The sequence below is a fragment of the Curtobacterium sp. 320 genome, assembly GCF_031455235.1.
GTDB lineage: Bacteria > Actinomycetota > Actinomycetes > Actinomycetales > Microbacteriaceae > Curtobacterium.
This window is the reverse complement of record NZ_JAVDSI010000005.1, coordinates 1-57274: the sequence shown is the minus strand read 5'-3', so window position 1 is coordinate 57274 and position 57274 is coordinate 1. Positions and strand designations below refer to the sequence as shown.

General features: G+C 71.2%; 52 protein-coding genes (1 of these 52 cut by a window edge). 18 read left to right on the top strand and 34 right to left on the bottom strand.

Translation table 11 applies throughout. The annotated features are described in order from the left end of the window. Positions 1–1128: the 5' portion of a septum formation family protein gene (locus J2X60_RS08355; protein WP_309887070.1), read on the bottom strand. Its footprint begins 1038 nt before the window's first position; the window shows 1128 of its 2166 coding nt (coding positions 1–1128); it begins with the start codon at positions 1126–1128; the stop codon falls past the left edge of the window. Continuing rightward, positions 1125–1676, bottom strand: a complete 552-nt coding sequence (gene pyrE / locus J2X60_RS08350) for an orotate phosphoribosyltransferase (protein ID WP_022905654.1) — start codon at positions 1674–1676, stop codon at positions 1125–1127. The genes J2X60_RS08355 and pyrE overlap by 4 nt, the downstream gene beginning before the upstream one ends. Before the next feature lie 87 nt (positions 1677–1763). Here pyrE and J2X60_RS08345 point away from each other — a divergent pair, with 87 nt between their 5' ends. Both J2X60_RS08345 and J2X60_RS08340 read left to right on the top strand, forming a co-directional pair. Beyond that, positions 1764–3431 (top strand): hypothetical protein, encoded by a 1668-nt coding sequence (locus tag J2X60_RS08345; RefSeq protein ID WP_309887069.1) that lies wholly within the window; start codon positions 1764–1766, stop codon positions 3429–3431. A 77-nt stretch (positions 3432–3508) separates the two neighbouring features. Next, positions 3509–4846 carry a peptidoglycan DD-metalloendopeptidase family protein gene (locus J2X60_RS08340; RefSeq protein WP_309778316.1) on the top strand — a complete coding sequence of 446 codons (1338 nt, stop codon included), beginning with the start codon at positions 3509–3511 and terminating at the stop codon, positions 4844–4846. On the opposite strand, the gene J2X60_RS08335 is transcribed toward J2X60_RS08340, so the two are convergent. From J2X60_RS08335 to J2X60_RS08310, 6 genes are read right to left on the bottom strand one after another with little or no spacing between them, the layout of a single operon-like run. Next, entirely contained in the window at positions 4843–5712 is an 870-nt protein-coding gene (locus J2X60_RS08335) for an aminoglycoside 3'-phosphotransferase (protein WP_309887068.1), read from the bottom strand. The two genes, J2X60_RS08340 and J2X60_RS08335, sit on opposite strands and share 4 nt — an antisense overlap. A gap of 7 nt (positions 5713–5719) precedes the next feature. Further along, positions 5720–6313: a hypothetical protein gene (locus J2X60_RS08330; RefSeq protein WP_309778312.1), complete on the bottom strand. Its 594-nt coding sequence runs from the start codon at positions 6311–6313 to the stop codon at positions 5720–5722. After that, positions 6310–6918 carry a hypothetical protein gene (locus tag J2X60_RS08325; protein ID WP_309778310.1) on the bottom strand — a complete coding sequence of 203 codons (609 nt, stop codon included), beginning with the start codon at positions 6916–6918 and terminating at the stop codon, positions 6310–6312. Before J2X60_RS08325 ends, J2X60_RS08330 begins: the two co-directional genes overlap by 4 nt. Beyond that, entirely contained in the window at positions 6915–7283 is a 369-nt protein-coding gene (locus tag J2X60_RS08320; RefSeq protein ID WP_071294428.1) for a hypothetical protein, read from the bottom strand. Before J2X60_RS08320 ends, J2X60_RS08325 begins: the two co-directional genes overlap by 4 nt. After that, positions 7280–7471, bottom strand: a complete 192-nt coding sequence (locus tag J2X60_RS08315; RefSeq protein WP_070417057.1) for a hypothetical protein — start codon at positions 7469–7471, stop codon at positions 7280–7282. Before J2X60_RS08315 ends, J2X60_RS08320 begins: the two co-directional genes overlap by 4 nt. Continuing rightward, complete coding sequence (locus J2X60_RS08310; protein WP_070419251.1) at positions 7468–7914, bottom strand: Asp23/Gls24 family envelope stress response protein; 447 nt, start codon at positions 7912–7914, stop codon at positions 7468–7470. Before J2X60_RS08310 ends, J2X60_RS08315 begins: the two co-directional genes overlap by 4 nt. Before the next feature lie 142 nt (positions 7915–8056). Between J2X60_RS08310 and J2X60_RS08305 the strand changes: the two genes are divergently transcribed. Further along, entirely contained in the window at positions 8057–8893 is an 837-nt protein-coding gene (locus tag J2X60_RS08305) for an exodeoxyribonuclease III (RefSeq protein ID WP_309778307.1), read from the top strand. Positions 8894–8989: 96 nt separating this feature from the next. Beyond that, the gene (locus J2X60_RS08300) at positions 8990–9247 is read left to right on the top strand and encodes a hypothetical protein (RefSeq protein WP_070417059.1); all 258 of its coding nucleotides are present in this window, start codon (positions 8990–8992) and stop codon (positions 9245–9247) included. Between the two features lie 4 nt (positions 9248–9251). On the opposite strand, the gene J2X60_RS08295 is transcribed toward J2X60_RS08300, so the two are convergent. After that, positions 9252–9659, bottom strand: coding sequence for an aldehyde dehydrogenase (locus J2X60_RS08295; protein WP_071294427.1), 408 nt, complete (start codon positions 9657–9659; stop codon positions 9252–9254). Positions 9660–9721: 62 nt separating this feature from the next. Further along, on the bottom strand, positions 9722–10645 hold the full coding sequence (locus J2X60_RS08290) for an AEC family transporter (RefSeq protein ID WP_071294426.1): 924 nt from the start codon (positions 10643–10645) through the stop codon (positions 9722–9724). A gap of 73 nt (positions 10646–10718) precedes the next feature. Between J2X60_RS08290 and J2X60_RS08285 the strand changes: the two genes are divergently transcribed. From J2X60_RS08285 to J2X60_RS08275, 3 genes are all read left to right on the top strand, one after another. Continuing rightward, complete coding sequence (locus tag J2X60_RS08285; RefSeq protein ID WP_070417061.1) at positions 10719–11315, top strand: nitroreductase family protein; 597 nt, start codon at positions 10719–10721, stop codon at positions 11313–11315. Between the two features lie 79 nt (positions 11316–11394). Beyond that, the gene (locus J2X60_RS08280) at positions 11395–11829 is read left to right on the top strand and encodes an acyl-CoA thioesterase (protein WP_083295084.1); all 435 of its coding nucleotides are present in this window, start codon (positions 11395–11397) and stop codon (positions 11827–11829) included. A gap of 80 nt (positions 11830–11909) precedes the next feature. Then, positions 11910–12668, top strand: a complete 759-nt coding sequence (locus J2X60_RS08275; protein ID WP_071294424.1) for an HAD-IIB family hydrolase — start codon at positions 11910–11912, stop codon at positions 12666–12668. Positions 12669–12700: 32 nt separating this feature from the next. On the opposite strand, the gene J2X60_RS08270 is transcribed toward J2X60_RS08275, so the two are convergent. Both J2X60_RS08270 and J2X60_RS08265 read right to left on the bottom strand, forming a co-directional pair. Continuing rightward, positions 12701–13324 carry a phosphoribosylanthranilate isomerase gene (locus J2X60_RS08270; protein WP_309887067.1) on the bottom strand — a complete coding sequence of 208 codons (624 nt, stop codon included), beginning with the start codon at positions 13322–13324 and terminating at the stop codon, positions 12701–12703. 76 nt (positions 13325–13400) lie between these two features. Next, positions 13401–14453 carry a serine/threonine-protein kinase gene (locus J2X60_RS08265; protein WP_309887066.1) on the bottom strand — a complete coding sequence of 351 codons (1053 nt, stop codon included), beginning with the start codon at positions 14451–14453 and terminating at the stop codon, positions 13401–13403. Positions 14454–14652: 199 nt separating this feature from the next. Between J2X60_RS08265 and J2X60_RS08260 the strand changes: the two genes are divergently transcribed. Beyond that, the gene (locus J2X60_RS08260) at positions 14653–14856 is read left to right on the top strand and encodes a DUF2945 domain-containing protein (RefSeq protein WP_070417065.1); all 204 of its coding nucleotides are present in this window, start codon (positions 14653–14655) and stop codon (positions 14854–14856) included. 4 nt (positions 14857–14860) lie between these two features. Here J2X60_RS08260 and J2X60_RS08255 read toward each other — a convergent pair whose 3' ends face one another. Next, positions 14861–15610: a DedA family protein gene (locus J2X60_RS08255; RefSeq protein ID WP_254791854.1), complete on the bottom strand. Its 750-nt coding sequence runs from the start codon at positions 15608–15610 to the stop codon at positions 14861–14863. Positions 15611–15661: 51 nt separating this feature from the next. Next, entirely contained in the window at positions 15662–16804 is a 1143-nt protein-coding gene (locus tag J2X60_RS08250) for an ROK family transcriptional regulator (RefSeq protein WP_229085366.1), read from the bottom strand. Positions 16805–16840: 36 nt separating this feature from the next. On the opposite strand from J2X60_RS08250, the gene J2X60_RS08245 reads away from it, so the two are divergent. After that, positions 16841–18553 carry a beta-N-acetylhexosaminidase gene (locus J2X60_RS08245; RefSeq protein ID WP_309887065.1) on the top strand — a complete coding sequence of 571 codons (1713 nt, stop codon included), beginning with the start codon at positions 16841–16843 and terminating at the stop codon, positions 18551–18553. Between the two features lie 46 nt (positions 18554–18599). Here the strand turns inward: J2X60_RS08245 and J2X60_RS08240 are convergent, their stop codons facing one another. The 13 genes from J2X60_RS08240 to J2X60_RS08180 all read right to left on the bottom strand — a co-directional run bounded on the left by J2X60_RS08240 (position 18600) and on the right by J2X60_RS08180 (position 37410). After that, on the bottom strand, positions 18600–20156 hold the full coding sequence (locus J2X60_RS08240) for a hypothetical protein (protein WP_309887064.1): 1557 nt from the start codon (positions 20154–20156) through the stop codon (positions 18600–18602). A 102-nt stretch (positions 20157–20258) separates the two neighbouring features. Beyond that, positions 20259–22406: a fructose-specific PTS transporter subunit EIIC gene (locus tag J2X60_RS08235; RefSeq protein WP_309887063.1), complete on the bottom strand. Its 2148-nt coding sequence runs from the start codon at positions 22404–22406 to the stop codon at positions 20259–20261. Positions 22407–22474: 68 nt separating this feature from the next. Then, positions 22475–23515, bottom strand: coding sequence for a hexose kinase (locus J2X60_RS08230; protein ID WP_309887062.1), 1041 nt, complete (start codon positions 23513–23515; stop codon positions 22475–22477). Beyond that, a complete protein-coding gene (locus J2X60_RS08225; protein ID WP_309887061.1) occupies positions 23512–24300 on the bottom strand; it encodes a DeoR/GlpR family DNA-binding transcription regulator in 789 nt (262 codons plus the stop codon). The genes J2X60_RS08230 and J2X60_RS08225 overlap by 4 nt, the downstream gene beginning before the upstream one ends. A gap of 366 nt (positions 24301–24666) precedes the next feature. Further along, entirely contained in the window at positions 24667–25470 is an 804-nt protein-coding gene (locus tag J2X60_RS08220; protein ID WP_254791852.1) for a carbohydrate ABC transporter permease, read from the bottom strand. 131 nt (positions 25471–25601) lie between these two features. Next, positions 25602–26612, bottom strand: coding sequence for a sugar ABC transporter permease (locus tag J2X60_RS08215; RefSeq protein ID WP_309887060.1), 1011 nt, complete (start codon positions 26610–26612; stop codon positions 25602–25604). 4 nt (positions 26613–26616) lie between these two features. Further along, positions 26617–27942 carry a sugar ABC transporter substrate-binding protein gene (locus J2X60_RS08210; RefSeq protein ID WP_309887059.1) on the bottom strand — a complete coding sequence of 442 codons (1326 nt, stop codon included), beginning with the start codon at positions 27940–27942 and terminating at the stop codon, positions 26617–26619. 199 nt (positions 27943–28141) lie between these two features. Further along, positions 28142–28696 (bottom strand): DUF2231 domain-containing protein, encoded by a 555-nt coding sequence (locus J2X60_RS08205; RefSeq protein ID WP_309778289.1) that lies wholly within the window; start codon positions 28694–28696, stop codon positions 28142–28144. An 83-nt stretch (positions 28697–28779) separates the two neighbouring features. Further along, positions 28780–30948: an ATP-dependent Clp protease ATP-binding subunit gene (locus J2X60_RS08200; protein ID WP_083403134.1), complete on the bottom strand. Its 2169-nt coding sequence runs from the start codon at positions 30946–30948 to the stop codon at positions 28780–28782. Between the two features lie 48 nt (positions 30949–30996). Then, a complete protein-coding gene (locus J2X60_RS08195; protein ID WP_309887058.1) occupies positions 30997–32415 on the bottom strand; it encodes an MFS transporter in 1419 nt (472 codons plus the stop codon). A gap of 130 nt (positions 32416–32545) precedes the next feature. Then, complete coding sequence (tatA, locus tag J2X60_RS08190) at positions 32546–32821, bottom strand: twin-arginine translocase TatA/TatE family subunit (RefSeq protein WP_309778284.1); 276 nt, start codon at positions 32819–32821, stop codon at positions 32546–32548. A gap of 207 nt (positions 32822–33028) precedes the next feature. After that, on the bottom strand, positions 33029–34516 hold the full coding sequence (locus J2X60_RS08185) for a sugar transferase (protein WP_309887057.1): 1488 nt from the start codon (positions 34514–34516) through the stop codon (positions 33029–33031). Positions 34517–34626: 110 nt separating this feature from the next. Further along, positions 34627–37410, bottom strand: a complete 2784-nt coding sequence (locus tag J2X60_RS08180; protein WP_309887056.1) for a glycosyl hydrolase 2 galactose-binding domain-containing protein — start codon at positions 37408–37410, stop codon at positions 34627–34629. Between the two features lie 218 nt (positions 37411–37628). Between J2X60_RS08180 and J2X60_RS08175 the strand changes: the two genes are divergently transcribed. Together J2X60_RS08175 and J2X60_RS08170 are read left to right on the top strand one after the other, a co-directional pair. Then, on the top strand, positions 37629–38027 hold the full coding sequence (locus tag J2X60_RS08175) for a pilus assembly protein CpaE (RefSeq protein WP_070417075.1): 399 nt from the start codon (positions 37629–37631) through the stop codon (positions 38025–38027). A gap of 82 nt (positions 38028–38109) precedes the next feature. Next, positions 38110–38940: an aldo/keto reductase gene (locus tag J2X60_RS08170; protein ID WP_309778277.1), complete on the top strand. Its 831-nt coding sequence runs from the start codon at positions 38110–38112 to the stop codon at positions 38938–38940. A 55-nt stretch (positions 38941–38995) separates the two neighbouring features. Here the strand turns inward: J2X60_RS08170 and J2X60_RS08165 are convergent, their stop codons facing one another. Together J2X60_RS08165 and J2X60_RS08160 are read right to left on the bottom strand one after the other, a co-directional pair. Further along, positions 38996–39466, bottom strand: coding sequence for a DUF3060 domain-containing protein (locus J2X60_RS08165; protein WP_309778275.1), 471 nt, complete (start codon positions 39464–39466; stop codon positions 38996–38998). A 106-nt stretch (positions 39467–39572) separates the two neighbouring features. Further along, positions 39573–42263: an Ig-like domain-containing protein gene (locus J2X60_RS08160; protein WP_309887055.1), complete on the bottom strand. Its 2691-nt coding sequence runs from the start codon at positions 42261–42263 to the stop codon at positions 39573–39575. A gap of 2 nt (positions 42264–42265) precedes the next feature. On the opposite strand from J2X60_RS08160, the gene dnaK reads away from it, so the two are divergent. From dnaK to J2X60_RS08135, 5 genes are all read left to right on the top strand, one after another. Beyond that, positions 42266–44128, top strand: a complete 1863-nt coding sequence (gene dnaK / locus J2X60_RS08155; protein ID WP_070417079.1) for a molecular chaperone DnaK — start codon at positions 42266–42268, stop codon at positions 44126–44128. 2 nt (positions 44129–44130) lie between these two features. Continuing rightward, positions 44131–44781: a nucleotide exchange factor GrpE gene (locus J2X60_RS08150; protein ID WP_309887054.1), complete on the top strand. Its 651-nt coding sequence runs from the start codon at positions 44131–44133 to the stop codon at positions 44779–44781. 23 nt (positions 44782–44804) lie between these two features. Next, positions 44805–45809, top strand: a complete 1005-nt coding sequence (locus tag J2X60_RS08145) for a DnaJ C-terminal domain-containing protein (protein WP_309887053.1) — start codon at positions 44805–44807, stop codon at positions 45807–45809. A 126-nt stretch (positions 45810–45935) separates the two neighbouring features. Beyond that, positions 45936–46346, top strand: a complete 411-nt coding sequence (locus J2X60_RS08140; protein WP_309887205.1) for a heat shock protein transcriptional repressor HspR — start codon at positions 45936–45938, stop codon at positions 46344–46346. Positions 46347–46381: 35 nt separating this feature from the next. Continuing rightward, a complete protein-coding gene (locus J2X60_RS08135; protein ID WP_309778270.1) occupies positions 46382–47524 on the top strand; it encodes a methyltransferase in 1143 nt (380 codons plus the stop codon). 6 nt (positions 47525–47530) lie between these two features. Here J2X60_RS08135 and J2X60_RS08130 read toward each other — a convergent pair whose 3' ends face one another. Further along, positions 47531–49534: an acyltransferase family protein gene (locus J2X60_RS08130; RefSeq protein ID WP_309887052.1), complete on the bottom strand. Its 2004-nt coding sequence runs from the start codon at positions 49532–49534 to the stop codon at positions 47531–47533. Positions 49535–49624: 90 nt separating this feature from the next. On the opposite strand from J2X60_RS08130, the gene J2X60_RS08125 reads away from it, so the two are divergent. Further along, positions 49625–51121 (top strand): polysaccharide biosynthesis tyrosine autokinase, encoded by a 1497-nt coding sequence (locus tag J2X60_RS08125; protein WP_309778267.1) that lies wholly within the window; start codon positions 49625–49627, stop codon positions 51119–51121. Positions 51122–51188: 67 nt separating this feature from the next. Here J2X60_RS08125 and J2X60_RS08120 read toward each other — a convergent pair whose 3' ends face one another. From J2X60_RS08120 to J2X60_RS08105, 4 genes are all read right to left on the bottom strand, one after another. Continuing rightward, positions 51189–52367 carry a right-handed parallel beta-helix repeat-containing protein gene (locus tag J2X60_RS08120; RefSeq protein ID WP_309887051.1) on the bottom strand — a complete coding sequence of 393 codons (1179 nt, stop codon included), beginning with the start codon at positions 52365–52367 and terminating at the stop codon, positions 51189–51191. 283 nt (positions 52368–52650) lie between these two features. Next, the gene (locus tag J2X60_RS08115; protein ID WP_309778264.1) at positions 52651–53961 is read right to left on the bottom strand and encodes an oligosaccharide flippase family protein; all 1311 of its coding nucleotides are present in this window, start codon (positions 53959–53961) and stop codon (positions 52651–52653) included. Continuing rightward, positions 53958–55241 carry a hypothetical protein gene (locus tag J2X60_RS08110; RefSeq protein ID WP_309778262.1) on the bottom strand — a complete coding sequence of 428 codons (1284 nt, stop codon included), beginning with the start codon at positions 55239–55241 and terminating at the stop codon, positions 53958–53960. The genes J2X60_RS08115 and J2X60_RS08110 overlap by 4 nt, the downstream gene beginning before the upstream one ends. 50 nt (positions 55242–55291) lie before the next feature. Further along, positions 55292–55873 (bottom strand): hypothetical protein, encoded by a 582-nt coding sequence (locus J2X60_RS08105; RefSeq protein WP_309887050.1) that lies wholly within the window; start codon positions 55871–55873, stop codon positions 55292–55294. A 376-nt stretch (positions 55874–56249) separates the two neighbouring features. Here J2X60_RS08105 and J2X60_RS08100 point away from each other — a divergent pair, with 376 nt between their 5' ends. Next, positions 56250–57146 (top strand): hypothetical protein, encoded by an 897-nt coding sequence (locus J2X60_RS08100; protein WP_309778259.1) that lies wholly within the window; start codon positions 56250–56252, stop codon positions 57144–57146. Positions 57147–57274 lie beyond the last annotated feature (128 nt).

The window sequence follows — 57274 nt, the reverse complement described above, 5'->3', positions numbered from 1 at the left end:
GGCCGGTTCGACCAGCGGCGGGGCAGCCGTGGGCGGCACGGTGCCGTCCGGCTCGGCCCACCACGGGCCGCCGGCGACGGGCAGCGCCGTGGTCGGTTCGTCGGCCTGGAGGCGCGGCTCGTCCTCCGGCGCCGCCGTCGCGTCGTCGGGGCGCCCGGGCTCCACCGCCGCGGTCGGCTCGACGACGGGCGTCCCGCCGACCGGGGTCGGCAGCGCACCCGCGACGACGTCGTCGTCCGGGTCGTCCGGGTCGTCCGAGTCGTCCGAGTCGTCCGCCAGGCTCCACGAGCCACCGGCCAGCGCCGTCGTGTCGAACGCGTTCGTGGTCAGGGTCGCCGGGACCTCGCCGGCCTCGTCGTCGCGGATCGCCCAGTCGAACGGGCGCTCCTGCCCGCCGGTGCCCTCGCCCTCGCCGTCGGCGATGCGGAGCAGCTCCGTGAAGCTCGGCGGTTCGTCGGTGGCCGGCAGGACGTTCTCCACACCGACCGGCTGCGGCACGACGGGGAACGCGGGCGCAGCGGGCGCGTCGGCCGGCTGCGAGCCCGTGGCCCGACCGAGCCAGTCGACGTCCTCGCGCCCGGCGCCGAACGGGTCGGTGCGGCGCCGCTCCTCGTCGATCGCGCGGTTCTCGGCCGCACGCTGGTCGCGGTGGGACTGGGCGGTCGGCAGGCTGATCGACGACGGGTGCGGTGCGGTCGACGACGGCGGGACCGGGGCCGCTGCGGGGATCCGGTCGGAGAGCGTGGCCCGCTCGGCCTCGGCGTCGGCCTGGGGGTTCTCGGACGGCGCCTCGAGCTGCTCGGGCATCGAGATGGCCTGCGTGGAGTCGTCCTCGGCGGGCGACGCGGACGACGCGGGGGTCACGGGCTCGTCGGACACCACCGGCTCGAACGGGTCCGGCAGGGGTGCGCCGGTCTCGCGCGCGGTCTTCTCCGCCTCGCGCCGCTCACGGCGCGAGGGCCAGTCGTCCGCGCCCCGCGGCGCACCGAAGATGTCCGCGGCACTGCGGAGACCGTGGAACGGAGCGTCCGGGGCGGAGTCGCGCCGTGCCTCCAGTCCGTCGTCCCCGTCTGCGGGACCGGCGGTCTGGTCGGGCTCGTGCGCGTCGTCCGGACGCTCCTCGGTCACGCGCTCAGCCCCAGATCAGCCAGCCCGATCGCCGCGAAGTACGGGTACCCGGCAGCCTCGATCTTCTCCTTCGCGCCGGTGTCGCGGTCGACGACGACGGCCACGGCGGCGATGATCGCGCCCTCGCGCTCCAGTGCCTCGGCGGCCTTGAGCGGCGAGCCGCCCGTCGTCGAGGTGTCCTCGAGCACGATCACGCGCTTGCCGGCGAGGTCCGGCCCCTCGACCTGCTTGCCGCGGCCGTGGTCCTTCGGCTCCTTGCGCACGACGAACGCGTCGTAGGCGAGTCCGCGGGCGGCGGCCTGGTGCAGCACGGCGCTCGCGATGGGGTCGGCGCCCATGGTCAGCCCGCCGACGGCGGCAACGTCCGGCACCTGGCCGATGAGGTCGGTCATCACCTGACCGATGAGGGGGGCGACACGGTGGTCCAGGCTCACCTTGCGGAGGTCGATGTAGTACGTCGCCTTCTTCCCGCTGGTGAGGGTGAAGTCTCCGTGGAACACCGCTTCGTCCGTGATGAACTGGATGAGCTGGTCGCGCGCGTCGGTCACAGCCCACAAGGGTAGCCGGTCGTCCCCGCAGCGCGCTGCCCCGTGTGGGTGGGGTGCGCTGCGAGCCACGCTCGGTACGCTCCGGTCATGTCCTCCGACGCGCGCCCGGTCAGCGAGGTCGTGCGTCCGACGGGCGGCTCGCGGTGGCGCGCGCGACGGCTCGCGGTCGGCCAGGAGGCCCTGGGCGCCCTGGTCGCGCTGGCCCTGGCCGTCATCGCCCTGCGCCACGTCGTCGCGACCTCCAGGGTCGCCCTGCTCTGGTACGACGGGGACTCGGTGCTGCTGCCGCTCGTCGAACGGTCGATGCAGCTCGGGCAGCCGTTCGAGTGGGCGATGTCCCCGGCGCTGTTCTTCTTCCCGGAGCTGCCGGTCTACCTCCTGTGCTCCCTCGTGACGGCCACGCCGCAGCAGGCGCTCGCGCTGAACGGCGTCCTCGTGCTGCTCGCCGTGTACGCGCTCGTCCGGGCCGCGGCGAACGAGCTCATGCCGGCGGCCCGGCGGTCGGCCCGGATCGCGGTGTCCGCGGTCGCCCTCGGGTTCGTGACGCTCCTGGTGCTCACCGAGTCGTCGGCCACCGCGACCTCGTTGGAGCTCGCCTCCCTGCTCCTCACGACGACGTACTACTACGGCGCGGTGCTGGCGATGCTCGGCACCGCGGTGCTCGTGCTCCGTGCGGTGCGGCTCGGGCGGGCGTCCGTCACGGTCCTCGTCGTGCTCGGCCTCGTCGCCGCGTGCACGACGGCGTCGAACCCGCTGTACGTCCCGTGGTCGGCCGCCCCGGTCGTCGTGACCCTCGTGCTCCTGGCACTCGCCCGCCGGCTCCCGTGGCGTCCGGTCGGGCTGCTCGCCGGGACGCTCACCCTCGGGTCCGTCGTCGGGTACCTGCTGCGGATCCCGCTGCGGCCGTTCGTGTCCCTCGACCCGTCGACCTACGTCCAGCCGTCGCGGGCCGGCGAGACGCTCGGGTTCTTCGCCGCGCTCACCGACGACCGCGCGGGGTCGGCGGCGGGCGACGCGGGGCTGCTCCTGCTGCTCGTGGGGGTGCTCCTGTCGGTCGGCGGGACCGTCTGGGCGTGGCGGGTCCGGACCTCGCGGACCGTCCTCGTCGCCGCAGCGCTCCCGCTCGTCACCGTCGTGGCGGTGTCGGTCGGGGTCGTCGTCGCGGGATCGGAGACCCCGCGGTACCTCGAGCCGATCGTCACGGCGCCGCTGCTCGCCCTGGTCGCGGTCGCCGAGCTCGCCCGCACCGCCGTCCGCCGGACCCAGGTGCACCGGCCGCGACGCGGCATCCGGGCCGTGCTCGCCCTCGCGGCCGCCGGGGTGCTGCTCGCCGGGATCGCCACCGCACCGAGCACCGCCCGCGCGGTCGCACAGGCGCGCTACGACCCGGCGGCCTGCCTCGACCGCTGGGCCGACGGGCGGGACGTCGTCGGGGTCGGGCAGTTCTGGACGGTCCGCCCGCTCGCCGCGTACGCGTCCACGAACGTGCAGCTGCTGCAGGTGCGGGACACGTTCCAGACCTACCCGTGGCTCGTCGACCTGGGGGCCTACCGCGACGCCACACCGACCTTCGTGGTGATCGGGTCCGGCGACGTCTGGACGACCGCCGTCGAGGACTCCCTCGGGCCGCCCGCGACGATCACGCACTGCACCGGGTTCGACGTGTACGACTACGCCGGCACGTCGGGCGCCGCCGTCCTGCAGCGGGACGTCGTCGACAGTGCCGATGCCATCCGGCGGGAACGCGGCTTCTGAACGCCCGCCCTGCGAAGTTGTCCACAGCCGCGCGGCGACGGCCGATCGTGCCTGAACGGATGTATAGGCTCGTGCCCGTGACTCGTCCCACCAGCCACTCCCGTCCCCGTGCCACCGTCCGACTCCGTCTCGCCGCCACCGGCCTCGCGCTCGCGGGCCTCGTCGGCACGGTGGTGTTCGACGCGCCGGTGGCGAGCGCGGCGACCTACCCCTCGTGGGACGAGGTCATGGCCGCGCGCGGGCAGGAGTCCGACAAGCAGGACCAGATCACCGAGATCCGCGGCATCATCTCCGGGCTGTCGAGCAAGGTGAAAGCGGCCGAGGCCGAGGCCGAGCGCCTCGGCACCGAGTTCTTCGATGCGCAGAGCAAGGCGCAGGACGCTGCGGAGAAGGAACAGCGGCTCCGCGCCGACGCCGACGACCACGCCGAGGTCGCCGAGCAGAGCGCCGCCCAGGCGGGGCAGTTCGCCGCCCAGATGGCCCGGTCCGGGGGCGCCGACGTCACCGCGTCCGTGATCTCCGGCGGCCAGGACGCCAGCGACCTGCTCTACAACCTCGGTGCGCTGAGCAAGCTCTCCGAGCAGGCCGAACGCGTCGAGGCCGCAGCCACCGCCGACGCCGCCGTCGCCCGGTCCCTCACCGCTCAGGCCGACCGTGCGTCCGAGGCGCTCGACGACCTCGCTGCCGAGGCCGAGCGCCGCATGCAGGCCTCCCAGGCCGCGGCGGACAAGGTGCAGGCCGCCTACGACGAGCAGCAGACCAACAAGGCACGGCTCGACGCCCAGCTCGCGACGCTGACCTCCGGCCGGGTCCGGACCGAGGCCGAGTTCGCCAAGGGCGAGGCCGTGCGCAAGGCGGCGGAGGAGAAGGCCGCGCGCGAGGCCTACCTCCGGGCCATCGCCGCCCAGAACGCCGCGAACGCGGCCAACGCCGGCAGCGGCGGCGGGGGTGGCGGTACCGGCAGCAGCGGCTCGGGTTCCAGCGGTTCGCCGGGGTCCGGCTCGGGGACCGGGTGGGTCCGTCCGGCCAGCGGGTACGTGATCAGCCCCTACGGGTACCGCGTGCACCCGATCTACGGCACCGTGATCAAGCACGACGGCGCCGACCTCGCGAGCGGGTGCTCGACGCCCATCGTCGCGGCGGCCGCCGGCACGGTCGACTACGCCGGCTGGTACGGCGGGTACGGCAACTACGTCCGGATCAGCCACGGCGGCGGGGTCCAGACGGCCTACGGGCACATCGTGAACGGCGGGTTCCGGGTGAGCCCCGGCCAGCAGGTGTCGGCCGGGCAGCTGATCGCGCTCGTCGGCTCCACCGGCAACTCGACCGGCTGCCACACGCACTTCGAGGTCCACGTGAACGGCGCCACGGTCGACCCGGTGCCGTTCATGCAGGCGCGGGGCGTGGCCTTCTAGCCGTCCCGTCGGGCATCCGGTCCGGCGCTCGTCCCGTCGGCGGTCTCCGTGCCGGACGCGATCTCCGTGCCGGACGCGGTCTCGATGCCGGACGCGGTCTCGATGCCGTCGTCGTCCAGGTTCCACAGCGCCCGGTACCAGGCCGTCCGCTCCTCGTCGACGGGCAGCCCGTACGCCTCGTGGAAGAGTCCGTCCCACCCGGGGCCGTAGTTCCACCCGAGCGCCATCGTCGCCACGCCCAGGTCCGCCCAGCGGTCGGCGATGCCGAGGGCGTCGAGGTCGACGTGCCCGGCGAACCGACCGTCCGCGCCGATCAGGGTGTTCGGCGTGCACGGGTCGCCGTGGCACACCACCACGCGGTCCACGGGCGGCTCCGGACCGAGCGCCTCGGGGTCGGCGCCGGCAGCGCGGGCCCGTCCGGCCCGCTGCACGGTGGACCACTCGAACGGGCAGTCGAGCACGGGCAGGGTGTCGTGCAGCGTCCGCAGTCCCTCGCCGGCCGCGATCACGGCCGTGCGCGGTTCGTCGTGCCACCGCGGGTCGACCGCGCTCCACCCCGGCAGCGCGCGGGTGCGGAGCCAGGCCCCCTCGTCGTCGACCCCGTGGTCGAGGAGTTCCGGGACCCGCGCGTACCGAGAGGCCCAGGTCAAGCGTGCGGCCTCGCCGACGATCCAGGGCGCATAGGCGTGCGGGAGCACCTTGACGTACTCCTCCGCCAGGCCGTCCGCACCGATGCGGAACGTCCGGCCGCCGATCTCGTTGACCCACACGGCCTGCACCGGACGACCCCGTGCAACGCGACGGACGACTGCGGGCACCGCGACGCCATCCCGCGCACGGGACAGTCCGTCGATCGAGCGCGGCATGCCGACCTCAGTGCACCCGGTCCGTGCGGCCGGAGCCCGCGCCACCCCGGGCGATCTCGAGCAGGACCGGCAGACGGTCCCCGAGCAGGGCGTCCAGGTCGGCGACGATGTCCTCCACCCCGGTCGTGATGTCGCGCGGCGAGGCTCCGCGACGGGGTCGGACGCGGATCCGGATCGCCCGGCCGCCCCGGACCCGGAACACGTCGACCGCGAGCGAGCCCACCTGCGGCATGGCACCGATCGCCGACGACAGCGCGTGCTGCACCGCGGCGGCGTCGATCCGGACCGAACCGGCGACCCCGCCGGCGGACCCGTCGTCCTCGACCACGGTGCCGACCCGACCGCCACCGAGCGTCGACAGCACCACGATCGCCAGGACCCCGAGCACCACCGCGCCGCCGAGGACCCAGGTCCACGCCGTCACCGAGGTCTCGCGCGGGGCATCCGCGCCGAGGGCGTCGAGCACGCCGGCACGCTCGTGCCACGCCGTGGCCGCCCACGGCAGCGTCTGGACGAGGATCGCCCCGACGCCGAGCACGAGCAGCGCGAGTCCGACCAGCACGAGCGCCGTCCGTCCGACGACGCGGTTCGTCGCGTTCATCCGTCCACCCGTCCGGTCGGCTGCACGCGGACCCGCGCGGTGACGCCGGGCTGCGCGTCGATCGCGGCGAACTCCGCGGTCACGGCTTCGGTCGCGGCGACCGCGGGGACGTCGGCACCCGCAGGCGGGCGGAGCACGACGTCGACGGTCCGACGGCCGACGGTGCCGACGGCCGCGTCCTGACCGAGCCGGGTGGCCGACCGAGCGGCCCGCGCGGCGGCCGATGCGAGCACCTCGTCGTCGATGACCACAGCGAGCCGCGACGACGACATCGCGTGCCGGGGGCGACGCTGCGGCAGGAGGCCCTGCGCGAGGAACACGAGACCGGCCAGCGCGACGATCGCCGCGATGCCGACCACGACGGTGGCGTCGAGCCCGCGGGGCGCCCGGGCGGCGGCGTCCACGACCGCGCGGGGATCGACACCGAGCGCACGCTGGTCGAGGAACACGAGTGCGGCGGCGAACACGGCGGCCGCGGCGAGCACGAGGGTGACGAGCATCGCGACGACGACCGCTCCCGACCGCGAGGCGTTCGTCTCGCGGCGGACGATCCGGCGGTACACCCGGTCGTGGGTCGGGCCGGCCGGCAGGGAACGCTCGGTCACCGGACCCTCCTCGGGGTGTCGACGACGGACGACGAGAACGTCACGGTCACCCGTTCGACCTGTCGGCCGGTGATGGTGCGGAGCCGCTCGGCGATCGTGCCGCGGGCGCGGTGCGCCGAGGTGGTGACGGGTTCGTCGGGGACCGCGTGGCTCCCCAGCACGGGGACGGCGAGCGGGGCGGTGATCTCGACCGCCAGCCCACCGCGACCGTCGTCCGCGACCCGGGCACGCGCCTCCTGGAACGGCACCCGGAGCGCTTCCGCAGCGACCGCCTGCGCGGTGTGCACGAGGGCTGCCGAACCGATCCGGTCGGAGCCGGGGACCCGTCCGCCGCTGCCGGGACCGGCGACGGCGGGCGTGCTCACGACGAGCTCCGGCGTCCGCGCAGCACGTCGAGGAGTCGTCGCACGTCGACGTCGCCGGTGACGATGCGGGCGACGATCCCACCCACGAGCATGCAGACGGCCACCACGACGAACGCCCAGGCCCCGAGCGTCACGGCGACGATCGCGAGCAGTGCGCCGACACCCATGCCGACGACGGTGGCGTTCACCGGACGCGGCCCTCGGCGTCGTCGGCGACACCGTTGAGGGCGGGGATGTTCACGTCGTTGATGGCGATGTTGACCTCGGTGACCTCGAGCCCGACGAGCTCGGTGACCGCGGTCGTGACGGCCGCGCGCACCGCGGTGGCGACGTCCATCATCGGCGTCGGGTAGTCCACGACGATCGTCAGGTCGACCGCGACCTGCGTCTCGCCGACCTCGACGCGGACGCCCTGGCCGAGCGCGCTCGAGCCGATCGCGTCACGGATCGCGCCGAACGCCCGGGCCGCGTTGCCGCCGAGCGCGAAGACGCCGGGGACGTCCCGGGCGGCGATGCCGGCGACTTTCGCGACGACCGTGTCGTCGATGATCGTCCGGCCCTTGGTGGTGACCTGCGTCGTCGTGGTGCCGGTCGTCGCGGTCCCGTCGACGCGGTTCGTCGTCGATGCCATGAGTGCCTCCGATGCAGTCTCGTCCTGGTGTCCAGCGAACACCATCGTGCCGTGCTCCGCCCGGGAGCACGGCCCGGCACGCGGAGCCCGCCGGGCCGGCGCACGGAGCTTCGCCGGGCCGGCGCACGGTAGGTTCGGACCCATGCGCGTGGCGACCTGGAACGTGAACTCCGTCCGCACCCGAGTGGGTCGGATCGTCGACTGGCTGGTGCGCGAGGACGTCGACGTCCTCGGCATGCAGGAGATCAAGTGCAAGCCGGAGCAGTTCCCGGTCGAGGCGTTCGAGGCCGCCGGGTACCAGGTCGAGGCGCACGGCCTGAACCAGTGGAACGGGGTGGCCTTCGCCAGCCGACTCCCGCTCGAGGACGTCACCCGCGACTTCCCCGGCCAGCCCGGGTTCCTCAAGGGGCACGAGGGCCCCGACCTCCCGGTGGAGGCCCGCGCCCTCGGTGTCACGGTCGACGGCGTCCGCCTGTGGAGCCTCTACGTGCCGAACGGGCGCGAGGTCGGCGACCCGCACTACACGTACAAGCTCGACTGGCTCGGGCAGTTGGCCGACCGCACCTCGGAGTGGCTCACCGCGCACCCCGAGCAGCCGCTCGCGCTGATGGGCGACTGGAACGTGGCGCCGCTCGACTCCGACGTGTGGGACGTCTCGGTCTTCGAGGGGCACACGCACGTCACCGAACCCGAGCGCGCGGCCTTCCGGGAGTTCGAGGCGCGGGGCCTGCAGGACGTCGTCCGCCCGATCGTGCCGGACGGCTACACCTACTGGGACTACAAGCAGCTGCGCTTCCCCCGCAACGAGGGCATGCGCATCGACTTCATCATGGGCTCGCAGGCGTTCTCGGACGTCGTGACGGACGCCCGCATCCACCGCGACGAGCGCAAGGGCGACGCGCCGAGCGACCACGTCCCGGTGTCGGTCGACCTCGACCTCGAGACCTCGCTCGACGACGACCGGCCGATGATCTTCTGACGCCTTCTGTTACTCCCCGCGTCCGCCCTCGTTGAGCGGGGCGGACCCAGCGACGTACGTTGCCTGCACCGAACCCCTTCGAGAGCAGGTGAAGCCATGTCCCGCACGACCCCGTCGACGATCCTTCCGATCCAGCGCGTCATGGCCGACGCCACGCCCCGTGCCTGGAGGGACGGCATCGTCGTCGAGACACGCCCCGCCGACGTGGTGGTCGCGTTCCTCGACGGCGGCGTGACGCAGCTGCGGGTGGCGGACGCCGACACGCTCGTGTCGGTCGGCGACCCGGTCGCCCACCACCCGGCCGCGGAGATCCTCAGCGCCGGCGGTCGGAAGACCACCGCGCGCACCGCGTGACGCGTCAGGCGGTCATCGAGGCCATCATCGCCTCGCACTTCGCGACCATCTCGTCGCACGCCATCGCGCAGTAGCGGCACGACTCGTCCATGTCCGCGTGGCTGCGGCACTCGGCGGCACACGCCGTGCCCATCGCGACGCAGGCCGTGAGCATCGCGCGCATGCTGTCGGCGTCCATGCCCATCGGACGCATCATCATCCGCATGCCGGTGTCGGCCATCATCGCCGTGTTCGAGCACATCGCGGCACACGTGGCCATGTCGGCACCCATCTGCATGTCGCTCGCGGAGCACATCGTCGCGGCCATCGACGCGGCGTTCATCGCCATCATCGTGTCCTGCATGAGCTCAGCGTCCATCGCCACGGGCATCTCGCTCGTGGACATGGTCTTCATCATCGCCATGGTGTCCATCGGGGACCTCCTCTTCCGTTCGGTGGCGCCCACGGTACGCGCCGCCCCGATGCGTCACGCGGCTACGGGTGCAGGAGCGCGGCGACCGCGACCAGCACCGGCACGGAACCGATCGTCGAGATGAGCACCACGTCCCGCGCGACCGGCACCGCCGCCCCGTACCGCTGCGCGTAGTTGAAGACGTTCTGCGCCGCCGGCAGCGCCCCGAGGGTCGTGAGCACGAAGACGTCCTGGTCCCCCAGCCCGAACACGAACCGGGCGAACACGAACGCCACGGCCGGCATCACGACGAGCTTGATCGCCGACGCCACGATGACGTCCGTCCGGATCGCCGGGTCGCGGAGCGGGGTCGCACCGTGCAGGCTCATCCCGAACGACAGGAGGACCACGGGCACGGCGGCCGCGCCGACCAGCGAGAACGGCTCGAGCACGGGCGTCGGCAGGTCGATGCCCGTCGCCGAGAAGACCAGGCCCACGAGCGAGGCGATGATGATCGGGTTCCGGAACGGCCCCGAGACCCGGCGCCACCAGCTCCCGCCCGCCGAGGTCGCGGTGTCCAGGATCGTCAGCGCGATCGGCGCGAGCACGATGAGCTGCAGCAGGATGACCGGCACGACCGCGGTGGCCTGGCCGAGGACGTACACGGCGACCGGCAACCCGATGTTGTTCGCGTTGACGTAGCTCGCGGCGAGCGCCCCGACCGTCGTGGTCGCGAGCGGCCGGCGCAGGACGACCCGGAAGACCACGCCGGCGCCGATGGCCACCACGACCGCGCTGAGCAGGGACACCCAGAGCATCGGGGACAGCAGGACGTGGATGTCCGCCGTGGCGATCGTGTGGAAGAGCAGGCAGGGCATGAGCACGAAGAACGCGAGTCGGCTCATCACGAACTGGGCGTGCTGGCCGAGCAGTCCGATGCGTCCGACGACGTACCCGGCGGCGATGATCGCGCCGATGATCGCGAACCCGGTCAACACGCCACCCATCGGCTCCATCCTTGCACCATGTGACGTTGCTCAGGCCGGAAATGCGAACGCATCGAATACCGTTGTGCCCACCATGACCTCGACGAACTCCAGCACGCTCACGCGTTCGACCGACTCCAGCCAGCCCCTCGTCCCCCTGCTCGAGGAGCGGTGGAGCCCCCGTTCCTACGACGAGACCGCGACGATCGACGACGCGGCGTACGACGCGGTCCTCGAAGCCGCTCGCTGGGCCCCGTCGGCCATGAACTTCCAGCCGCGCCGCTTCATCGCCGGCCGCCGTGGCACCGAGACGTTCCGGAAGATCAACGAGAACCTGCTCGGGTTCAACGCCGCCTGGGCCTTCCGTGCCAGCGCCCTGGTCGTCGGCGTGCTCGAGACGGTGACCGAGGACGGCGACGAGCGTCCCTTCGCCCAGTACGACCTCGGCCAGTCCCTGGCGGCCCTGACCGTCCAGGCGCACGCCGAGGGCCTGCACGTGCACCAGATGGCGGGCATCGACGCCGAGGGTCTCCGTGCCGCATTCGACCTGCCGGAGCGGTTCCTGCCCTACACGGTCACCGCGATCGGCACCGTGGCGGACCCGTCGCAGCTCGACGACAAGGCTGCTGAGCGCGAGGTCGCCCCACGCACCCGTCTCCCCCTCGACGAGGTCGTCCTCGTCAAGGAGTAGTCCTGCACCACCGCACGCGGCCGCATCCCCACCGGGGTGCGGCCGCTGCCGTGTGCGGCGGGGCGTAGCATGTACTGACATGCAGCACGACGCGAACACCCCCGGCCCCGAGATGAACTTCTACACCCGCAAGTGGGTCCGTCCGGAGGACCTCAACGCCAACGGCACCCTGTTCGGCGGCAGCCTCCTCCGCTGGATCGACGAGGAAGCCGCCGTCTACGCGATCATCCAGCTCGGCAACGGCAAGGTCGTCACGAAGTACATGTCCGAGATCGTGTTCGTGTCGTCCGCGCGCGAGGGCGACATCGTCGAGATCGGTCTCGTCGCCACCCGCTTCGGCCGCACCTCGCTGACGATGCGGGCCGAGGCACGGAACCTCTTCACGCACCGCAGCATCCTCACCATCGACGAGGTCGTGTTCGTCAACCTCGACGAGGACGGCTCCCCGGCGCCGCACGGCTACACCGACATCACGTACGACCGCGACCGGGTGCCCGCCACGCACCGCGCGTGACACCGCAGACATCACGCAGCGCCGTCCGGGCAGGGCATCGCACCCGGCATGTGATCGGGGGCCTCTGGCAGGATCGGGGCATGACCACGCCCCGCCTCGTCGCCTTCGACCTGGACGACACCCTCGCCCCCTCGAAGTCCGCGCTCGACCCCCGGATGCTCGAGACCTTCGCGTCCCTGCTCGAGGTCGTGCCGGTCGCGGTGATCTCCGGCGGCAACTTCCAGCAGTTCGAGCAGCAGCTGGTCGCACCCCTGCGGCGTCGCGACGGGCTCGTGCTCGACGACCTGCACCTCCTGCCGACCTGCGGCACCGCCTACTACCGGTGGACCGGCGACGACTGGGCGCTCCAGTACGCCGAGGACCTCACCGACGAGCAGAAGGCGCGCGCCCTGGCCGCGGTCGAGGCCGAGGCAAAGGCAGCCGGCTTCTGGGAGTCCGAGACGTGGGGACCCATCCTCGAGGACCGCGGTTCCCAGATCACGTTCTCCGCGCTCGGCCAGTCCGCTCCGGTGGACGTGAAGAAGCAGTGGGACCCGACGGGCGCGAAGAAGGACGAGCTCCGTCGGCGCGTCCAGGCCGAGCTGCCCGACCTCGAGGTCCGTTCCGGTGGCTCGACGAGCGTCGACATCACCCGCAAGGGCATCGACAAGGCGTACGGCATGCAGCGCCTGGCCGAGATCACGAGCGTCGCGCTCGACGACATGCTGTTCGTCGGCGACCGCCTCGACCCCGAGGGCAACGACTACCCGGTGAAGGCCCTCGGCGTCCCCTGCCACGCGGTCGAGGGCTGGGAGGACACCGACGCGTTCCTCACGGAGCTGATCCCCACCCTGCGCTGACGCGCCGACGGACGGGAGGCGCGGCGAACCGCTCAGGGGATGCTGCGGACCGCCTCGACGAACGCCCGGATCTTCGCCTCGTCCTTCACGCCGCGCTCGGACTCGACACCGCTCGACACGTCCACGCCGTCCGGGTCGAGCGACTCGATCGCCGCGACCACGTTGGCCGGCGCCAGCCCGCCCGCGAGGATCCACGCTTCGTCGACCTTCCCCGTGATCGAGGCGGGGTCGATGAGCCGCCCACTGCCCGGCACCGCGGCGTCGAGCAGGAGCAGGTCGTGGTCGTACGACGCGCGCTGTTCCGGCGTCTCGGCCAGGTAGTCCTCGGCCGCGACCGCCCGGATCGTGAAGAACCCGGCGTCGCGGGCGCGCGCGAAGTCCGTGGCCGACTCGCCGCCGTGCAGCTGCAACGTGGTGAGCCCCACGGCCGAGGCGATGCCGACGACCTCGTCGATCTCCTGGTCACGGAAGACCCCGACCGCGTCGATGCCGTCCGGCACCCGCTCGACGAGCTCCTTCGCGAGGTCCGCCGTCACGGTCCGGGGGCTGCCGGCGGCGAAGACGAACCCGACCGCGTCCGCACCCGCGTCGATGGCGGCGTCCACGGTCGCAGGGGTCGACAGTCCGCAGATCTTGATCCATCGCTGGTCGGTCATGCCGTCCATCCTGCCAGGGACCCCGGAGGTGCGGAGCGGCCGCCGGTGCGGGGTGCGCGGCGGCCGTGCGACCGGCCTAGTGCAGGGTGCCGGCGACGTAGGACGCCCCGCAGGCGACCAGGACGCCGAAGGCCGCGAACGACCCGACGAGCACGTTCCGCCGGCGCCAGCGCCGCACGGTGACGAACGTCCCGCGCCGGGCGTGCCGGTGCGCGGCGCGGTGCAGGCGGTGGTCGCGCTTGTGCTTCACGCGCTGCGGCCCCAGCGGCACCGGGCCGGTTATCTGGGCCGAACCACCGCGCAGGGCGTTCGCGATCGCCACCGCGGTCGGGCGGCGGTCGGGGTCGCGCGCGGTCATCTTCGCGAGGAGGTCCCGCCACTCCGGCGCGATGCCGTCCGGGATCTCGGGGTCGTGGCGGAGCCGTGCGAGTGCCGCCTCGATGAGGGTGCCGGAGTACTCCTGCTTGCCGGTCAGGGCCTCGAGCAGCACCAGTCCGAGCGAGTAGACGTCGGTGGCGAAGCCGATCGGCTCCCCGGCGACCTGCTCGGGGCTGAGGTACGCGGCCGTGCCGATGATCGTGCCGTCGTTCGTCAGGCGCGAGCCGTCGACGAAGTGGGCGACGCCGAAGTCGGTGAGCTTCACGGTGCGCGCGAAGCCCGACGATCCCTCGTCGCTGATGAGGATGTTCGCCGGCTTGACGTCGCGGTGGACGATGCCGCGCGAGTGCACGTACGCCAGCGCGTCGGCCAGCTGGGCGCCGAGGTCGGCCACCTCGTAGTTGTGCAGGGCGCCCCCGGCGAGCCGGCGCAGGAGCGTCGTGTCCGCGATGAGCTCCATCACGATGTACCGGTGCGGACCGTCCTCGAAGTCATGGGTGCCGGCGTCGTACAGCGGGATGAGCCCCGGGTGCGACAGCATGCTGAGCAGCCGGATCTCGCGCTCTTGGCGGACCCGGTCGGCCGTGGTCATCGACTCGGGCGTGGCGAAGAGCTTCACGGCGACGGCACGGTAGGTGTGCTCGTCACGTGCTTCGTAGACGGATCCCATGCCGCCCGTGCCGATGAGCTTCACGAGTCGGTAGCGGCCCGAGAGGACCGTGTCCGACCGTGTGTCGTTCAGCAGGGTCATGGCTGATGTCGTTCCGTTCAGAGCCCGGTGTTCCGCGGCAGTTGCCGACGTGGTGGCTCATCCACTACGGTACGCGTCCGAGTAGTGATCCGCGCGGACGTTATGACATCGTGATCGGCCTACTTCCCTGTGTTCATGCGGATGCATCGGGGTACAGTCCGACGTCCGAACAGGTGAGCGATCACGCAAGGAGGACACCATGGCGCTGTCGAAGGGCGACACCGTGCACTGGAACACGTCGCAGGGGAAGACGACCGGCACGCTCGTGCAGAAGCGGGTCTCGGACTTCGAGTTCGACGGCCAGTCGTTCAAGCCGAGCGACGACGACCCGTACTGGATCGTCGAGTCGGAGAAGTCCGGCAAGCGCGCCGCCCACAAGGAGTCGGCGCTGACGAAGGCGTGAGCGCTCAGTCGCCGGCGGGCTCGGCGCGACGACGGCCTCGGGCAGCCACTGCGCCGTGCTCGGTGCGCTGGTTCCGCTCGGCCCGGACGCGTCGGACCCGTCGGACGACGAACGTCACCACGACGACGGCGATCGCCACGTAGAGGACCCGGTCGATCCACTCGGTGTACTGCTCGACCTTGTCGTACTGGGTCCCGAAGGCCGCTCCGAGCAGCACCAGGGCGCTGTTCCAGATCCCGCTCGCGATGATCGTGAACACCGAGAACGTCCCGAGGTGCATCCGGTCCGCTCCGGCCGGCAGCGAGATGAGGCTGCGGACGATCGGCACGAACCGGCCGAAGAAGACCGCGCTCTTGCCGTGCCGGTGGAACCAGTCCGCCGCCTTGCGGAAGTCGTCCTCGTCGACGAGGGGCAGCTTGCCGAGCCAGCGCGTCGTCCGCTCGAAGCCGATGACGGCGCCGAGCCAGTACAGCACCAGTGCGCCGAGGTAGGAGCCGAGCGTCGCGAGCAGCAGGACGAGCACGAGGTTCATCCGGCCGGCACCCGCCAGGAACCCGGCCAACGGCAGGATCACCTCGGACGGGATCGGCGGGAAGACCGTCTCGACGAAGAGCATCAGCGCGACGCCCCACTCCCCCAGGGCGTCGATGAGCTGCAGCACGAGGCCGGAGAGCCCGCCCATCTCGGGGTCCGCGGCGGAGTCGCCGGCGGCGACGGTCATGGTGTGGGCAGGCGCAGCCACGGCAGTCGTCATCCGTCGATGGTGCCTGAGTGCCCTGTCAGGACCCGGCACGCAGCCTGGACGTCAGCCGAGTCCCATGTGCGTCGTCCGGACGTGGGTCAGGGAACGGGCGAGGGCGCCGCGGGCCACGGCGTCGCGGCCGACCGTCGACGGGACGATCTCGACGGGGTGCCGGAGCTGCGGCGTGACGATCTCGGTCAGGGCCTCGCAGAACACCGGGGCCGCCGGCAGGACCTCGCCCCCGACGACGACCACCTCGGGGTCGATCGTCGCGATGAGCTGCACGACCCCGGGCGCGACGTCCGCGGCGAGCGCCCGCACGGCCGCGGCGGCGTCCGGGTCGCCCTGCCCGGCCGACGCCATGACGGACTCGACGTCCGTACCGGGGGCGATCCGCGCCTCCAGTCGGGCGGGTGCGTCGGGCCAGCCGGTCGACGCCAGGCCGCCCATCTCGCCTGCCGCCCCGCGCGCACCGCGTGCGAGGGACCCGTCGACCAGGTAGGCCGCGCCGATCTGGCGACCCATCACCAGGTACAGGCCGTCCTGCACGCCGCGGAAGCGTCCCCACATCGCCTCGGCGGTGGCGGCGAGCTTGGCGTCGTTGTCGAAGAACGTGGTGGCCGTGGGGAACAGGTCGCCGATCCGGCCAGGGACCCGTCGCTCGACCCACTGCGGGACCGCGACGGTGTAGTCGATCTCGCCGGAACGGTCCACGACGGCCGGGACCCCGAAGGTGGCGGCGAGGAGCCGCGACGGGTCGGTGCCCTCGACCAGACGACGGACGACGTCCTGCACGCTCTCCCACGCCTGCTCGGCGGAGGCGAGGTCGGTGTAGACCTCCTCGACCCGGGCGAGCTGCCGACCGCGGAGGTCCGAGCGGAGCCCCACGATGCCGTGCAGCCCGAGGTCGACCCCGAGCACCGACCCGGCGCCGGCGTCCGCGCGGAAACGCTTCGCGCGGCGACCCGCCTTGTTCGGCGTGGCGATCGCCTCGGCCTCGGTGACCCACCCCTCGTCGACGAGGTCGGCCAGCGCTGCCTCGACCGTGGGGCGCGACAGGCCCACGGTCTGCCCGAGCTCGGTGACGGTGTGCGAGCCGTCGTCACGGAAGAGCTCCGCGAGGAGCGCACGCGAGTTGATGAGTCGGAGCATCCCCGGTGTGCTGCCGACGACACCGTTCGGAAGCGTTGACACGGTCTCGTCCACGGCCATAGCCTCCATATTACGAAAGATCATTGAGGAATGGTGGACTCCGACATGCTCATCCCACGGCCGCGCCGCACCGAACCGGGTGCCGGCGCCTTCGCGATCACCCCGTCGACCCGCATCGCCGCAGACGCCGCGAGCGAGTCGGTCCGACTGTACCTGCAGCAGACCCTGCGGGGGTCGACCGGGCTGCCGGTGCGCGACGCCGACGACGCGGCCGGGATCGACACCGCGCGCACGGACGTGATCGCACTCCGTGTCGCCGACGACGACACGCTCCCCACCGGACCGGCCGGTGACCGCTCCGAGTCGTTCCGGCTGCGGGTCACGGCCGACCGGGTCGAGATCACCGGCGGGGGTCCGGCGGGCGTCTTCTACGGCGTCCAGGCGCTCCTGCAGTCGCTACCGGCCGACGTCTACCGCAAGGGCCGGGTCGGCACCTGTCCGTGGACGGTCCCGGCGGTCACCGTCGAGGACGCCCCGGCGTTCGCCTGGCGCGGCGTCATGCTCGACGTCGCCCGGCACTTCCGCACCAAGCACGAGGTCATGCGGGTGATCGACCAGCTCGCCGCGCACCGGCTCAACCGACTGCACTTCCACCTCACCGAGGACCAGGGGTGGCGCATCGAGATCCGGAAGTACCCGCGCCTGACCGAGGTCGGCTCGTGGCGGAAGGAGTCGCAGGTCGGGGCGCACGTGCCGGACGCCGACGGGGTGCTGCACCCGGCGGCGTTCGACGGCCGTCCGCACGGCGGCTACTACACGCAGGACGACATCCGCGAGATCGTCGCCTACGCGGCCGACCGGTTCGTCACCGTCGTCCCCGAGATCGAGACGCCCGGGCACGTCCGCGCCGCCCTCGCCGCCTACCCGTCGCTCGGCGTCTCGGGCGAGCCGATCGACGTGTGGACGGAGTGGGGCATCGCCGAGGACGTCCTCAACGCCGAGGAGTCCACGATCGCCTTCTTCCAGGACGTCCTCGACGAGGTCATCGCACTGTTCCCCTCCGAGTACATCGGCGTCGGCGGCGACGAGTGCCCCAAGGTCCAGTGGGAGGACGACCCCCGCACGCAGGAACGCATCCGCGAGCTCGGCCTCGACGACGAGGAGCAGCTCCAGGCGTGGATCATCGGCCGGCTCGCCTCCCACGTCGAGTCGCACGGGCGGCGGGCGTTCGGGTGGGACGAGATCCTCGAGGGCGGCACGCTCTCGAAGTCCGCGACCGTGCTCTCGTGGCGTGGGCTCACCGGCGCCCGGACCGCGGCGAAGCGGGGCCACGACGTGATCTCCGCCCCGGACGACCAGGTGTACCTCGACTACCGGCAGAGCGACCTCGAGACCGAGCCCATCCCGGTGTCGATCGTCCTGTCCGTCGACGACGTGTTCGCCTTCGACCCGGTGCCGGCGGACCTCACCGACGCCGAGCGCGCCCACGTGATCGGTGGCCAGGGCAACATGTGGACCGAGCACGTGGACACCGCCCGCAAGCTCGACTACCAGCTCTTCCCGCGGGTCGCCGCCCTCGCCGAGGCGCTCTGGTCGGCCGACGTCGCCGGGCCGCGCGACGTCGCCGAGTTCCGGGGGCGGCTCGCCGAGCACCTCGCTCGGCTCGAGGCGATGGGGATCGAGTACCGGCACGACGCCGGGCCGTTCCCCTGGGAGCAGCGGCCGGGGGTGCCGGGGCGGCCGCACTCGCGCGAGGAGCGTGCGGCCTACATCGACGCGGTCACGGCCAACATCGCCGAGTAGCCGAGCAGGCGCGCGGGGGCGGTCCGTCGTCCTTCCGCGTGGTCGCTCAGCCGAAGGTGGGCACCGGACGGTCCTGCACGACCTCGTGCCCGACGTCCGAGGTCCTCGCCCCGGTGACGACCGCGCAGCTCATCGACAGGCTCCAGAACGAGGTGGGCTCCTGCCGCGTCGGTGGCCCCGGGGTGTCCTGCTGCGTCTGCGGCGCGCTCCGGATCCGGATCGCGCGGTCGGCCGGCAGCGTCCGGCAGGCCTCGCGGGCGGCTGCCACGGCGGCGGTGTAGCGCGGGCCGTCGGTGCGCAGGACCGGCCCCCACGGCCGGAACTGCACGAGCACGAGCACGAGCAGGGCCACGGCCACGGTCGACCGCAGGGCCACGCCGAGTGTGGGACGGCGCGCGGTGGGCCGGGGACGCAGCGACCGTCGCGACGGATCGGTGGACACCCGCTCCGCCGCCCCGGCGTCGACCGACGTGCGGCTCCGGCGCCGGGGTGTCACGAGCGCCAGGACGACGAGCACGAGTCCGGCAGCGGCGGGGAACATCCCGTACCGACTCACCCACGCGTACCGGAGGAACTCCGGCGACATGCCGGCGTAGGCGTAGGCGGGCTTCGGGTTGAGCACGACCGCGGCGCACCAGAGCACGACGGCGGACAGCGCGAGGACGACGGCGAGGGTCCGCTGCGGGCGGTCGCCGCGGACGAGCACCCAGACGAACGCGACGACGAAGGGCACCACGAAGAGCAGCCCCGCCCAGGGTCCGACGGTCGCGAGGACCTCGCCAGACGCGGCCCGCGAGAGGAAGGTCGACATCCCGGCGTTCAGCCCGAACCCGTCCACGAGCGACGCGAGGTCGATCGTCGCGCGCCCCACCTGTCCGCGGTGCCGGTCCGAGCCGAGCCAGACGGCGAGCTGCAGACCGGCTCCGACGAGGAAGGCGGCCGTGACGGGCCAGGTCCGACGAGCCCGCAGCCCGAGGACGAGCAGCGGCGCGAACACGATCGCCTGGGTCTCGGTCAGGGCGCCGAGCAGGGTCATGGCGGCCAACGCGACACTCGACCACCAGCTGCGCGGCCGGTACAGGAGCACGAACGGCATCATCCAGAGGAAGTACGCGTGCACGTTCGCCAGGTTGCCGAGGACCTCGTTCGTCGCGATCGGGACGAGCACCACCGCGAGCGCGATCCCCACCCGGGCGGCGAGCGCGGCGGCCGGCGTCAGTCGCGCGGTCAGGTCCCGGGTGCAGACGAAGACCACCGTCGCGACGAGGCCCGTCCCGACCACGGCACCGAACGCGATGCCGGTCGCCCAGCCCTCGACCGGCAGCACGTGCTGCACGATGCCCGCCACGATCCGCGGGTACTGGTGCAGGTACCCCGCGTAGCTGCGGGTGAGCGTCCCGAGCGTGCCGTACTGCACGCCCTCGCCGAGGAACGTCCGACCGTCCTCGGCCCACAGCACGTCGCGCACCGCTGCCGGCATCCGCGACCAGGCGAGGACCACCGCGAGGACGAACACCCCGACGGCGCCGACCCGCTCCGGGCGACCACCGGCACGGGAGCCACCGTCGCGCGGCGGCGCGTCAGGGGCGGCTGCTGCTCGCATCGGATCCGTTCGTCTCTGGGGCGCCGACCAGCGTACTGGGCCGTGACGGACGGGAGGCACGGTGCCAGCTGGCACCGTGCCTCCCGTCCGTCGTGACGTCGGCTACGCGGCGACCGGCGCGCGCTGACCGACGGTCTCGGCCGCGACCGCGGCCTCGCTGCCCGCGGCGGCCTCGTCGACCGGACGACGCCGCACCCACTTCTTCAGCCCGACGAGCACGAGCGCCGACACCACGGTGCCCGCGAGGATCGCGACGATGAACATCGCGACGTCGCCGATGGCGAAGAACACGAAGATCCCACCGTGCGGCGCCCGCGAGGTCACACCGGCCGCCATCGAGATCGCACCCGTCACCGCGGCCCCGACCATCGACGCCGGGATGACGCGCAGCGGGTCGGCGGCGGCGAACGGGATCGCGCCCTCGGAGATGAAGGACGCTCCGAGCAGCCAGGCGGCCTTGCCGTTCTCGCGCTCGGGCTTCGTGAACCCCTTGCGGTAGAGCACGGTCGAGGCGAGCGCCAGGGCCAGCGGCGGGACCATGCCCGCGGCCATCACGGCCGCCATGATCTCGAACGGGACGACGTTCGTCGCGGATCCGGCGCCGAGGCCGGCGACCGCGAACGCGTACGCCACCTTGTTGACCGGGCCACCGAGGTCGAACGCCATCATCAGGCCGAGGATGATGCCGAGCAGGATCGCCGAGGCACCGGACAGCGAGTTGAGGAACTCGGTCAGCTGCGTCATGAGCCAGGCGATCGGGCCGCCGAGCACGAGCAGCATGAGGCCGGAGGCGATGATCGAGGCGAAGAGCGGGATGATCACGACGGGCATCAGGCCACGCAGCCACCGCCAGGTCGGGATCCGGCCGATCCAGTAGGCGGCGGCACCGGCGATGAGACCACCGATCAGGCCACCGAGGAACCCGGCGTTCATGAAGACGGCGATCGAACCCGCGACGAAGCCGGGCGCGATGCCGGGTCGGTCGGCCATGGCGTAGGCGATGTACCCGGCGAGCGCCGCCACCAGGAACCCGAGCGACACGCCACCGATCTGGAACGCGGCGGCACCGAGGTAGTACGCCAGACCCTCCGGCGGCAGGTTCAGGAGCGTGTAGTTCGTCAGCGTGTAGACCGCGTTGTTCTGCCCCGAGTCACCGTGGGTCAGCGCGATGCCGTAGCCGGCGAGCAGGAAGCCGAGCGCGATGAGGAGTCCGCCCCCCGCGACGAACGGGATCATGTAGCTCACACCGGTGAGCAGCCAGCGCTTGAGCGCCTGCCCGAAGTGCTCGTCCTTGGCGGTGCTCGAGCCGGCCTCGGCGGCGTTGCCGTGCACACGTGCGGCGTTGGGGTCGTCGGCGGCTCGGAGGGCCTCGGCGATCATCTTGTCCGGCTCGTCGACACCGCGCTTGACCGGGCCGGCCACGAGGGGCTTGCCGGCGAAGCGGCCGCGGTCGCGGACGTCCACGTCGACCGCGAAGACCACGGCGTCGGCGCGGGCGATGAGCGCCGGGTCGAGCGGCTCGACCTGCGAGGACCCCTGCGTCTCGACGTGCATCTCGGCACCCGCACGCTGGGCCGCGGCGACGAGGGCGTCGGCTGCCATGTAGGTGTGCGCGATGCCGGTCGGGCACGCGGTGACGCCGACGAGCACCTTGCGTGCTCCGGCGGTGGACCCGGCCGCGTCGCCGTCCGCGGCGTGCGTGGCGGCGGCGGGTCGCGCCTCCTGGCCGGTGGCGGTCGCACTGGAGGCGCTGCTCGCGGTGCCGACGCCGGCCTGCGCGACCTCGCCGCTCACCTCGCGGTCGACGAGGTCCACGATCTCCTGCGGGGTGGCGGCGGCGCGGAGGGCGGCGGTGAAGTCCTCGCGGATGAGCGCACGGGCCAGGGTCGAGAGGACCGTGAGGTGGTCCTTGTCGGCCCCCTCGGGCACGGCGATCATGAAGACGATGTCGGCGTCGCCGTCCGGGGCGCCGAACGACACCGTCCGGGCGAGGCGGCTCATCGCCAGGGTCGGCTCGGAGACCGACGCGGACCGGGCGTGCGGGATCGCGATGCCACCGGGGACGCCGGTGCCGACGCTGGCCTCGCGCTTGATCGCGTCAGCGGCGAGGGACGCCCCGTCCGCCGCGCGGCCGGTGGCGGCGACGCGGTCGGCGAGGACGCGGATGACGTCGCTCGAGGTGGCGCCGAGGTCCTCGTCGAGACCGACGAGCTGGACGCTGATGAGGCGTGGACTCGTGTTGACGGACATGGGTTGCTCCTTTGCAATGGCGCTGGGGGCGCGGGTGCTGCGGGGTTGAGTGTGTGTGCGGGGGTGGGTCAGGCGGGTTCGGGCGCTCGCTCGAGCGCTCGGACCTCGATGCCCGACGGGTCGGTGTGGTCGAGGGCGGGGACGTCGCTTCCGGGGAGGGCAGCGGCTGCCGCTCCGGTGGCGACGGCCTGGGCGAGGCGCTGCTCGGGCGACTGCCCGGCGACCTCGGCGAGCAGGTAGCCGGCGAGGGAGGAGTCCCCCGCGCCGACGGTCGAGCGCGCCACGATCCGGGGTGCTGCGGCCGCGTAGCTCCCGTCCTCCGTCACGAGGACGGCTCCGGCGCTGCCGAGCGTCAGGAGCACGGTGCCGACGTTCTTGTCACGGAGGCGCTGCGCCGCGATCGCTGCCGCGTCGACGTCCCGCTCGAACTCGTCCGGGTCGCCGCCGACGACCTCGGCGAGCTCCTCGGCGTTCGGCTTCACGAGGTCGATCCGCTCGCCCGACTGCAGCAGCGCGGTGAAGGGGACGCCCGAGGAGTCGACCGCGATCCGGACGTCGTCGCCGTGGCGCTGCCGGACGGCTCGGACGAGGACCGCGAGGGCGTCGTCCGGCAGCCCGGGGGGCAGGGAGCCGGCGAGGACCACCCAGCGTGCGACCGGTCCGGTCGCGGTGGCACCGGCGGTGTCCGCGACGAGGGCCGCGAGGTCCTCGAGGCGACCCGCGAGCGACGGACCGGGCTCGTTGAGCTTCGTCGTCGTGCCGGTCGGCTCGGTCACCGTGACGTTCGAGCGGAGCGGTGCACCGATCGGGAGGGCCGCGGTCGGGATCCCGCGCCTCGCGAGGCCGAGCAGCACCGGGTCGAGCTCGTCGCCGGGCAGCACCGCCACGGTGTCGCCGCCGCTCGCGACGACGACCCGGGAGACGTTGACGCCCTTGCCTCCGGGCTCGGCCGTGGAGCGGGTGGCGCGCTGGACGGCGCCGCGCTGGAGTTCGCCGGCGAGCTCGATCGTGCGGTCGAGGCTCGGGTTCGGGGTGACCGTGACGATGCGGGTGCTCGTGGTGCTGCGTGTCGTGTTCGTGTTCGTGTTCGTGTTTGTGTTCGTGGTCATGCGACGACCACCTCGACGTCGGCCTCGGCGAGCGCTCCGGCGAGGTCGGCCGGCGGCTCCTGGTCGGTGACGATCGTGTCGATCTCGTCGAGCCGGGCGAACCGCATGAGCGCCTCGACCCCGTGCTTCGCTGCGTCCGCGAGGACCACGCTGCGGCGGGCCGCGAGGACGTACGCCCCCTTCACCGCCGCCTCGTACTCGTCCGGCGTGCTCAGGCCGAACCCCGCGGACAGGCCGTTCGTCCCGACGAAGGCGATGTCCGGACGCAGCGCGCCGATCTGCTCGACCGTGGCCGTCCCGACGGCGGCGCTCGTCACCCCGCGGACACGGCCGCCGAGCAGGTGCAGCTCGACGTGCTCGCTGTGCTGCAGGGTCGCGGCGATCGGGACCGAGTTCGTGATGACCGTGAGGGTCGCCCCGGCCGACGCGGGTTCCCACCGGGCGAGCTCGGCGGCGACCGCGGCGCAGGTCGTGCCGGCGTCGAGGGCGATCGAGCCGGTGAAGGTCGGCGAGACGAGGCGCATCGCGGCCCGGGCGATGGCGGACTTGGCGGAGTTGTGCTGCCCCTCGCGCTCGGCGACGGAGAGCTCGACGACGCTCGATCGGCCGACCGGGACCGCTCCCCCGTGCACGCGGCGCAGGAGGCCGGCGGACTCGAGGGCGTCGAGGTCACGTCGGACGGTCTCGGTCGTGACGTCGAAGTGCTCGGCGAGGTCGGCCACGGACACGCGGCCGGCGTCCTGCAACGCTGCTGCGATCGCGTCGTGCCGCTCGGTTGCGTACATGCCCGAACTCCTTCGTTCCCGTGGGTTTCGGAAAGAGTACGTCCCGATGCCACACAAACGCAACCGTTCCGTGCCGGAACCAACACGGCCGCAGGTCGGCGGGCCCACCTCCGCCCGGTCCGCCCGGTCCCGCCCGCCCGGTCCCGCGGCCCGCCCAGGCCGGTCCCACCCACGGCCGAGGTCGCACGAACTGCCGCCCGCACGCCCCCCGAACGGCACGTCGTGCGACCTCGGCAGAACGCAGACGGCAGGTCGTGCGACCTCGGCCCCGCCCCCACCCGCGCGCCCGACACACACCCCGGACACGACGACGCCCCGACCCGCCGGAGCAGGTCGGGGCACGGTCGTCCCGGAAGTCGGAGCGCGTCAGCCCTTGACGGCCCCCGCGGTCATCCCGCTCACGAGCCGCCGCTGCACGATGAGGAAGAACACCACCACCGGGATCGAGAACAGCACACTCGCCGCCATGAGCCCGCCGAAGTCCGTCCCCTTGTTCGTCGAGAACCCCGCGAGCCACACCGGCAGCGTGTACATCCCCTGGTCCTTGAGCATCACGTAGGCCGTCAGGTAGTCGTTCCACGCAGCGATGAACGCGAACACACTCGTGGCGATGACCCCCGGCATCACCAGCGGGAACAGCACGCTCCACAGGATCCGGAACGTCCCCGCACCGTCGACCTTCGCGGCTTCCTCGATCTCGACCGGCACCGCGACGAAGAACCCGCGCATGACCCAGATCGAGAACGGCAGCACGCTCGCGACGTAGGCGAGGATCAGCCCGATGTAGCTGTTGAGCAGCCCGAGCGACTGGAACGACAGGAACAGCGGGATGAGCAGAGCACCCGACGGGATCATCTGCACGAAGAGGATCGCCACGAGGATCGCCCGCCGCCCACGGAACCGGAAGCGCGACAGCGCCGCCGACGCCAGGAACCCGACGACGATGGACAGCAGCACGGCCGCCACGACCACGATCGCCGAGTTCCGCAGGTACACGAGGAACCCGTCCTGCGTCAGCGCCCGCGTGAAGTTCTCGAGCGTCGGCCGCAACGGCAGCCAGATCGGCGTGAGGGTCGTCACCTCGTCCGACGGCTTGAACGCCGTGTTCACCATCCAGTAGATCGGGAACACCCAGACCAGGCAGAAGACCACCGCGATCGTGTTCGCCACGACCCGTGGCTTGCGTCGGCGCGCACGCACCGGCGCGATCGGACCGGGCCGGGAGGCGCGGCCTGCCCCCGTCACGTCGGGTTGCGCCTCGGAAGCGGTCGCCCCGGTGACACCGGGGGTGGTCGTCGTCGTCACAGGTCTTCCTCCCCGCTCCGGACCAGCCGGCGGATGTAGTAGCTGGTGAGCGCCCCGAGGATCAGCGTCGAGATGACGGCGATCGCCGCGCCCTGCCCGTACGCGTTCGACACGAAGGACTTCACGAACGTCCAGATGCCGAGGGTGAGCGTGGTGTCCTCGGGCCCGCCCTTGGTGAGCAGCCAGATCTGGTTGAAGACGTTGAAGTCCCAGATCACCGAGAGGATCGTCACGAGCAGCAGCGTCGGCACGAGCGCCGGCAGGGTGATCGAGCGGTACATCGCCCACGCGGATGCCCCGTCGAGCGCCCCGGCCTCGTAGTACTCGGGCGCGATCTGGGACTGCGCGGCGTACAGCGTCAGCGCGACGAACGGCACCGCCTGCCAGATCACGAGCGAGAGCACGATCGTCAGTGCCTGCCCGGGACTCGACGCCCAGTTGTCCTGCGTGTGGTCGCCGAACACCCCGAGCTGGGTGATGAGCCAGTTGAGCACGCCGTAGAAGGGCTGGAAGAGCCACTGCCAGACCAGGCTCGACGCGACGTTCGGCATCGCCCACGCCAGCACGAGCACGACGCTCACGACCGTGCGCATGACGACACCGAGCCGGGTCAACAGCTGGGACACCGCCATGCCGATGCCGATGGTCCCGATCACCATCGCGCCGGTGACGAGCACGGTGCGCAGCATGACCGGCCAGAAGCTGGCGTCGGTGAGGACGTTCGTGTAGTTCGTGAAGCCGGCGAACCCGGCCTGCCCGGTGAAGATCGCCCGCAGCCCGTAGTCCTGGAAGGAGATGGCCACCAGGCGGACGAGCGGGTAGACGACGAGCGCGAGGAGCAGCAGCGCAGCCGGTGCGAGCAGGACCAGCGGCGCTCGTGACGAGGTGAGCGATCGACGCCCTGCGCGACCGCCCGGCCCGGTGGGACCGCGACGCCCCGTCGACCCACGCCGGGTCCCCGGCTCGGCCTGCGCCGAACCGGGGACCCGCTCCGCAGTGGAGGTCATCGAACTACTGCTGCGCGTTGAGCGCGGTCGTGAGGTGCTCCGAGAAGCCCTCGGCTGCCTGCTTCGGCGTCTTCCGACCGGTGGCGACGTCCGCGAACATCGTCTGGAACGTCGAGTCGCCCTCGATCGTCGCCCAGCCCGGGGTCGCCGGCGTCGGACGGCTCGTGGAAGCCGCCTCGAAGTACGGCTTGTGGAGCTCGTCCACGTCACCGGCGACCGCGTCGAGCAGCTGCGTGGAGTTCGGCTCCCAGCCGTCGACCCCGAACACCTGGTCCTGCTGGAACTTCTTCGAGGTCAGGATCTTCGTGTAGTACAGCGCGAGGTCCTGGTTGGCGGACTTCGACGGGATGCCGAGGTCCGAGCCACCGAGGAACACCGGCTGCGTCTTGCCCGCCGTGCTCGACGGCATCGCGAACGTGCCGATCTGGTCCTTGAGCTCGGGCTTCGCCGTGGTGATCGAACCGATCTCCCACGCGGACCCGAGGATCGCCGAGGTGTTGCCCTGCGCGAAGACGTCGGACTCGGCCGGCTTGTCAGTGTTGATGTCCTGCGTGGACTTCGCCGAGTACGAGTCCTGGAAGTCCTTCCACGCGGTGAGGCCCTTCACGGCGTCGGCGGAGTCGATCGCGCCCTTCCACTTGCCGTCCTTCTCGGTGGCGATCTGCCCACCGGCGTCCCACACCCACTGCAGCCCGCCGTACCAGTACTGCCCCGGCATGTAGAACGCCGAGAAGTCCGCCTGCGGGTTCTTCGCCTTGACCTTGTCGAGGTCGGCCGTGAGCCCGTCGTAGGACTTCGGGACGTCGGTCACCCCGGCGTCCGCCCACATCTTCTTGTTGTAGATCACCGCGCGGTTGCCGGCGAAGAGCGGGGCGCCGTACAGCTTGCCGTCCACGGTCGCCGGGCCCTCGAGCCCGGAGAGCCACGTCTGCCCGTCGGCCAGCTCGTCCTTGTACGGCGAGAGGTCCATCAGGCCACCCGTCGCCGCGTAGACCGGCACCTGCGTGTTGCCGAGGTCGACCACGTCCGGCGCGTCCTTCTGCGCGAGGGCCGTGGTGAGCTTCGTGGTGATGCCGTCCCACTGCTGGAGCTGCAGCTTCACCTTGGCACCGGTGGCCTTGGTGAACTGCTTCGCGGCGACGTCGAGGATCTTCGGGCTGAGGTCGCCGTTCATGATCCAGACGGTGAGGGTCTTGCCCTTGCCATCGGGTGTGCCGATGGACTTCGTGCCGCCGTCGGAAGCTCCGTTGCTTCCGGCGGAGCACCCGGTGAGGGCGAGCGCGCCTGCGAGGGCGAGCGCACCGAGTGCGGCGAAACGCGTGCGTGTCACGTTGACTCCCTTGGTCCGACCTTTATGAAAGGACGTTGCGTAATGGTGAGTAAAGACCCATCACGCGGGGATGTCAACCACGAATCGGCAGGCTGTGGACAATCGCGATCCGCATGTTTCCGGGGGATCACGGATGTGGAACGGATGATCGACGGCGCTTGACGAACTGGTCATGACCAGGCATGATCAGCACCCACGCTCAGGCGTCGAACGGCACCTCGCCGTGCTGGCTCACACCCGCACGCTGCCGGTAGGCGAGGTGCCCACCGAGGTACCCGCCGACGCCGACGACCGCGAGCCCCGCGAACCCGAGGAGCTTGCCTGCCCCGTGGTTCCCGGACTTCCGTTGCATCCACGACAGCCCGTACAGCGAGATGCCCACCCAGTTCACGGCCTGGTGCACCCAACCGGTGCGGAGTTGCGCACGATCGAGCTCCGACCAGTCGACGTAGCCGGCCACCGAGGCGCTGCCCGACGACACCAGCCCCACACCGACGAGGGTCTTCGCCGCCCGCGCGTTCCCCTTCCCGCCGATCAGGTCGAGCACCGCCGCCGAGATCCACGCACCGAGCGGCACCTGCACCATGAGCGGGTGCAGCGGGTGCCCGAACGGCACGCCGTGGAGCAGCTGGCGCAGTGCCTTCGGCTTCGCGAGGGCGTTCACCACGGAACGATCGATGTCGACGGCCTTGTCGAGCACGCTCGCGTGCTCGACGGCGTCGGTGAGGCGACGGAACGCTCGGATCTCAGGCATGCCCTGGACCGTAGGCCTGGAGGCGCGGTGCCGGTCCCAGGAACCGGCACCGCCCCTCCAGGTCGTCACGTCCAGTGCGCCGCCTACTCCTCGACGATCTCCGCGAGTTCGAACGGCTCCACCGTCAGCTCGTCGCCGCCTGCGGCGACGTCGACGCGGACGGTGTCCCCGTCACGCACGTCACCGGCGAGGATCGCCCGCGCCAACCGGTCGTCGATCTGCCGCTGCATGAGCCGGCGGAGCGGACGCGCTCCGTACACCGGGTCGTACCCGCGCTCGGCGAGCCAGGCCCGGGCGTCCGGGGTGACGGCCAGCTCCAGTCGGCGGTCGGTCAGCCGGCGTGCGAGCCGGTCGACGTAGAGCGACACGATCTGGCCGAGGTCCTCTTGCGTGAGCGCCTGGAACACGACGATGTCGTCGAGTCGGTTGATGAACTCGGGCCGGAAGGCCTGCTGGACGAGCTCGCGGACAGCCTCCTCGCGCTGCACGTCGGTGATCGACTGGTCGGTCATGAACTGCGACCCGAGGTTCGACGTCAGGATGAGGATCGTGTTCCGGAAGTCCACCGTCCGGCCCTGACCGTCGGTCAGGCGGCCGTCGTCGAGGACCTGCAGGAGCACGTCGAAGACCTCGGGGTGGGCCTTCTCGATCTCGTCGAGCAGCACCACGGAGTACGGGCGACGCCGGACGGTCTCGGTGAGCTGCCCGCCGGCCTCGTAGCCGACGTACCCGGGCGGGGCGCCGATGAGCCGCGCGACCGAGTGCTTCTCGCCGTACTCGCTCATGTCGATCCGGACGAGTGCCTTCTCGTCGTCGAACAGGAACTCGGCGAGCGCCTTGGCCAGCTCGGTCTTGCCGACGCCGGTGGGGCCGAGGAACAGGAACGAGCCCGTCGGACGGTCCGGGTCGGAGATGCCCGCGCGGGTGCGACGGACCGCTTCCGACACGGTCGAGACGGCGGAGCGCTGCCCGATGATCCGACGGCCGAGTTCGTTCTCGAGGTGCAGGAGCTTCTCGGTCTCGCCCTGCAGCAGGCGCCCGAGGGGGATGCCCGTCCACTGCGCGATCACGGCGGCGATGTCCTCGTCGGTGACGCTGTCGTTCACCATCCGGTCGGCCTGCTCGGCTTGTTCGGCGGCGGCGAGCTCGGCCTCGATCCGGGGCTTCTCGCTGTACTCGATGCGCGACACGAGTTCGTAGTCGGCCTCGCGCTGTGCCCGCTGGGAGCGCATGTTGAGGTCGTCGAGCTGCTGCTTGAGTTCACCGATGCGGTTGAGGCTGGCGCGTTCGGCCTGCCACCGCTGCTCGAGTTCGCCGAGCAGGGTCTCGCGGCTCGCGAGCTCGGCCCGCAGCGTCTCCAGCCGGGCCTTCGACGCGTCGTCCTTCTCCTGCTTCAGCGCGAACTCCTCGACGCGCAACCGGTCCACGGTGCGCTTGAGCTCGTCGATCTCGACCGGGCTCGAGTCGATCTCCATCCGGAGCCGGCTCGCGGCTTCGTCGATGAGGTCGATCGCCTTGTCGGGCAGCTGCCGACCGGAGATGTACCGGTTCGACAGGCTCGACGCGGCCACGAGCGCTGAGTCGTTGATCGTGACCTTGTGGTGCGCCTCGTAGCGCTCCTTCAGGCCGCGGAGGATCGCCACGGTGTCCTCGACGCTGGGCTCCCCCACGAAGACCTGCTGGAAGCGCCGTTCGAGGGCGGCGTCCTTCTCGATGTACTCGCGGTACTCGTCGAGCGTCGTCGCGCCGATGAGTCGGAGCTCTCCGCGCGCGAGCATCGGCTTGAGCATGTTCGACGCGGCCACGGAGCCTTCGCCCCCACCGGCGCCCATGAGCGTGTGCAGCTCGTCGATGAACGTGATGACCTGCCCGTCGGAATCGTTGATCTCCTTGAGCACGGCCTTGAGCCGCTCCTCGAACTCGCCGCGGTACTTCGCGCCGGCGATGAGGGCGGACATGTCGAGCGACACGAGCCGCTTGTCCTTGAGGGAGTCGGCGACGTCACCCGCGACGATCCGCTGGGCGAGTCCTTCGACGACGGCCGTCTTGCCGACGCCGGGTTCCCCGATGAGCACGGGGTTGTTCTTGGTGCGACGCGTCAGCACCTGGGAGACGCGTCGGATCTCGGCGTCCCGCCCGATCACCGGGTCGAGCTTGCCGTTGCGGGCGATCGCCGTGAGGTCGACGCCGTACTGCTCGAGGGCGGTCTTCTGTCGCTCTTGCGAGTCAGGAGCGCCCTGGAGGTTCGCCATGCGTTCCGTCCTTTCGTTGCGGTGGTCCTGTAGTTGAGTCTACTCCACTCAACTTGCGTTCGCAGCGGGAGATTCCCGCCGCGGGTTCCGGATGCCGACGGCACTCACGAGTGCGCCGGCGAGGAGCAGCAGCGCCATCACGACCATCGCGCGGTGCAGTCCCTCGACGCTCACCGCACCGCCGAGGACGATCCCGGCGAGCGCGACCATGACGAGCCCGGCGATCCGCGCGATCGCGTTGTTGACGGCCGAGCCCGCACCCGCCTCCGACTGCGGGACCGACCCGAGGACCGCACTCGTCAGCGGCGTCACCATCAACGCGATCCCCGCTCCGACGAGCACCAGACCGGGGAGCACCGACCACCAGTACCCGATCGGCTCGTCACCGGCGAAGAGCAGCAGGAGCGCCCCGACCGCGGCGATCGCAGGACCGGCGGCCATGAACCACCGCGGACCCCAGCGGTCGGCCAGCGACCCGACCGTGGTGGAGAGGAGCAGGAGCATCACGGTCGGGGGCAGCGTCGCGAGGCCGGCGAGCCAGGCCGGGAACCGCCAGACCTCTTGCAGGAACAGCGTCACGACGAAGAACACCATCCCGAGGGCCCCGTAGATCGACAGCGTCGCGAGGTTGCCGACGGTGAAGTTCCGCGCACGGAAGAGCTCGAGCGGGACCAGGGGTGCACCGTGCCTGCGGGTGACGCGGAGCTCCCACGGCACGAACGCCACGAGCGCGGCCCCGCCGAGCACCAGCGCGGCGAGGACGACCGGCGCGCCCCACCCGATGCGCTCCTGCTCGATCAACCCGAGGACGACACCGCCGACGCCCACGACCGCCAGCACGGCGCCGACCACGTCCACGTGCGCCCGCGGCCCCACCCGGACGTCCGCCGAGATCCGTGACACGAGCGGGATCGTCACCGCGATCGGCACGGCCGTCAGCACGAAGATCCACCGCCAGCCGACGCCGTCCACGACGAGGCCGCCGACGACCGGCCCGAGGATCGTCGCCGCGCTCGACCACGCCGTCCACGTGCCGATCGCCTTCGCCTGGGCCGCACCGCGGAACGCCGCCACGATGAGCGCGAGGGCACTCGGGCTCACGAGCGCACCACCGACGCCCTGCAGCGCCCGGGCGACGATGAGGACCTCGCCCGTGGGGGCGATCGCGCACACGATCGAGGCGATCCCGAAGACCACGAGGCCACACGTGATGATGCGGACGCGGCCGAACAGGTCGGACAGACTGCCGGCCACGAGGATGAGCGAACCGAGCGTCACGAGGTACGCGTCCACCGTCCACTGCTGCACGACCAGTCCCCCGCCGAGTTCGTCGCGGATGGCGGGGAGCGCCACGTTCACGACGCTCGAGTCGAGTCCCACGACGAAGGACGACAGGATCGCGACGACGAGCACGACACGGCGGTCGTCGCGGAGCGGGGCCGTGGCCGACGGGGCTGGGGTCGTCATGTGCCCATCCTCCGCCACCGCGCGCGGTCCCGCCTGCCCCTCGGAGGACCTGTGGACAACTCGCCGGACACGACGAAGCCCCCGCGACCGATGGGGTCGCGGGGGCTGCCGACAGGACGGGGCTGGGGTCCTAGTTCCTGGAGTCCGAGTTCGGCTGGACCGACGGGCCGGGGTTGACGACCGGCTGCGGAGCCGGCTCGGCCGCGGTGTTCGTCACGGTCGTGGCCTGCACGCCGGGGTCGGTGCCCTTGGCCTTCTTCTCGTCGTCGCCCATCTCCTTCTTGAAGATGTTGATCGACTGCCCGAGGCCCTTGGCGAGTGCCGGGAGCTTGGTCGCACCGAACAGCAGGATGACGATCCCGAGGATGATCAGCAGGTGTACGCCACCGAGGTTTCCGAGCATCATGACTCCTTGAATCTGGATCTGGTCGCCGTCTCCGAGTCACCGTCGACGCGTGCGGCGGAAGTCCGTCGTGCACCCATCGTAACTCGCACCGGTCGGGAAACCCAGGCCGGGCACCCGAACGGACACCGTTCGCACAGGCAGCACCCCCGGACTGCCGTTGCAGCCGGGGGGGGTGCGCGTGCCGGTCGCGGGTCAGGCGCGACCGGGTCAGTAGGCACCTCGGGAGCGCAGCACGGACGGGATGGTCCGGGCGAGGATGACGACGTCGTGGACGAAGGACCAGTTCTCGACGTAGTGCAGGTCGAGCCGGACACCGTCGGCCCAGTCGAGGTCCGAGCGGCCGCTCACCTGCCAGAGCCCGGTGATGCCCGGGGTCACGAGCAGCCGACGGTCGGCGAAGTCCTCGTACAGGGCGACCTCGCGCGGGAGGGCGGGTCGGGGGCCCACCAGGCTCATCGAACCGGTCAGGACGTTCCACAGCTGCGGCAGCTCATCGAGGGACGTCCGACGCAGGAACGCACCGACCCGGGTGATGCGCGGATCGTGCTTCATCTTGAAGAGCGGCCCCGCGCCCTCGTTCTCCTGCTCGAGCGCGGCCATCCGGGCTTCGGCGTCGACGCACATCGTCCGGAACTTGAGGATCGGGAACTCCCGCCCGTCGCGCCCCACGCGGGTCTGGCGGAAGAACACGGGGCCACGGTCGTCCGCGCGGATGACCAGGGCGATGACGGCGAACACCGGCGCGAGGAGCAGCAGACCGATGCCGGCGCCGACGACGTCGAGCGTCCGCTTGCCGATCCGCCGCCGGTAGTCGGGCGTCTCGACGTGCATGAGCGGCAGGCCGTCGACGGGTCGTTCGTGCACCCGACCGGCGGCGATGTCCGCCAGCGGCGAGGACACCACGAGTTCGACGCCGTGCGCCTCCAGTTGCCATCCGAGCCGCCGGAGTCGCTCGTGCCCGCCCCGGATCGCGCCGGCGACCACCACGGCGGCCACCGGTTCGCTCTGGGCCCGGTCGAGGACGGCGTCGACCCCGTCGATCACCGGGACGCTCGTGTCCCCGAGCGGCACCCGGGACCCGGGCCGGACGCAGTCGGAGATGACCGCCCGGACGCGGTACCCCGCCGCAGGGGTGGCCGCGATGCGCCGTCCGACGTAGGTCACGTCGTCGAGGTCGCCGACGAGCAGGACGTCCTGCAGCCCCTCACCCCGGCAGCGACGTCGAGCGAGCACGGTCCGGACGGCCTTCCGACCGATCGCGAGGAGGAGCAGCCCGAGCGGGAACGCGATGGCGACGTAGCCGCGGGCGAGGTCGACCTGGACGGCGTACGCGACCCCGGCCACCGTCGCGACGGTGACGAGGCTCGCGGTGATGAGTCGCCGGAACTCGTCGCCGCCGACGCCGACGATGCGCGGGTCTCGGCTGCGGGACACCGTGAGCAGGACCATCCAGACCACGATCATCACGGGGGCGACCACGAACTCGGTCCACCCGGCAGCGCTCGAACCCGCGGGGAGCTCACCGGGGAACCGGACCACGTGGGCGACGGCGAACGCGACGAGCAACAACCCCAGGTCGAGCCCGGCCAGGCCGAAGCCCGTCGCACGACTGCGGCGGGTCCGGCTGCGGGTCGGACGCCCGACGACCTCGACGGAACGGGACACCGCGCTCAGCGGTCGCATCGCGAGTGACATCGGGAGCCCTCCTGTCGGCCACCGGCCGGGGAAGGACCGACCGGGTGCCGCCGTCATCCGGGAGGACGGAACGGCACTCCGATCAGAATATCACGCTGGAGTTCTGCATATCAATGGTCGAGCACGTCCGCGAGGGTCCACGCCACGGGAGCCGCGGTGAGCGCCGGGATGTCCGCCTCGGTCACGCCGCGCAGTCGGTAGGCGACCCGCTCCCCCGGCAGCAGGGTCATGAACCCGCGGTCGACAGTGCCCCCGGGTGCGACCCGGTCGGGCTGGAAGAGGAGGTCCCGCACGAGGCCCTCCGCCTCGACGACGAGGTCGAGGCCGTCGCCGTCGGGAGCTGCGGTGAAGGCGGTCCGGTACCGTGCCGGCTCCCAGCGCATGTCCTTGTCGGGTCCCGGGGTCCACACCGCCCGTCGCCAGTCCATGTCCGCGACGACGAGCTCGTTCGTCGGGTCGTCGACCACGCCGACCGACTCCGGCAGTGCCACCACGGCGACACCGGCGGCGGACAGGCGGACGGGGAGCGACGCCTCCGCGAGGACCGTCCCCGCGAGGGTGACCCGCCGCACGCGGACGACGCTGTCGTGCCCCGTACGGGTCGAGCGGACGGCGACCTCGATGGGCGCGTTGCCGAACGCCCCGGGCGACACCCCGAGCGAGAGCGTGTCCGCCAGATCGCCCAGATCGGCCGTCTCACCGACGGAGGCCGACGTGGTCGGGCGATCCGCGCCTCCTGGCTGCCCCGACGGCTCGCCCGCAGGACCGGACGCGCCCGCCGGACCGGACGCGCCCGCCGGAGCGGACCCACCCGCCGGACCCGACCCGACCGCCGGACCGGACCCGCCCGACGGACCGGACGCGACCGCAGCCGCGACCGAGGACACCGGACGGATCGTCAGCAGCACGTCGTCGTAGAGCCGCCGCAGCTCGTGCGCCAGCGGCTTCAGCCGCCCGGCCGAGTCGATCGCCGACCACGACGAGACCGGCCAGAGGTCGTTCAGCTGCCACACGACGACGCCGGTGTTCCGGGGCCAGTGCGTCCGCCAGTGCTCGACGCCCGTCGCGATGGCGCGCGCCTGCTGCAGCTGCGTCAGGTAGTGCCACCGGTCGAACTCGGCCGGCGCCACGGACCCGAACCGCGGCTCGAGGCCCCGCGCGAGCTTCCCCATGCCGTCCGCGGCCTTCTGGTGGTGGACGACCCCGGGCGAGTCCACCGCGAGCGGCGAGTCCCGCACCGCGTCGCGCAGCGTCCGCCAGGCGGGCGGTGCCTGCCAGCCGAACTCCGAGACGAACCGCGGCACCGAGTCGCGGTAGGCGGTGTCCGGGAGCCGGTTCCAGACGTCCCACGAGTGGTGCGTCTCGTGGTCGACGTCGTTCGCGGCGAGCGACTCGGAGCCCGACCACGGCGAGGCGACCGTGTAGAAGCGCGAGGGGTCGACCGCGTCGACGATCGTCGGCAGCAGGTCGAGGTAGTAGTCCAGACCCCAGCCGCGGCCCTCGAGCGAGGCCTCCCAGCCGTCGACCTCGTGCAGCCAGATGTTCTCGTTGTTGCCGTTCCAGAGCACGAGCGAGGGGTGCCGTGCGAGCCGGGCGACGTTGTCCCGGGCCTCGGCGATGACCTCGCTGCGGATCGGCTCGCCCTCGGGGTAGGCCGAGCAGGCGAACGGGAAGTCCTGCCAGACGAGCAGTCCGAGCTCGTCGCAGACCTCGTAGAAGTCGTTCGACTCGTAGACCCCGCCGCCCCAGACCCGCACGAGGTTGACGTTGAGGTCCGCTGCCGCGCGCAGACGGTCGTCGGCCCGGTCGCGCGACACCCGCGAGACGATGACGTCGTCCGGGATCCAGTTCACGCCGCGGACGTCGATGAGCGTGCCGTTGACGTGCACGTTGAACGGCTTGCCGATGCTGTCGGACGTCGTCTCGATGCGCGTCGAGCGGAAACCGGTGCGGAACGTCGAGCGGTCGAGGACCTCGCCGTCGACCGTCTGCAGCTCGACCACGACGTCGTACAGGTCCTGCGCGCCGTAGCCACGCGGCCACCACCGCTGGACCTCCGGCACACGCACCGTGACCACGGTCTCGTCGTCGCGCGGGGTCAGCTGCGCGCGGGAGCGCTGGCGGGTGGTGCCACCCTCGGCCGTCGCTCCGCTGACCGTCACGACGAGCACGAGGTCGTCGTCCTCGCCGTCCTGGTCGAGGTCGTTCAGCCCGGAGCGCTCGACGGTGATGTGCGCGTCCAGCACGCCCTCGCCCGCCTCGACGTCGACCAGGGGCCGGACGTCGCGCAGCCTGGCGGTCGACCAGCGCTCGATCGCGACCGGTCGCCACGGGCCGCTCGTGACCGCCGTCAGCCCCCAGTCCCACCCGAAGTTCGATGCCATCTTGCGGATGTACGGGAACGGCTCGTCGTAGGGCCCGGGCATGCTGCCGACCTTCGCCGCGACGCGTCCGGCCTCGCGGTAGGGCGACTCGAACAGGAGCTCGAGCGTCTTCTCCCCGCGGCCGACGCCGCCGGTGCTGTCTCGAGCGTCGAACCGGTAGCGGCGGTGCATGTTCCGCGTCGTCCCCACCACGACGCCGTCGAGGCTGAGCTCGGCGACGGTGTCGAGCCCGTCGCACACGAGGTCCACGCGCTCGAAGCCCCGCGGGTCGACGTAGACGGTGCGCTGGTAGGACCAGTCGGCCCGGCCGACCCACTTGGCGCCGTCCTCGTTCCGGTCGAACGTGGGGTCCGCCAGCAGCCCCTCGCGCTCGAGGTCGGTGTGGACCTGCCCCGGCACGGTGGCGCCGATGGTCCGGCCCACGACGTCGGCCGGCGCGCCTGCTGGCGGCGCCTCACCCGCCATGGTCACGGTCCAGCCGTCGCGGAGTTCCTCGCGTTCGAGGGTCATGCGGGTCCTTCTCTTCGGCGGACGGGTTGGTGTCCGCTGCGGTCGGGACGCCGGCCGGGGGCCCGCCTCGTGGCCGGGTTCTCGGCCGGGAGGCGCGGCACCGGTTGCCCGGGCGTCGTCGCGTCGCGCGCGCGGAACGCTGGTGCGGTCGCGCGTCGGGGTGCTCGGCGATGCTAGTACGGCGACCTTGCAGGACTGCGAGTGGCAGGCTGGAAGACGTGATCAGTGTTGCACTCGCCACCGCCCTGCGCGACGCCGGCCTGCGGTGGCACCCGACGACCGGTGACCGGTTCGTGATCGACAAACCGGGCGTCGACGACGACGTCTACACGGTGTCCGAGATGACCGTGGAGCGGCACGACTACCCCTCGGGGACGGTGCTCGGGTTCAACGGGACGACCGAGTGGGCGCTCGACTCGGTCGACGCCGCGGAGTCCCTCTGGCTCCCGCGCGAGGACCAGCTGCGTGGGCTGCTCGGGCCGGCGTTCGTGTCCCTGTCGGCGGGGTTCACGGTGGTGGCGACGGTCGACGGCGCTGATCGTTCGTTCACGTCCGACGACGCGGCAGAGGCGTACGGGCTGGCGCTGCAGGCGTACATCACGGCGGCGCTGGCGTAGCGGGGTACGTCGGGCGGCGACGGCTCGCCCGGGCTGAACGTTGCCGGAATGCCTGCTGGGTGCCCTTTGGTTGACTCGGACCATGACCGTTCCGAACATCACCCTGAACGACGGCAAGACCATCCCGCAGCTCGGCTTCGGCGTCTTCCAGATCGACCCCTCCGAGACGAAGGAAGCGACGCTCGCGGCGCTCGAGGTCGGCTACCGCCACATCGACACCGCTGAGATGTACGGCAACGAGAAGGAGGTCGGCGAGGCCATCGAGGCCTCGGGCATCCCGCGCGAGGAGATCTTTGTCACGTCGAAGCTCAACAACGGCTTCCACGACCCCGAGGCAGCGCTGGAGAACGGCAAGAAGTCGGCCGACCTGCTCGGCGGCTACACCGACCTCTTCCTCATCCACTGGCCGCTGCCCACCGTGTCGGACTTCGTGCCGACGTGGAAGGCGATGGAGGAGCTCTACCGCGGCGGCACCGCCCGCTCGATCGGCGTGAGCAACTTCCAGGCCCACCACCTCAACCGCCTCGCCGCCGAGACCACGATCACCCCGGCCGTGAACCAGATCGAGGTGCACCCGTACCTCACGCAGGACGAGCTCCGCGCCTACGACCGCGAGCACGGCATCGCGACCGAGGCCTGGTCGCCCATCGCGCAGGGCCTCGTGCTCGACGACGAGACGATCACCCGCATCGCCGGCAACGTCGGCAAGTCCGCGGCGCAGGTCGTCCTCCGCTGGCACATCCAGCGCGGTGACATCGTCTTCCCGAAGTCGGTCACCCGCGCCCGCGTCGAGGAGAACTTCACGATCTTCGACTTCGAGCTCTCCGACGAGGACATGACGGCGATCTCGTCGCTCGACAAGGGGCACCGCACCGGTCCGGACCCGGACACGTTCGACTACGTCCCGGCCTGATCCGGACACGCAGAAGGCCCCCGCGTTAGCGGGGGCCTTCTGCGTGTGTGCCGAGCTACTCGCCCTGCTTCTCGATGATGTTCTGGGCGCCGCGGTCGTCGACCTTCGACGGCGCCGCACCGGAGTAGAGGACGTCGTTGGCGTTGCCCGACAGCACGACCCTGTCGGCGGTCCCGACGGTGATCCGGGAGATCGCGCTCTCGACGATCAGTTCCTCGACATCGCCGAGGTGCACGATCGAGTCGTTGCCCGACACCGTCACCTTGGCGCAGGCGCCGTCCACGGTGACCTCCGCCCCGGACTGGTCCACGACGGCAGCTCCCTCGGCGCACGTGACGGTCTTCTTCGTCTCCGGCACGCGCACCTCGGCGTCGCGGAGCACCGAGGTCTTCGCGGAGGCCGACGCCGAGGACTCGGATCCGGCCGCTGACGACGACTTCCGCTCGTCCGTGGCGGAGCAGCCGGCGAGCACGACCACGAGCGCGACGGCGGCAAGAGTGGGAGCAAGGATTCGGGACGTGCGCATGACGGCGCCTTTCGTTCGGGATGGGGCTCTGTCGGAAGTGATGGGGTGGGAGGGCCCGACCGGTCGTCGGGCCCTCCCGGTGCAGCGCATGGGCTGCGGTGTGGTGTTACTGGGCGTTGCGGTCGACCGTGAAGTTGGCCGACACGGTCGAGGTCTTGCCCGACGCGGTGGTCTGCTTCACCTCGAGACCCCTGTACTCGCCGCCCCGCTTGAGGTCGAAGTCAGCGGTGGCACGCCAGGTGCCGTCCTGCCCGACCGTGGTCGTGGCGACTTCTGTCCGCGACGAGGCGACCCGGATCTCCGCCCCCGGAGTGGCGGTCCCGACGAACGTGGGACGCAGCACCATCACCTGCTCGTCCTGGGCCGGCGCCGAGAGCGTCAACTGCCGGAAGGACTCGTTCGAGACGATGAAGTGCACGCGGATCGTGCCGACGAGCGTGCCGCGGATCGACTGGTCGACGTAGAGGTTGTACTCCCCCGGCGCCAGCGGCTTGTTCGGATCGGTCTTCGCGACCCACTGACCGTCCACCACCGTGCCCGAGGCGACCTCACGCGAGGACCCACGCACCGAGATCGTCGCGCCCTCGTGCCCGGTACCCCGGAACACCGGTGCGAGGGTGTCGAGGACCTCCCCTTCGCCCGGGCTGGTGACCGTGTGCGGCGTCACGATCGGGGTCACCGCACCGATCGTGAACCGGTGACGGATCGTGGACGTCAGCCCGCCCTTGCCGATTTGGTCGAAGTACAGGTCGTAGTCGCCCGTCCCCAGCTCCATCGTGGAGTTCGCCGACCAGGCGCCTTCCCCGTTCACCTTCGCGGACGCGACCTCGCGCGTCGAGCCTCGGACCACGACCTTCGAGCCGGCCTGCCCGGTCCCCGCGAACGCGACCGTCCCCGGAGCGACCGTGCCGTCCTTCGTCGGCGTCGTCACGACCACCGGCGCAGCGGGCGCGCCGTAATTCAGGGTGAACGACTTCACGTCCTCCGGCGCACCCTCGATGACGACACTGAACGAGTTCGCGCCGGAGGTCGCCTTGTCGGGGTCGATCGGGATCTCGTACGCGTCGCCCTTCGCGACCGTCCGGCCGATCTCCTGTTCGATCGAGTTGCGCAGCACGACGCTCGATCCGGTCGGGGCGGCGCCGAACGCCGTCGCCGGCTTCGTCGGATCGGCCGCGTCGAAACGACCGTCGGCAGTGAGCTCGACCGTGCCCTCGCCCGGGTTGACCACGATGGTCTCGGTCTGGACGTTGCCGCCCTTCGACTTCTGCGTGACCTTCAGCTCATGCTCGTTCTCGTTGAGGTCCGCGGTCTTCAAGCTCCAGTTCTGAGTGTCACGGACCGTTGCGGGCCCACCCACGAGCCGGTCCCCTTCTCGCACCTCGACGACAGCGCCAGGCTCACCCTTGCCGCGCACATCGACCTGCCCGCCCGGGTGCAAGAACCCGTCCTCGGGACGCTCGACGAGAAGCTGCCTCCCGTAATCGACCGACACGGCAGTCTTGCTGGCCCGCTCGCCCTGGAGCGACTGGTACACATTGAGGTCGTACTTGCCACCCTTGTTCGGGGCAGGCAGTTCAACCGACCACGCACCCGAGATCGCGTTCGCCGGCTCCGACGCAACGACCATCTGGTCGTCCTCGTTGAACACCTGTACGACCGCGCCAGGGTGCGCGGTCCCGGAAAGCGTGACGAGGTCATCACGATCCGTGCCGAACGCGTGGTCCACGACCAGGTCCGCGATCCTCAGCTCGACATCAAGGTCGTATTCCGCGGTGATTTCCTGGTTCTCGTACTGCAGCAGCTTCACCGGGTTCGACCCCAGCTCCAACTCGTCGAGACGGAAGTCCCACACGCCGTCATCGTTCACACGCGTCTGGTCCTCGAACTCGCCATCGCCCCACTGCAACACCACATCCGCAGCAGGGGCGGCGATTCCGCTGACAAGTGCCTCGCGCGCCGGAACGTCGATCGAGTCGACCGCCCCGTAAAAGCCGGAGAAGGGGGCAGCGAACTCTGTCTTCTGGCCTGACTCCGTGAACTCCGCCCAGGACGTGTTCCAGGGTACGAGCCAGCTGTTCGGGCGGTCGAGTGGCCGGGGGCCCGACGCATCCTCCACGAAGAACCGCTGCGCGGCATCAGAGGGATCGCAGGACACGAAATTCGTGGCAGTGAGGCTGAGGCAGAGATCCGTTGCCTCCACTCGGAGCTGTTGCGCGAACGACCCGGCGGGGACACTGACCCGCACCGCCGCATCTCGAGCCTCATCAGCGGTGCTGAAGTGCCTGTAGGACAAGTCGGCACCCGACATGATGTATGCGACGTACGTACCACCGTACTTTCCGTACAGCGCACCGTAGGAAGACGAATGGGCGGGCTTGTCCGGATCGATGCCAGGAGTCCGTGTAAGGGCGGAGGCAGGTGCTGCCCCGAAGGACAGGCCGGAGGCGAGGGTCGCGACGGTGAGCACCGAAGCACCCAGACCCTTCGCGAACCGCTTCTTGTTGCTTGACATGGTGAAGGTCCCTTTCGAGGGGATCAGGCCGCGTGCTCTCGCTCGGGACGATCGGGTCGCCCGCGATCTGCGGTCATCGTGGTCGCGGGACACCCCGCTGCCATACCACAATATCAAACACCGGCGTGAAATACAACACTCGTCATGGCAACAACTTGAGTCATTCGGACGCAACTTCCAGCTCCCAGACTTGACGCGCCTCCTGGCAGGAGTAGAGTTGAGTCCATCGGACGCAAGTCCAACGACTTCAGCAAGACCCGCACCAACAGAAGGAGCACCCACACATGGGACGTGCAGTAGGCATCGACCTCGGAACCACCAACTCGGTCGTCAGCGTGCTCGAGGGCGGTGAGCCCACGGTCATCGCCAACGCCGAAGGCATGCGCACCACGCCGTCGATCGTCGCCTTCACCAAGGACGGCGAGGTGCTGGTCGGCGAGACCGCCAAGCGCCAGGCCGTCACGAACGTCGACCGCACCATCGCATCGGTCAAGCGCCACATCGGCACCGACTGGACGACGGACATCGACGGCAAGAAGTACACGCCGCAGGAGATCTCGGCCCGCATCCTGGGCAAGCTCAAGCGCGACGCCGAGCAGTACCTCGGTGAAGACGTCACCGACGCGGTCATCACCGTGCCGGCGTACTTCAACGACGCCGAGCGCCAGGCCACGAAGGACGCCGGTGAGATCGCCGGTCTCAACGTCCTCCGCATCATCAACGAGCCGACCGCCGCTGCTCTGGCGTACGGCCTCGACAAGGGCAAGGAAGACGAGCTCATCCTGGTCTTCGACCTCGGTGGTGGCACGTTCGACGTCTCCCTGCTCGAGGTGGGCAAGGACGACGACTTCTCCACGATCCAGGTCCGTGCGACCTCCGGTGACAACCGCCTCGGTGGTGACGACTGGGACCAGCGCATCGTCGACTACCTCGTGAAGAAGTTCAAGGACGAGCACGGCGTCGACCTCTCGACGGACAAGATCGCGAAGCAGCGCCTCAAGGAAGCCGCCGAGCAGGCGAAGAAGGAACTGTCGTCGCAGATGTCGGCGAGCATCCAGCTCCCGTACCTGACGCTGACGGCAGACGGTCCGCTCAACCTCGACGAGACCATCTCGCGCGCCCAGTTCGAGCAGATGACCTCCGACCTGCTCGACCGCACGAAGAAGCCGTTCAACGACGTCATCAAGGAAGCCGGTGTCTCCGTCAACGACATCGCGCACGTGGTGCTCGTCGGTGGCTCGACCCGCATGCCCGCCGTGGCCGAGGTCGTCAAGTCGCTGACCGGCGGCAAGTCCCCGAACCAGGGCGTCAACCCGGACGAGGTCGTGGCCGTCGGCGCCGCGTTGCAGGCCGGTGTCCTGAAGGGCGAGCGCAAGGACGTCCTCCTCATCGACGTCACGCCGCTGTCGCTCGGCATCGAGACCAAGGGCGGCCTGATGACGAAGCTCATCGACCGCAACACCGCGATCCCGACGAAGCGCAGCGAGACCTTCACGACCGCTGACGACAACCAGCCGTCGGTCGCGATCCAGGTCTTCCAGGGCGAGCGCGAGTTCACCCGCGACAACAAGCCGCTCGGCACCTTCGAGCTCACCGGCATCGCGCCGGCTCCCCGTGGCGTCCCGCAGGTCGAAGTCACCTTCGACATCGACGCGAACGGCATCGTGCACGTGTCCGCGAAGGACAAGGGCACCGGCAAGGAGCAGTCGATGGTCATCTCCGGCGGCTCGTCGCTGCCGAAGGAGGACATCGAGCGCATGGTCCGCGAAGCCGAGGAGCACGCGGCCGAGGACAAGGCTCGCCGTGAGGCCAACGAGCGTCGCAACCAGGCCGAGCAGCTCGTCTACTCGATCGAGAAGCTCATCAAGGAGAACGACGAGAAGCTCCCCGCGGACGTCAAGTCCGAGGTGCAGGCCGACGTCGACGCCCTCAAGTCCGCGCTCGCCGGCGAGGACGACGAGGCCGTGAAGACCGCCTTCGACAAGCTCAACGAGTCGCAGGGCAAGCTCGGCCAGGCCATCTACGCCCAGCAGGACGCAGGCGCCCCGGCCGGTGAGCAGCCCACCGCCGACCAGGCGGCACAGGACGACGAGGACATCGTCGACGCCGAGGTCGTGGACGACGAGGACGACAAGGACAAGAAGTAACGATGACGGATCCCAAGGACAACGTGCCGAACGCGGACGAGCCCCAGGTCGAGGGCGACGCCACGAACGCGGCCGAGCCCGAGGACCTCATCGAGGCGGAGGGGCCCGACGTCGAAGTACCGACCGACGGCCCCGCCGCCGGGGGCCCGGCGGCGAACGACCTCTCCCCCGAGGACGAGGCACTCCTCGCCGACGCCGCCCGTGGCATCGCGGAGGACAAGCTCAGCACGGAGGACCGCGACCTGGTCGCCGAGATGCGTGCGGACATGCTCCGTGCGCAGGCCGAGCTGGTGAACTTCCGGAAGCGCGTCGAGCGCGACCGCGAGGCCAACCGCGAGGTCGCCATCGCCGAGGTCGTCCGGGCACTCCTGCCGGCGCTCGACGACCTCACCCGCGCCGAGGCGCACGGTGACCTCGCCGAGGGCCCCATGCAGGTCATCGGGCAGAAGATCCGCGGCGGCTTCGAGAAGTTCAAGCTCGTGCAGATCGGCGAGAAGGGTGAGTCCTTCGACCCGAACATCCACGAGGCGATCGTGCAGCTCCCGACACCGGGCGCCACCGGCCAGACCGTGGCGGACGTCGTCGAGCCGGGCTACAAGCTCGGTGAGCGCGTCCTCCGTGCGGCCAAGGTCGCGGTGGCGGTCCCGGCCTGAGCGCGGGGAGGAGGTAGGGATTCATGGCCAGTCAGGACTGGTTCGACAAGGACTTCTACAAGGTCCTCGGCGTCGACAAGACGGCGAGTGACGCTGAGCTGAAGAAGACCTACCGGAAGCTCGCGCGGCAGTACCACCCGGACTCCAACCCGGGTGACGCCGCCGCCGAGAACCGCTTCAAGGAGATCAGCGAGGCGTACTCGGTGCTCTCCGACAAGGAGCAGCGCCAGGAGTACGACCAGGTCCGCGCCATGGGCTCCGGCGCCCGCTTCACCGCGGGTGGCCCGGGCCAGGGCGGCGGCTTCGAGGACGTCTTCGGCGGCATGTTCGGTCAGGGCGGGGGCGGACAGCGTGTCCGCTTCGGCCAGGGCGGAGCAGGTGGCGCCGGTGGCTTCGAGGACATCCTCGGCGGGATGTTCGGCGGTGGCGGCGGCTTCGGCCAGACCACCGGCGGCTACCGCGGCTTCGGTGGGCCGACGAAGGGCCGCGACGTCACCGCGACGACGACCCTCGACTTCACCACCGCGATCGCCGGCGACACCGTCAAGCTCTCGCAGGGCAACGGCCGTCCGGTGAACGTCCGGATCCCCGCGGGGGTCGCGGACGGGCAGAAGATCCGGCTCCGTGGGCGCGGCGAACCCTCGCCCGACGGCGGGGAGGCCGGTGACCTCGTGGTCACCGTCACCGTCCGCAAGCACCCGGTGTTCGAGCGCGACGGGCAGAACCTGCGGCTGGACGTCCCCGTGACGTTCGTCGAGGCGGCACTCGGCGCGACGATCGAGGTCCCGACGCTCGGCGGCTCCACCGTCAAGCTGAAGGTCGCGCCCGGCACGCCGTCGGGTCGCGTCCTGCGCGTCAAGGGCCGCGGCGTCGCCACCAAGAACGGGACGGGCGACCTGCTCGCGACCGTCCAGGTCGCGGTGCCGTCGCATCTGACGGACAAGCAGCGGGAAGCGGTCGAGGCCCTCGCCGAGGTCCTGCCCGACGAGGACCCCCGTGCGGACCTCCTCGCCAAGGCGCGCAGCTAGCGGCGCGCAACACCAGCAGTAGACCCGGCCTGGAGGCGCGGCGCGGCTCCGTCAGGAACGCGCGCCGTGCCTCCAGTCTGGTTTCCGGACCATGCGAACGACGGAAAGGAACACGCCATGACCGACATGGACGAGAACTCGCCCGTCTTCGCGATCGCGATGGCGGCGGAGCTCGCCGAGATGCACCCGCAGACGCTGCGACAGTACGACCGGCTCGGCCTGGTCGTGCCCGGCCGTACGCGCGGCGGGTCGCGCCGGTACTCGATGCGTGACGTCGCGCAGCTGCGCGAGATCGCGCGCCTCGGGTCCGAGAGTGTCTCGCTCGAGGGGATCCGCCGTGTCCTCGAGCTCGAGAACGAGAACCGCGCCCTGCGCGAGCGCGTCAGCGAGCTGGAGACGGCCCTCGCCGACCAGCTCATCAACCGGCCGGGCGCCCGCGTGTTCGCGGCGACCACCACCGGCGCAGCGGTGCCGCTCCGTGCCGGCATGCGGCCGCAGCGGAACACGCAGATCGTGCTCTACCGCGGGCCTCGCTGACCCGTCCGCACCGGGACCATCGGTACGCTGGCGCCGTGCCACCGGACTTCGCCGACTTCTTCCGCCGCCGCGACGACGACGCGCCGGACCTCATCGCGATCGACGGCACGGACCGCTTCATCCTCGACGAGGCTCCGCACGTGCACGGCGACGCGCTCCGGCAGCCCGGCGAGGTCGCCGTCGTCGACGACCGGTACGGCGTGCTGACCCTCGGGGCGATCACGGTGCACGGTGCGTCGGACGTCCGGGTCGTGCAGGACTCCCTCGTCGGGGTGCGTGCGCTCGAGGCCAATGCAGGCACCTTCGGACGCCGGGGCTTCCACCACCCCTCGTCGCTCGAGCAGGCGTTCCGCGACGTCCGGCTCGTGCTGCTCCGGCTGTCGAAGTCGAACGACCGGCTCGACGAGCTCGCCCGCGCCGTCGCCCGGTTCGCCGCGCCCGACGTCGTGCTGCTGTGCGGTGGGGTGTCGAAGCACATGAACCTCTCGCAGAACGACGTCCTGCGCCGGTACTTCGGCGAGGTGACGGCGTCCCGCGGCCGTGGGAAGTCGCGGCTGCTGATCGCGCAGGACCCGCTCCGCGCCCAGGCGACCCGGGCGGACGCGACGAACCCGTGGCCGCGGTCGGTGCACGTCGACGACCTCGGGATGACGCTCGTGGCCCACGGCGGGGTGTTCGCCGGGACCTCGCTCGACCAGGGCACCCGGGTGCTGCTCGACGCGATGGACGATGCGGTGCCCGGCGCTCGGACCGCCGTCGACCTCGGCTGCGGGAACGGGGTGATCGCCACCGCACTCGCGCGGCGTCGACCGGGCATCCGGGTGATCGCCACGGACGTGTCGCAGATCGCCGTGGCATCGACGATCGCCACGGCCGAGGCCAACGGCGTGGCGGACCGGGTGCTCGTCGTCCGGAGCGACGCCGGCGACGAACTCGACGAGGGCTCCGCGCAGCTCGTCCTCTGCAACCCGCCGTTCCACGCGGACACGACCGTGACCACGGACGCGGCCGAGGCGATGTTCCGGAACGCGGCCACGATCCTCCAGTCCGGCGGGGAGCTCTGGTGCGTCTGGAACTCCCACCTGCGGTACCGGCCGGTGCTGGAGCGGTTCGTGGGGGAGACGCGGCAGGTGGTGCGGACGCCGAAGTTCACCGTGACGGCGTCGCGGCGGGCGTGACCGTCCTCACCGTGCGGCCTGGACCACCTCGCCGATCGGTGTCACCATCGCACGCGCCCACTCCCGCGTGAGGTGGCCGTGATCCCGGTACATCAGCGTGTCCCCCGAGATGACACCGCACCGTGACGCTGAGCAGAACCAGTCGTTCAGGTCGGCGTAGGTGTGGCCCGCCGATTCGGCGGTCTCGCGCTCCATGGCAGCCCATGCGTCGTCGAGGCCCTCAGATCGGTCGATCGCGCAGGCGTCGGCGTTCTCGAGGTTCGCCGAGAGACATCGCGGTACGGACTCGGCGAACTCGGGCGTGTCACGGAGGACGCTCACCCGCGAGTCGCGAGGAAGCGCTGCGAGCGTCCGGGCGAGCCCCTCGCGCCACTGCGTAGCCCGGTCGTCGGCGTGCACAAGGTCGAGGTGGGCCGATCCGGTGATGAGGACGACATCGGGCTGCTCCGCACGCAACCGGTCCAGGACCTTGCCCCGCCAGGTGTCGCACTCGACGGAGTGCCGGCCCATCGCTCGCACGGGCACGTCGGCAATCGTGCAGGCGTTCTTGGTGAATGCGAGGACACGCATCCCGGCCGTCCTGGCTGCGAGCGCCTCGACGGCGGGCACCCAATGTGCTGCGTGCGAATCCCCGACGATCGCGACCGTCATCGAGCCCGACGGATCACCCAGCACGCACGAGTTCACCGACGTGTCACGGGTGCCGACGTTGTGACACCCGACGCTGCGGGGCGCGGAGCCGGCCTCCGTCGCGTCGTCGAGCCGCGGGCGGATGTTGTCCGGGACGAATGGTGTGAAGCGCGGCTGCTGTGCAGGGACGGTCGGTGAGGCGGTCCGTTGGCTCGTGAGAGCAGGCTGCGGGATGACCGTGTTCCCGGCGAGGGTCACGGCGACCGCGGCCACGGTCGCCGTGACCCCGACGAGCACGACCCGTCCGTCCCTGCGCCCCGCCGTCCTGAGCGGGCGCTCGACGAAGCGCGTCGTGACGTGGGCGAGCACGACCGCGACGGCGAGTGCGACGCACCGCGCCAAGGGCTGCAGCGGCGTCGCGAGCCCGATCGCGGCCTGCGGGACCACCAGCAGTGGCCAGTGCCAGAGGTAGAGCGAGTACGAGATGCCGCCGAGGTACTGCAGCGGGCGCAGGCCGAGGAGGCATCCGGGACCGGCGACGTGTCGCGACGCCCCGGCCCACACGAGCGCAGCCGTGGCGAGGACCGGCAGCAGGATGGCGGCCCCTGGGTAGGACGTGCGCGCATCGAACCCGAGCGCCGCGGTCAGGATCCCCGCGAGCCCGAGCCACCCGACGATCGGCGTCCAGCGTCCTCGGAGAACGGCGCCGCGGTGCACCGCGATGGCGACGACACCACCCAGCCCGAGCTCCCACGCGCGAGACGGCAATGAGAAGAACGCCCACGGTTGGGCGTACGAAGTCAGGACGATCCCGAGTGTCAGGGAGACCACGACCGCGACCGCGAGCGTGGTCGTGATGACCGCGAAGCGTTGCCGGACGGGCAACCGACGGGCGAGCCACCAGACGCTGGCGAGCATCATCGGCCAGAGCAGGTAGAACTGCTCTTCGACCCCGAGGGACCAGAAGTGCTGGAACGGCGACGGTGCGCCGCCGGTGAGGTAGTCGGTGCCCTCGGCGGCGAAGTAGAGGTTCGGGATCGAGAGCAGTGCTGCGATCCCGGCCTCGACGAGCTGCTGTCGCACGAGTGGAGGCATCAGGACTGCCGCACCGGCGAGGGTCACGAGTGCAACGAGGAGCGCCGACGGGAGGATCCGGCGAACCCGTCGAGCCCAGAACCCGAGGAGATCGATGCGTCCGCGAGTGCTCAGCTCACGGATCAGGTGCCCGGTGATGAGGAACCCGGAGATCACGAAGAAGACGTCCACCCCGACGAAGCCGCCGGTGACACCGAGGTGCGCGTGCTCGAGGAGCACGAGCGCCACCGCGATGGCCCGGAGGCCCTGGATGTCCGGGCGGAACGTCGGGGAGGTGCGTGTCATGGCTGCTCCGATCTCGTGGTCACCGTAATACTACCATGTGATATATTTAACGAGCGGCATCAGGGCCGCTCGACATCGATCGGAGGCACCGTGGAGACCACGAACCTGCTCAAGGCCTTCCGCAAGGGCTGGCTGCTCATCCTCATCGGCGCACTCCTCGGCGCGGGTGGAGGGTTCGCCGCCGCGGTGCTGGCGACGCCGGAGTACTCAGCGACGACCAAACTGTTCGTCTCCGTGCGAACCTCGGACGCGGCGTCAGCGACCGACGTCTCGCAGGGCAACTCCGCGGCCCAGCAGAAGGTGCGCTCCTACGCAGACGTCGTCCTGACGGAGAGCATCCTGCAACCCGTCATCGAGGAACTCGCGCTGGACACCACGCCGGCCAGACTCGCTCGACGGGTGCAGCCCACCATCAACACCAACACCGTCGTCATCTCCATCGCGGTCAGCGACGAGTCGGCGGCCCGGTCAGCACAGATCGCGAACAGCATCGGCCGCAGCTTCGTCCGGGTGGTGGAGCGGTTGGAGAAGCCGAGCGCGGACTCCGCGAGCCTCGTGCGCGCGTCGACCGTCCAGAGCGCGGTCGTGCCATCAGCTCCGTCATCTCCGAACAGGACGCTGAACATGGTCGTCGGACTCGCGGCCGGGGCCTTCCTGGGGTTCGCTGCGGCGCTGCTCCGGGGACTCGTCGACACGCGCATCCACGGTCCCCGCGACGTCGCCGCGGCCACGGACGCCCCACTGCTGGCGACACTCGGCTTCGACTCCGAGGCCAAGCGTCAGCCCCTCGTCGTGTCCACGAAGGGGCGCAGCCCTCTCGCCGAGGCGTACCGCCTCCTCCGGACCAACCTGCAGTTCGTCGACCTCGGCGCCGGCAACGGCAGCTTCGTCGTCACGTCGGCGATGCCGAGCGAGGGCAAGACCACGTCGACCGCGAATCTCGCGATCGCTCTCGCCGAGACCGGCGCGCGCGTCGTCCTCATCGACGCCGACCTCCGGCGCCCCCGTGTCGCCGAGGTGATGGGGCTGGAGAACTCCGCCGGCCTCACCGACCTGCTCATCGGCCGTGCCGAACTCGACGACGTGGTGCAGCCCTGGGGACACACCAAGCTCGACGTCCTGCCCGCGGGACTGGTCCCGCCGAACCCGAGCGAGCTGCTCGGTTCGACGGCGATGCAGGCGCTGCTCGAGCTCTTGACCGCCCAGTACGACCACGTCCTGCTCGACGCTCCACCGATCCTGCCGGTCACGGACGCCGCTGTGCTCGCCACGATGACCTCCGGCGCGGTCGTGGTGACGTCCGCTCGGAGCAGCAGGACGCCGCAGCTCCGTGCTGCCGTCGACCGGCTCGAGCGGGTCGGGGCAACGGTGCTCGGCGTCGTGGTCAGCATGGCCGCGTTCCGTCGACGCCAGCGGTACGGCGGTGCGTACAGCAGCGCGTACGGCACCTACTACGGCGGTCAGGAGACGGTCGACCTCTCAGCTGCCACGCCGAAGCGCGGTCGCCGGCTGCGCGACGAAGACTCCGCGACCTTCCCTGTCGCACCGGCGACGCCCGCACGTCCACAGCGCGGAACGACTCCCTGATCAGAGGCGAGCGCCCGCGTCGACATCCTCAGACGAGGGTCGGCGCGGGCGTTCGCTCGTCTGGGTTTCACGGGAGCGACATGAAGGTCGATCGATGCTCCAGACCGGTGGCCGCGCTCCATGCCCGGTACTCGGGCAGGCGTTCAGCCCGCTGCCACTGCAGCCGGACGGAGTCGGCAAGCGCGATCGTGTTCTCGTTACTGTTCAGCCCAGCGGGAACGCCGTCGTGCGCGTACAGGTACGCGTGAGCGGCACCGGAGAAGACGTTCCCACGCACCGTGAGGGTCGGCCGCACGCCGTCCACGTAGAACAGCAGGTGGCTCCCCTTTCCAGCCTTGTCCGGCCGGACGGCAGCGCTCCAGCTCGAGCCTGCGTCGTACGCCCGGTTCCCCCGCACGCTGCACGTCGAGGACCCGGGACTCTCGGCTCCGCCGGTCGACCAGTACTCGAAGGTCTGCATCGTCCGTTCGACGGTGTTGCCGGTGAACTCGACGTCCGACCACGACACACCTTTCGAGACGCCCGGACCCTGGATCGTCATCGCGCTGTCCCAGCAGTCGACGATGGTGTTCCCGCTGACGAGCACGCCGGACGCGCCGGACCAGACCTGGACTCCGTTGCCCATCCGCGACACCCCGTCCGACGCCAGGGCACCACCGGCCTCCCCGATGACGCAGTCCCGGACGACCGCCCCCTCGGTCCGGCTGGCCGACGTCGTCTGGACCGCGTTCCGCCCCGTTCCGATGACCGCGAGGTCCTGGATGACGAGCCGAGACCGGACTTCCACGATGGGATCGGCGACGGCGAGCCACACACGACGCCCACCGGCGCTCGGGTTCGTGGCGCAGCGCACGGTGACGAGGGAGCCCCTCGACCGGAACTGCCAATCCCGTTCGAGCGCGGCCAGATCGGTCTTGCGATCACCGTGGAAGGTCGAATCGACTTTGAGGAATCCGACCTCGGTCGTCCACGGGCTCACGTAGCCGTGGTGCGTCCGTCCGACGTTCGCCGCACTGATGTCGACCGACCAGAGATCGTCCCCCGCCCTCGTCCAGCATGCAGCGCTCTGAACGTACTTGTACGCCGTGACGACGGGCGGCTCCGGCTCATCTCCCCACGACGCGAACCGCAGCGCGCCGACCGCGCCCGGGCGGATGACTCCCGGGTGCCGTCGCCCGCGCCGGAGCCGCACCGTGCTGCCCGGCGGGATGGCCGACGCCGCGAGTGCTGCGTTGACCCGCGCCAAGGAGGCCCACGGTCGCTTGGCAGCCGTCCCGTCGTCCGCATCATCGCCAGCAGCGGGGTCGACGTAGTAGGTCGTCGAAGCCGCGGCTCTTGCCGGCCGAGTCAACAGGCTCAGACCGACCGAGGCGCTTCCGATTGCGGCCCCGGTCAGCAGGGTCCTCCGGCTCAGGACGGTCGCTCGGGGGATTGGTCGGTGTTCCATCTGTGCCTCTCCGCGCCGCTCCGGTGGCGACGCCGAGGGGAAACTATTCGCTCCGCGTTCTTCGACACCAGCTTCCGGTATGTCACATCGTGTTGCGCCGCGAAAGTCGACGGATCGCTCGGAGAAACGACCGGATGTCACTGCGTCGAACGCCGTAGAACGACTTCGGGTGGATCCCGTGGCGGTGCCACACCTGCAGCACGTTGAGCGAGCTCGAGACGAAGCAACCGGCCAGGGTTCCGATGGCTGCCCCGAGGGCCCCGAGGGACGGCACCAGAGCGACGAGGAGCGCCGTGTTGACGAGCGCAGCGACGACGAGCGACGCGCTGCGGCGGCCTGGAGCGCCTCTCGCGCTGAGCGTGACTCCTGCGAGGGCACCCTGTCCGCCGACCACCGTCGCGAGCAGCAGCACCAAGCAGGCCGGCATGGCGTCGACGAACTCGGCACCGAAGACGAGCGGGACCCACCACCAGGCGCTCGCGGCGAGGGCACCGGCCGCCACGATGGTCAGTGCCGAGGAGATCCGTGAGGCGGCGAGCATCCGGGCGTCGTCCTGCTCGGCGGCGTCAGCGGCGAAGGAGACGTCCCGGACGGCGTCGCTGATGACGAGCGGCAGGTCGGCGACGTTCACCGCGACGACGTACAAGCCGAGTTCCGCGGCGTCGGACAACGGCGCGATCAACGCCTGGTCGAGGCGGGTCAGGAGCACTCCAGCAATGGATCCGAGCCAGACCCTAGCCCCGAACGACATCAGAGCACGGGTGCTCGGCGTCTCGGCGCCTTCGGGACACGCCGCTCCTGTTCCGCGTCGCAGTCCGACGTACGCGACGGCTCCGATGATCGGCGCCACGGCGAGCACCCCGACCGCGTGGGCGACGTCGAGGGATCCGGCTGCGGCGAACGACCCGAGCGCGATGAGCCGCACTCCGGCCGTGATGGCTCGTTCCACGGTCACCAACCGCCACCGGTGCATGCCCGCGGCGACGGCCTGGAGCAACGCCACCATCAGCGTCGGCACCAACATGACCGATGCGAGGGTGACGAGGCGGACCAGGTCTCGGTCTCCGGCGGCGGAGAACGGCGCGGCGGCGATCAGGAGCACGGTGACGACCACGCCTGCGCCGCCCAGGACCGCGACGGCACGCCGCACGAATCCGCCGTGCGACGACGGGTGCCGTGCGATCGTCCGGGTGACGGCGGCCGGGACGCCGAACGTCGCGACCGCCGTGGCGAGGAAGAGTGGTGCCGTCACCGCTGCGACCGCTCCTCGCCCGTCGACTCCGAGGGTCTGCGCGAGGATCGGCGCTGTGGCTATCGAAGCGATCGGGGGGAACACGTTGCCGATCAGTGCGGCGACGATGTTGCCGACCCGATTGCGTCCGCCAGCACTCACAGGGGCACCGTGGCAGGTCGCGTGGGCCGAACGAGGCCGTCGAGGGAGGGGCCCACACGCGCCGAATGCCCGTTGGGTGTCGGCACGAGTGCGAGCAGGACCAAGACGAGGACGCCGGTCGGAGCGTTCGCGCTGAGGGAGTTGAAGCCCAGGATCGATGTCAGGACGACGAGGGAGCCGAGCCGAGCCCCCCGCGCACCATTGGTGTCACCCCGCGCACCGCTGAGCGCGAGGGTGACCAGGGCCCCGAAGAACAGCAGGGTCGCGAAGAGTCCGAAGTCGATCGAGAACATCAGGAACGGGTTCTCGAAGGTCGTGCCGATGAGCGCGTTGCGGGTGACCTGCTCGCTCGCACCGAAGCCCTGGCCGACGATCATCGTGTCGGCCCAGCGCTCCACCGCGAGGCCGACGGTCTTGAGCCTGGCCGACGACGATCCCCCGTCGTCGGCGAATCGCTCCGTGACGGTCATGCTCGCTTCGCTCGCCAGGAACCCGACAGCTCCGATCGACGCGAGCGCGGTAGCCCCTGCCTTCGCCAGGACACCGACACGGGCCCGCAGGATCATCACCGCTACCGCGACGATCGCGGCGAGCAGCGCGAACCGGGATCCGGTGAGGGCGATCCCCACGATGAGCAGGACCGGCGCAGCCAGGCGCAGCCACCCTGAGCGGAGTGCGGCACTGAGCGGGACCGCAGCGGACATCCAGAGTGCGGCGACGAGGGGGTGGTCGAAGGTCCCCACCATGCGTCCGGGATCGGTCTTCCACCACCGGAGGCCTTCGAGCGTGGTGAGCCACGGCTGGGGAACAGCGCCGGCCCAGACGGTCAGGACGAGCGCGGCTTGGGCACTCCCGATCAGGACCAGCAGCCGTGCAGCGCGGCGGGGGAACTCGGCGTCGTCCATGCCGCGGCTCCGGATCCACAGGAAGAGCAGTGCTGGCCCGAGGATCTGGAGCACCAGTGTGCCGAGGTCGCCGGCGCGTCCGGTGAACCACGACGTGGCGAACGCGATGACGAGGAACGTCCCGAGCATCACGCAGACGACCAAGTGCTGCGCGACGACCCGTGCGATCCCACGCGGGTCACGGATGCACTCGACGATGACGATGGCGAGCGTGAACGTCGTGGCTGGCTGCCAGCTCGTTCCGACGGAGGTTCGAACAACCTCGAACGGCAGGACCGACGCGGCGACGAGTACGGCACCGATCGCCCACGTGGGGCGCCGGAGTCCGACGACCCCGACGACGAGCGACAGCACGAGTTGCGCGATGAAGAGCATTCGGTCACCTTCCCGTCTGTACTCTTCATTACAACATGAAATGTGTTATATCAACAGCTATCCCAGTGATCTTGAAGCACGATCTGCAGGTCGGCGGACGACCACAATGCCGCGCGGACGCGGTCGTTCCGACCCTCCCGGACGTTCTGTTCGAGCAACGCGGGCGAGCGGCGCAGTCCTCGGACCGGCCAGAACCCCGCGCCGCCGAGCGCCACGACCGGGAGCACGGGGACGCCTGCGCGGAGGGAGCAGTGGTGGAGCCACGTGTCCGAGGATCCCGGAGCGACTTCCGTGAACCCGTCACCCCGCTCGCGCAGCACGTCGAGGAACTGCGGCGGGTAGAGGATCCCCTTGACCCCCACTGCGTAGTTGCGCGGCGTTCGTCGCTCCGAGCTCGCCCGCCCCCAGCGCTCGTACGGCGCCACGGCGGCCCCGTCCACCACGATGCGGTTCACCCGGTGCGCAACGATCGCGTCCGGGTGCCGACGGTGGTCCGCGACGAGCGTCTCCAACCACCGCGGCGGGTAGAGCACGTCGTCGTCGGCGGTGACCATCGCCACGCGATGCCGAGCGATGCTCGACACGTACGGGAAGTACTTCTTGTGCGGCCCGAGGTCGTCGCAGAGCCGCACCTCGACCCCGCGACGGCGAAGCCTGGACAGACCCCGAGGCGGTGAACGGACGAGCTCCGCATCGTCTATCCAGACGATGAGCCGCGAAGGTCGAACCGAGCCGCGTCCGATCGAGGCGAGCGTGAGATGGACCGATCTCGCCCGCACGCCGAAGGTCGTGAGTGACACCACCGGCCCCCCGGGAGCGACCAGCGACCGGCGACCGAAGCGGACCCGGATCGCCGCCGAGCCCATGCGGAGGTACGAGGAGAGGAGGCGGATCGGGTCGCGAGGAAGTCGGCGCATGACTCCAGCCTGGATGATCAGATCGGCCGATCCGAGCTTTCTGCATGTCATATACACAGGGTCGAATCAGGTTGCCGCTAAGGTCGTCACCGTGCGATGGAGTCGAGTGGGCTGGCCCGCCGTCGGGTACGTCTCCCTCGAGGACGTCGACGGCTACCCCGAGCACCTCGCGCGCCTGGTGACCGACGCCCCGCCGTCCGTGGCCGCCCTCGCGTCCGTCACGTGGAGCGAGTCCCGCATCCAGAGCTGGCGCATCGAGGAGGCCGGCCGCCACGGCGACGCTGGCGTCGACGCCACACCGACCCACACCGTCCACGCCGTGTTCGTCGTCCGCAACGACGAGGTGCTCGACACTCCGGACGGCCTCTGGCGCCGGTGGAACCACGCGCGGGTGTCCCTCCGCTTCGACCGCGCCGTGCTCGATCCGTCCGACACGGAGGCGCTCGACCTGCTCGCCGGTGACGTCCACGTCTCCCGCGGCGAGATCGCACACGTGGACGCCGACGTCTGGGAACTGCGCCTGCTCGTCTCCCCCACCGGCGAGCTCGCGATCCACTTCCGCGACGTCGTGATCGAGGTGCGGCCGGTCGACGAAGAGGACTGGGCAGCGCTCGAGTCACGCCCTGCCCACGGCTGGCACGGCCCGGTCCCGGACGGCTGGGTCGAGTGGGCGACCCCGGCGGTGCGGGCTGCGGCGCACGGAGACGTCGGCGGCCTCTCGCTGGCGCTCGACGGCATCGGTCAGGACCCCGCTGGCATCGACGAGGTCGACCCACGGTGGGGCTTCGCGCCGCTGCACGCGGCCGTCTGGTTCGACAACCGCGGCACGACCGAGGCACTGCTCGAACGCGGTGCGGACGTCCGGGTCGAGGACGCCGAGGGGCGCACCGCGATGGACATCGCCCACGAGCGCGGCTCTCGCCGGGCGGAGGAGATCCTCCTGGCCTGGTTCGACCGGCCGGCGCACGAGCCGCCCCAAGGCGACTGACGACGGACGGGAGGCGCGGGGGCCGCGGGCCCCCCCCCCCCCCCCCCCCCCCCGGGGGGGGGCCCGCCCGCCCGCGCGGGGGCGGCGGCGACCCGCCCGGAACACCGCCCCGCGGCCAGCGGCGGCCG

What these genes read in the sequence shown, in the direction of transcription:
- J2X60_RS08145 (WP_309887053.1), top strand. Translation starts at nt 44,805, where the DNA reads ATGGCCAGTCAGGACTGGTTCGACAAGGACTTCTACAAGGTCCTCGGC.
- tatA (WP_309778284.1), bottom strand. Translation starts at nt 32,821, where the DNA reads ATGATGCTCGGAAACCTCGGTGGCGTACACCTGCTGATCATCCTCGGG.
- J2X60_RS08345 (WP_309887069.1), top strand. Translation starts at nt 1,764, where the DNA reads ATGTCCTCCGACGCGCGCCCGGTCAGCGAGGTCGTGCGTCCGACGGGC.
- J2X60_RS08305 (WP_309778307.1), top strand. Translation starts at nt 8,057, where the DNA reads ATGCGCGTGGCGACCTGGAACGTGAACTCCGTCCGCACCCGAGTGGGT.
- J2X60_RS08235 (WP_309887063.1), bottom strand. Translation starts at nt 22,406, where the DNA reads ATGTCCGTCAACACGAGTCCACGCCTCATCAGCGTCCAGCTCGTCGGT.
- J2X60_RS08330 (WP_309778312.1), bottom strand. Translation starts at nt 6,313, where the DNA reads ATGAACGCGACGAACCGCGTCGTCGGACGGACGGCGCTCGTGCTGGTC.
- J2X60_RS08335 (WP_309887068.1), bottom strand. Translation starts at nt 5,712, where the DNA reads ATGCCGCGCTCGATCGACGGACTGTCCCGTGCGCGGGATGGCGTCGCG.
- J2X60_RS08225 (WP_309887061.1), bottom strand. Translation starts at nt 24,300, where the DNA reads ATGTACGCAACCGAGCGGCACGACGCGATCGCAGCAGCGTTGCAGGAC.
- J2X60_RS08165 (WP_309778275.1), bottom strand. Translation starts at nt 39,466, where the DNA reads ATGCGCACGTCCCGAATCCTTGCTCCCACTCTTGCCGCCGTCGCGCTC.
- J2X60_RS08205 (WP_309778289.1), bottom strand. Translation starts at nt 28,696, where the DNA reads ATGCCTGAGATCCGAGCGTTCCGTCGCCTCACCGACGCCGTCGAGCAC.
- J2X60_RS08130 (WP_309887052.1), bottom strand. Translation starts at nt 49,534, where the DNA reads ATGACACGCACCTCCCCGACGTTCCGCCCGGACATCCAGGGCCTCCGG.
- J2X60_RS08215 (WP_309887060.1), bottom strand. Translation starts at nt 26,612, where the DNA reads ATGACCTCCACTGCGGAGCGGGTCCCCGGTTCGGCGCAGGCCGAGCCG.
- J2X60_RS08150 (WP_309887054.1), top strand. Translation starts at nt 44,131, where the DNA reads ATGACGGATCCCAAGGACAACGTGCCGAACGCGGACGAGCCCCAGGTC.
- J2X60_RS08170 (WP_309778277.1), top strand. Translation starts at nt 38,110, where the DNA reads ATGACCGTTCCGAACATCACCCTGAACGACGGCAAGACCATCCCGCAG.
- J2X60_RS08110 (WP_309778262.1), bottom strand. Translation starts at nt 55,241, where the DNA reads ATGCTCTTCATCGCGCAACTCGTGCTGTCGCTCGTCGTCGGGGTCGTC.
- J2X60_RS08270 (WP_309887067.1), bottom strand. Translation starts at nt 13,324, where the DNA reads ATGACCGACCAGCGATGGATCAAGATCTGCGGACTGTCGACCCCTGCG.
- J2X60_RS08195 (WP_309887058.1), bottom strand. Translation starts at nt 32,415, where the DNA reads ATGACGACCCCAGCCCCGTCGGCCACGGCCCCGCTCCGCGACGACCGC.
- J2X60_RS08245 (WP_309887065.1), top strand. Translation starts at nt 16,841, where the DNA reads ATGGTGGACTCCGACATGCTCATCCCACGGCCGCGCCGCACCGAACCG.
- J2X60_RS08180 (WP_309887056.1), bottom strand. Translation starts at nt 37,410, where the DNA reads ATGACCCTCGAACGCGAGGAACTCCGCGACGGCTGGACCGTGACCATG.
- J2X60_RS08295 (WP_071294427.1), bottom strand. Translation starts at nt 9,659, where the DNA reads ATGGACACCATGGCGATGATGAAGACCATGTCCACGAGCGAGATGCCC.
- J2X60_RS08310 (WP_070419251.1), bottom strand. Translation starts at nt 7,914, where the DNA reads ATGGCATCGACGACGAACCGCGTCGACGGGACCGCGACGACCGGCACC.
- J2X60_RS08200 (WP_083403134.1), bottom strand. Translation starts at nt 30,948, where the DNA reads ATGGCGAACCTCCAGGGCGCTCCTGACTCGCAAGAGCGACAGAAGACC.
- J2X60_RS08185 (WP_309887057.1), bottom strand. Translation starts at nt 34,516, where the DNA reads ATGTCACTCGCGATGCGACCGCTGAGCGCGGTGTCCCGTTCCGTCGAG.
- J2X60_RS08265 (WP_309887066.1), bottom strand. Translation starts at nt 14,453, where the DNA reads ATGACCCTGCTGAACGACACACGGTCGGACACGGTCCTCTCGGGCCGC.
- J2X60_RS08300 (WP_070417059.1), top strand. Translation starts at nt 8,990, where the DNA reads ATGTCCCGCACGACCCCGTCGACGATCCTTCCGATCCAGCGCGTCATG.
- J2X60_RS08260 (WP_070417065.1), top strand. Translation starts at nt 14,653, where the DNA reads ATGGCGCTGTCGAAGGGCGACACCGTGCACTGGAACACGTCGCAGGGG.
- J2X60_RS08140 (WP_309887205.1), top strand. Translation starts at nt 45,936, where the DNA reads ATGGACGAGAACTCGCCCGTCTTCGCGATCGCGATGGCGGCGGAGCTC.
- J2X60_RS08290 (WP_071294426.1), bottom strand. Translation starts at nt 10,645, where the DNA reads ATGGGTGGCGTGTTGACCGGGTTCGCGATCATCGGCGCGATCATCGCC.
- J2X60_RS08275 (WP_071294424.1), top strand. Translation starts at nt 11,910, where the DNA reads ATGACCACGCCCCGCCTCGTCGCCTTCGACCTGGACGACACCCTCGCC.
- J2X60_RS08280 (WP_083295084.1), top strand. Translation starts at nt 11,395, where the DNA reads ATGCAGCACGACGCGAACACCCCCGGCCCCGAGATGAACTTCTACACC.
- J2X60_RS08230 (WP_309887062.1), bottom strand. Translation starts at nt 23,515, where the DNA reads ATGACCACGAACACAAACACGAACACGAACACGAACACGACACGCAGC.
- J2X60_RS08255 (WP_254791854.1), bottom strand. Translation starts at nt 15,610, where the DNA reads ATGACGACTGCCGTGGCTGCGCCTGCCCACACCATGACCGTCGCCGCC.
- J2X60_RS08285 (WP_070417061.1), top strand. Translation starts at nt 10,719, where the DNA reads ATGACCTCGACGAACTCCAGCACGCTCACGCGTTCGACCGACTCCAGC.
- J2X60_RS08240 (WP_309887064.1), bottom strand. Translation starts at nt 20,156, where the DNA reads ATGCGAGCAGCAGCCGCCCCTGACGCGCCGCCGCGCGACGGTGGCTCC.
- dnaK (WP_070417079.1), top strand. Translation starts at nt 42,266, where the DNA reads ATGGGACGTGCAGTAGGCATCGACCTCGGAACCACCAACTCGGTCGTC.